51 protein-coding genes, 2 tRNA genes and 1 other RNA gene (1 of these 54 running past the window's edge) are annotated in these 56,474 nt (G+C 65.8%); 7 read left to right on the top strand and 47 right to left on the bottom strand.

The window, feature by feature from the left end:
• Window positions 1–126, bottom strand: the start of a protein-coding gene (locus VJ673_RS15355; protein ID WP_324127005.1) for a class 1 fructose-bisphosphatase. 882 nt of this gene lie to the left of the window's left edge; 126 of the gene's 1,008 nt are visible here — the first part of the coding sequence; its start codon is at window positions 124–126; its stop codon lies beyond the left edge, outside the window.
• 202 nt (window positions 127–328) lie between these two features.
• Between VJ673_RS15355 and VJ673_RS15350 the strand changes: the two genes are divergently transcribed.
• The gene (locus tag VJ673_RS15350) at window positions 329–1,594 is read left to right on the top strand and encodes a D-amino acid dehydrogenase (protein WP_324127004.1); all 1,266 of its coding nucleotides are present in this window, start codon (window positions 329–331) and stop codon (window positions 1,592–1,594) included.
• A gap of 86 nt (window positions 1,595–1,680) precedes the next feature.
• On the opposite strand, the gene VJ673_RS15345 is transcribed toward VJ673_RS15350, so the two are convergent.
• The 11 genes from VJ673_RS15345 to VJ673_RS15295 form a co-directional block, all read right to left on the bottom strand.
• Window positions 1,681–2,142: a ClpXP protease specificity-enhancing factor gene (locus VJ673_RS15345; RefSeq protein WP_324127003.1), complete on the bottom strand. Its 462-nt coding sequence runs from the start codon at window positions 2,140–2,142 to the stop codon at window positions 1,681–1,683.
• 46 nt (window positions 2,143–2,188) lie between these two features.
• Complete coding sequence (locus VJ673_RS15340) at window positions 2,189–2,788, bottom strand: glutathione S-transferase N-terminal domain-containing protein (RefSeq protein WP_324127002.1); 600 nt, start codon at window positions 2,786–2,788, stop codon at window positions 2,189–2,191.
• 94 nt (window positions 2,789–2,882) lie between these two features.
• Window positions 2,883–3,635: a cytochrome c1 gene (locus VJ673_RS15335; RefSeq protein ID WP_324127001.1), complete on the bottom strand. Its 753-nt coding sequence runs from the start codon at window positions 3,633–3,635 to the stop codon at window positions 2,883–2,885.
• The gene (locus tag VJ673_RS15330; protein ID WP_324127000.1) at window positions 3,632–4,900 is read right to left on the bottom strand and encodes a cytochrome b; all 1,269 of its coding nucleotides are present in this window, start codon (window positions 4,898–4,900) and stop codon (window positions 3,632–3,634) included. Before VJ673_RS15330 ends, VJ673_RS15335 begins: the two co-directional genes overlap by 4 nt.
• A gap of 3 nt (window positions 4,901–4,903) precedes the next feature.
• Window positions 4,904–5,497, bottom strand: a complete 594-nt coding sequence (gene petA, locus VJ673_RS15325; RefSeq protein WP_324126999.1) for a ubiquinol-cytochrome c reductase iron-sulfur subunit — start codon at window positions 5,495–5,497, stop codon at window positions 4,904–4,906.
• Window positions 5,498–5,683: 186 nt separating this feature from the next.
• Entirely contained in the window at window positions 5,684–6,280 is a 597-nt protein-coding gene (gene recR / locus VJ673_RS15320) for a recombination mediator RecR (RefSeq protein ID WP_324126998.1), read from the bottom strand.
• Between the two features lie 4 nt (window positions 6,281–6,284).
• Entirely contained in the window at window positions 6,285–6,608 is a 324-nt protein-coding gene (locus tag VJ673_RS15315) for a YbaB/EbfC family nucleoid-associated protein (protein ID WP_324126997.1), read from the bottom strand.
• Between the two features lie 27 nt (window positions 6,609–6,635).
• Window positions 6,636–8,636 carry a DNA polymerase III subunit gamma/tau gene (gene dnaX / locus VJ673_RS15310; protein WP_324126996.1) on the bottom strand — a complete coding sequence of 667 codons (2,001 nt, stop codon included), beginning with the start codon at window positions 8,634–8,636 and terminating at the stop codon, window positions 6,636–6,638.
• A 71-nt stretch (window positions 8,637–8,707) separates the two neighbouring features.
• Window positions 8,708–10,945 (bottom strand): patatin-like phospholipase family protein, encoded by a 2,238-nt coding sequence (locus VJ673_RS15305; RefSeq protein ID WP_324126995.1) that lies wholly within the window; start codon window positions 10,943–10,945, stop codon window positions 8,708–8,710.
• Window positions 10,946–11,044: 99 nt separating this feature from the next.
• Window positions 11,045–11,143: signal recognition particle sRNA small type (gene ffs / locus VJ673_RS15300), an RNA gene on the bottom strand.
• A gap of 70 nt (window positions 11,144–11,213) precedes the next feature.
• Window positions 11,214–12,902, bottom strand: coding sequence for an AMP-binding protein (locus tag VJ673_RS15295; RefSeq protein WP_324126993.1), 1,689 nt, complete (start codon window positions 12,900–12,902; stop codon window positions 11,214–11,216).
• 239 nt (window positions 12,903–13,141) lie between these two features.
• Between VJ673_RS15295 and VJ673_RS15290 the strand changes: the two genes are divergently transcribed.
• Together VJ673_RS15290 and VJ673_RS15285 are read left to right on the top strand one after the other, a co-directional pair.
• Complete coding sequence (locus VJ673_RS15290; protein ID WP_324126992.1) at window positions 13,142–13,690, top strand: adenine phosphoribosyltransferase; 549 nt, start codon at window positions 13,142–13,144, stop codon at window positions 13,688–13,690.
• A 5-nt stretch (window positions 13,691–13,695) separates the two neighbouring features.
• Window positions 13,696–14,256 carry a hypoxanthine-guanine phosphoribosyltransferase gene (locus VJ673_RS15285; protein ID WP_324126991.1) on the top strand — a complete coding sequence of 187 codons (561 nt, stop codon included), beginning with the start codon at window positions 13,696–13,698 and terminating at the stop codon, window positions 14,254–14,256.
• A gap of 57 nt (window positions 14,257–14,313) precedes the next feature.
• Here VJ673_RS15285 and VJ673_RS15280 read toward each other — a convergent pair whose 3' ends face one another.
• From VJ673_RS15280 to VJ673_RS15245, 8 genes are all read right to left on the bottom strand, one after another.
• The gene (locus VJ673_RS15280; protein ID WP_324126990.1) at window positions 14,314–15,372 is read right to left on the bottom strand and encodes a threonine aldolase family protein; all 1,059 of its coding nucleotides are present in this window, start codon (window positions 15,370–15,372) and stop codon (window positions 14,314–14,316) included.
• Between the two features lie 123 nt (window positions 15,373–15,495).
• The gene (locus VJ673_RS15275) at window positions 15,496–18,246 is read right to left on the bottom strand and encodes a nitrate reductase (RefSeq protein WP_324126989.1); all 2,751 of its coding nucleotides are present in this window, start codon (window positions 18,244–18,246) and stop codon (window positions 15,496–15,498) included.
• Between the two features lie 28 nt (window positions 18,247–18,274).
• On the bottom strand, window positions 18,275–20,044 hold the full coding sequence (locus VJ673_RS15270) for a bifunctional protein-serine/threonine kinase/phosphatase (protein WP_324126988.1): 1,770 nt from the start codon (window positions 20,042–20,044) through the stop codon (window positions 18,275–18,277).
• 31 nt (window positions 20,045–20,075) lie between these two features.
• Window positions 20,076–21,290: a nitrate/nitrite transporter gene (locus VJ673_RS15265; RefSeq protein WP_324126987.1), complete on the bottom strand. Its 1,215-nt coding sequence runs from the start codon at window positions 21,288–21,290 to the stop codon at window positions 20,076–20,078.
• A gap of 34 nt (window positions 21,291–21,324) precedes the next feature.
• Window positions 21,325–21,660 carry a nitrite reductase small subunit NirD gene (gene nirD / locus VJ673_RS15260; protein WP_324126986.1) on the bottom strand — a complete coding sequence of 112 codons (336 nt, stop codon included), beginning with the start codon at window positions 21,658–21,660 and terminating at the stop codon, window positions 21,325–21,327.
• Window positions 21,661–21,677: 17 nt separating this feature from the next.
• Complete coding sequence (gene nirB / locus VJ673_RS15255) at window positions 21,678–24,134, bottom strand: nitrite reductase large subunit NirB (RefSeq protein WP_324126985.1); 2,457 nt, start codon at window positions 24,132–24,134, stop codon at window positions 21,678–21,680.
• Between the two features lie 11 nt (window positions 24,135–24,145).
• Window positions 24,146–24,916: a uroporphyrinogen-III C-methyltransferase gene (gene cobA / locus VJ673_RS15250; protein WP_324126984.1), complete on the bottom strand. Its 771-nt coding sequence runs from the start codon at window positions 24,914–24,916 to the stop codon at window positions 24,146–24,148.
• A 481-nt stretch (window positions 24,917–25,397) separates the two neighbouring features.
• Entirely contained in the window at window positions 25,398–26,762 is a 1,365-nt protein-coding gene (locus VJ673_RS15245) for a lectin-like protein (protein ID WP_324126983.1), read from the bottom strand.
• Window positions 26,763–26,990: 228 nt separating this feature from the next.
• On the opposite strand from VJ673_RS15245, the gene VJ673_RS15240 reads away from it, so the two are divergent.
• Both VJ673_RS15240 and VJ673_RS15235 read left to right on the top strand, forming a co-directional pair.
• Complete coding sequence (locus tag VJ673_RS15240; protein ID WP_324126982.1) at window positions 26,991–27,452, top strand: cache domain-containing protein; 462 nt, start codon at window positions 26,991–26,993, stop codon at window positions 27,450–27,452.
• Window positions 27,453–27,522: 70 nt separating this feature from the next.
• Window positions 27,523–29,163 carry a methyl-accepting chemotaxis protein gene (locus VJ673_RS15235; RefSeq protein WP_324126981.1) on the top strand — a complete coding sequence of 547 codons (1,641 nt, stop codon included), beginning with the start codon at window positions 27,523–27,525 and terminating at the stop codon, window positions 29,161–29,163.
• 54 nt (window positions 29,164–29,217) lie between these two features.
• Here VJ673_RS15235 and VJ673_RS15230 read toward each other — a convergent pair whose 3' ends face one another.
• The 12 genes from VJ673_RS15230 to rnr form a co-directional block, all read right to left on the bottom strand.
• Window positions 29,218–30,009, bottom strand: coding sequence for an ABC transporter ATP-binding protein (locus VJ673_RS15230; protein WP_324126980.1), 792 nt, complete (start codon window positions 30,007–30,009; stop codon window positions 29,218–29,220).
• 18 nt (window positions 30,010–30,027) lie between these two features.
• On the bottom strand, window positions 30,028–30,981 hold the full coding sequence (ntrB, locus tag VJ673_RS15225) for a nitrate ABC transporter permease (RefSeq protein WP_324126979.1): 954 nt from the start codon (window positions 30,979–30,981) through the stop codon (window positions 30,028–30,030).
• A 16-nt stretch (window positions 30,982–30,997) separates the two neighbouring features.
• Window positions 30,998–32,182: a CmpA/NrtA family ABC transporter substrate-binding protein gene (locus tag VJ673_RS15220; protein WP_324127096.1), complete on the bottom strand. Its 1,185-nt coding sequence runs from the start codon at window positions 32,180–32,182 to the stop codon at window positions 30,998–31,000.
• Between the two features lie 390 nt (window positions 32,183–32,572).
• Entirely contained in the window at window positions 32,573–33,394 is an 822-nt protein-coding gene (locus tag VJ673_RS15215; protein WP_324126978.1) for a dihydroorotate dehydrogenase, read from the bottom strand.
• Window positions 33,395–33,414: 20 nt separating this feature from the next.
• Complete coding sequence (serC, locus tag VJ673_RS15210; protein WP_324126977.1) at window positions 33,415–34,530, bottom strand: 3-phosphoserine/phosphohydroxythreonine transaminase; 1,116 nt, start codon at window positions 34,528–34,530, stop codon at window positions 33,415–33,417.
• On the bottom strand, window positions 34,508–35,014 hold the full coding sequence (locus VJ673_RS15205; protein ID WP_324126976.1) for a urate hydroxylase PuuD: 507 nt from the start codon (window positions 35,012–35,014) through the stop codon (window positions 34,508–34,510). The genes serC and VJ673_RS15205 overlap by 23 nt, the downstream gene beginning before the upstream one ends.
• Before the next feature lie 96 nt (window positions 35,015–35,110).
• On the bottom strand, window positions 35,111–36,268 hold the full coding sequence (gene pqqE, locus VJ673_RS15200) for a pyrroloquinoline quinone biosynthesis protein PqqE (RefSeq protein ID WP_324126975.1): 1,158 nt from the start codon (window positions 36,266–36,268) through the stop codon (window positions 35,111–35,113).
• Window positions 36,237–36,527 carry a pyrroloquinoline quinone biosynthesis peptide chaperone PqqD gene (pqqD, locus tag VJ673_RS15195; RefSeq protein ID WP_324126974.1) on the bottom strand — a complete coding sequence of 97 codons (291 nt, stop codon included), beginning with the start codon at window positions 36,525–36,527 and terminating at the stop codon, window positions 36,237–36,239. Before pqqD ends, pqqE begins: the two co-directional genes overlap by 32 nt.
• 49 nt (window positions 36,528–36,576) lie before the next feature.
• Window positions 36,577–36,651, bottom strand: a complete 75-nt coding sequence (gene pqqA / locus VJ673_RS24665) for a pyrroloquinoline quinone precursor peptide PqqA (protein ID WP_083903151.1) — start codon at window positions 36,649–36,651, stop codon at window positions 36,577–36,579.
• Between the two features lie 261 nt (window positions 36,652–36,912).
• Window positions 36,913–37,488 carry an ANTAR domain-containing response regulator gene (locus tag VJ673_RS15190; RefSeq protein ID WP_324126973.1) on the bottom strand — a complete coding sequence of 192 codons (576 nt, stop codon included), beginning with the start codon at window positions 37,486–37,488 and terminating at the stop codon, window positions 36,913–36,915.
• Between the two features lie 48 nt (window positions 37,489–37,536).
• The gene (gene rlmB / locus VJ673_RS15185; protein ID WP_324127095.1) at window positions 37,537–38,259 is read right to left on the bottom strand and encodes a 23S rRNA (guanosine(2251)-2'-O)-methyltransferase RlmB; all 723 of its coding nucleotides are present in this window, start codon (window positions 38,257–38,259) and stop codon (window positions 37,537–37,539) included.
• A 76-nt stretch (window positions 38,260–38,335) separates the two neighbouring features.
• The gene (gene rnr, locus VJ673_RS15180; RefSeq protein WP_324126972.1) at window positions 38,336–40,897 is read right to left on the bottom strand and encodes a ribonuclease R; all 2,562 of its coding nucleotides are present in this window, start codon (window positions 40,895–40,897) and stop codon (window positions 38,336–38,338) included.
• Window positions 40,898–40,935: 38 nt separating this feature from the next.
• On the opposite strand from rnr, the gene VJ673_RS15175 reads away from it, so the two are divergent.
• Together VJ673_RS15175 and VJ673_RS15170 are read left to right on the top strand one after the other, a co-directional pair.
• Window positions 40,936–41,020 (top strand) — tRNA-Leu (locus tag VJ673_RS15175).
• A gap of 186 nt (window positions 41,021–41,206) precedes the next feature.
• Window positions 41,207–41,291: transfer RNA gene (locus VJ673_RS15170), tRNA-Leu, on the top strand.
• Between the two features lie 163 nt (window positions 41,292–41,454).
• Here the strand turns inward: VJ673_RS15170 and VJ673_RS15165 are convergent.
• The 15 genes from VJ673_RS15165 to rlmN all read right to left on the bottom strand — a co-directional run bounded on the left by VJ673_RS15165 (window position 41,455) and on the right by rlmN (window position 56,433).
• A complete protein-coding gene (locus VJ673_RS15165) occupies window positions 41,455–42,765 on the bottom strand; it encodes an adenylosuccinate synthase (protein ID WP_324126971.1) in 1,311 nt (436 codons plus the stop codon).
• 5 nt (window positions 42,766–42,770) lie between these two features.
• The gene (locus VJ673_RS15160) at window positions 42,771–43,925 is read right to left on the bottom strand and encodes an ATP phosphoribosyltransferase regulatory subunit (RefSeq protein ID WP_324126970.1); all 1,155 of its coding nucleotides are present in this window, start codon (window positions 43,923–43,925) and stop codon (window positions 42,771–42,773) included.
• Between the two features lie 6 nt (window positions 43,926–43,931).
• The gene (locus tag VJ673_RS15155; RefSeq protein ID WP_015434462.1) at window positions 43,932–44,117 is read right to left on the bottom strand and encodes a DUF2065 domain-containing protein; all 186 of its coding nucleotides are present in this window, start codon (window positions 44,115–44,117) and stop codon (window positions 43,932–43,934) included.
• A gap of 7 nt (window positions 44,118–44,124) precedes the next feature.
• Window positions 44,125–45,003, bottom strand: coding sequence for a protease modulator HflC (hflC, locus tag VJ673_RS15150; RefSeq protein WP_324126969.1), 879 nt, complete (start codon window positions 45,001–45,003; stop codon window positions 44,125–44,127).
• Window positions 45,003–46,259, bottom strand: coding sequence for an FtsH protease activity modulator HflK (gene hflK, locus VJ673_RS15145; RefSeq protein ID WP_324126968.1), 1,257 nt, complete (start codon window positions 46,257–46,259; stop codon window positions 45,003–45,005). Before hflK ends, hflC begins: the two co-directional genes overlap by 1 nt.
• 14 nt (window positions 46,260–46,273) lie before the next feature.
• On the bottom strand, window positions 46,274–47,431 hold the full coding sequence (gene hflX, locus VJ673_RS15140; RefSeq protein WP_324126967.1) for a ribosome rescue GTPase HflX: 1,158 nt from the start codon (window positions 47,429–47,431) through the stop codon (window positions 46,274–46,276).
• 44 nt (window positions 47,432–47,475) lie between these two features.
• On the bottom strand, window positions 47,476–47,721 hold the full coding sequence (hfq, locus tag VJ673_RS15135; RefSeq protein ID WP_015434458.1) for an RNA chaperone Hfq: 246 nt from the start codon (window positions 47,719–47,721) through the stop codon (window positions 47,476–47,478).
• A gap of 100 nt (window positions 47,722–47,821) precedes the next feature.
• Window positions 47,822–49,150 (bottom strand): ribosome biogenesis GTPase Der, encoded by a 1,329-nt coding sequence (gene der, locus VJ673_RS15130; RefSeq protein WP_324126966.1) that lies wholly within the window; start codon window positions 49,148–49,150, stop codon window positions 47,822–47,824.
• A 19-nt stretch (window positions 49,151–49,169) separates the two neighbouring features.
• Entirely contained in the window at window positions 49,170–50,315 is a 1,146-nt protein-coding gene (bamB, locus tag VJ673_RS15125; protein WP_324126965.1) for an outer membrane protein assembly factor BamB, read from the bottom strand.
• A 3-nt stretch (window positions 50,316–50,318) separates the two neighbouring features.
• Entirely contained in the window at window positions 50,319–50,966 is a 648-nt protein-coding gene (locus VJ673_RS15120; protein WP_324126964.1) for a tetratricopeptide repeat protein, read from the bottom strand.
• Entirely contained in the window at window positions 50,953–52,278 is a 1,326-nt protein-coding gene (gene hisS / locus VJ673_RS15115) for a histidine--tRNA ligase (RefSeq protein WP_324126963.1), read from the bottom strand. Before hisS ends, VJ673_RS15120 begins: the two co-directional genes overlap by 14 nt.
• A gap of 11 nt (window positions 52,279–52,289) precedes the next feature.
• On the bottom strand, window positions 52,290–53,546 hold the full coding sequence (ispG, locus tag VJ673_RS15110) for a flavodoxin-dependent (E)-4-hydroxy-3-methylbut-2-enyl-diphosphate synthase (protein WP_414635663.1): 1,257 nt from the start codon (window positions 53,544–53,546) through the stop codon (window positions 52,290–52,292).
• 6 nt (window positions 53,547–53,552) lie between these two features.
• Window positions 53,553–54,509 (bottom strand): helix-turn-helix domain-containing protein, encoded by a 957-nt coding sequence (locus tag VJ673_RS15105; protein ID WP_324126962.1) that lies wholly within the window; start codon window positions 54,507–54,509, stop codon window positions 53,553–53,555.
• Entirely contained in the window at window positions 54,506–55,303 is a 798-nt protein-coding gene (pilW, locus tag VJ673_RS15100; protein WP_324126961.1) for a type IV pilus biogenesis/stability protein PilW, read from the bottom strand. The genes VJ673_RS15105 and pilW overlap by 4 nt, the downstream gene beginning before the upstream one ends.
• Window positions 55,300–56,433 (bottom strand): dual-specificity RNA methyltransferase RlmN, encoded by a 1,134-nt coding sequence (rlmN, locus tag VJ673_RS15095; RefSeq protein ID WP_324126960.1) that lies wholly within the window; start codon window positions 56,431–56,433, stop codon window positions 55,300–55,302. Before rlmN ends, pilW begins: the two co-directional genes overlap by 4 nt.
• Window positions 56,434–56,474 lie beyond the last annotated feature (41 nt).

Raw genomic sequence — 56,474 nt, 5'->3', positions numbered from 1 at the left:
CGACACATTGACGCTGATCGCCTTGACCGCTCGGGCCACCACCTCGATCAGCAGACGCAGTTCGGGCGTAGTGCGGCCCGCGCGCTGCTGTTCGATCAGAAACTGGGTTAGCGTGACGCGACGCATGAATAAACTCCTTGTTGGTCCGGCGGAGCGGACATCCGATTGTTCCACAGCTCAAGGGGCGGATTATCCCGCGGAAGACGGCCGAGCGCATCAACATCCGCAAACAGTTGCAGCCCCGCTCGCGGACCGGGGCGGTTATGATCAACACCTGCGGGCGAGGCGGCGACAGCCTCGCGGCACCCTCCACAACCCGATTGCACCTATGCATGTCATGGTTCTCGGCGCCGGCATCACCGGCGTCACCACGGCCTGGTTCCTCGCCAAGGCCGGATTCGAAGTCAGCGTCATCGAACGCCAACCCGAGGCGGCGCTCGAAACAAGCCACGCAAACGGCGGCCAGATCTCGATCAGCCATCCCGAACCCTGGGCCAACCCCTCGGCGCCGATGACCGCGCTGCGCTGGCTCGGCCGCGAAGACGCGCCGCTGCTGTTCCGGCTGCACGCGGATCGGGCCCAATGGGCCTGGGCGCTCGCCTTCCTTCACGAATGCCTGCCCAAACGAACGCAGCACAACACCGAAGCCATCGCCCGCCTTGCCGTCTTCAGCGCCGCGCAACTGCGCGCGCTGCGCGCCGAAACCGGCATCGCCTACGATCACCTCGAACGCGGCATCCTGCACCTCTTCTTCTCGCCCAAGGAATTCGCCCACAACACCGCAAAGGCTCCCCAGCTCGAAGCACTCGGCATCCGCGCGCAAGTCTGCTCGACCGACGAATGCCTCGCCATCGAGCCTGCGCTCGCCCACCTGCGTGACCAGCTTGCCGGCGGACTCTATGCGCCGGACGATGAATCGGGCGACGCCTGCCGCTTCACCCAGTCGCTCGCCGCGCGGGCGGCCGAGCTCGGCGTACGCTTCCACTACGAGACCACGATCACCCACATCGCACACCGCCACGACGCGATCGATGGCATCGACGTGCGCGACCGCGACGGACGCACGGGAATGCTCCAGGCGGATCAATACGTCGTCTGCCTCGGCAGCTACGGGCGAAAACTCGTCGCGCCCTTCGGCGAACACTTGCCTATCTACCCGGTGAAAGGCTACTCGATCACCGTCCCGGTGCTCGATCCGAGCCTCACCCCCTCGGTCAGCCTCACCGACGAGTCCCGCCGCATCGTCTGCTCGCGCCTCGGCGATCGCCTGCGCATCGCCGGAACGGCCGAACTCAACGGCTTCGACACGACGATCAACGCCGCGCGCTGCCAAGCCATCCTCGACTGGCTCGAATCGCGCTTTCCCGGTGCCACCGACATTGCCGCGGCCCAGCGCTGGACCGGCCTGCGCCCGGCGACGCCGTCGAATGTCCCGCTCATCGGCCGGGGCGGCCTGTCCAAGCTCTGGTACAACACCGGCCACGGCACGCTCGGGTGGACACTCGCCTGCGGCTCGGCCAGCGCGCTCACCGCGCTCATGTCGGGCGGGGCGTCGCCGGTGCCGGATTTCCCCTTCCTTCCCGCCCGCCGCTGATATCCGGTCGGCAGAAGAAAAACGGGCCGCATCGGAGAGCGTTACGACGCTCCGATGCGGCCCGCAGCATGCTGCCCGCAGAACGCTTACTTGATGACCTTCAGGTGGCCGCGACCGAAGCCAGGGCGGCTTCCCGGGGGCGATGAATCCGGACCTTCGTCGCTGGATTCCGCACCTTCCGACTCGCCGTCGGCCGTGACTTCGTCCGCCTCGAGCTCGGCCTGCTCCTCTGCCGCGGACTCGATCTCGAACGCCATGCCGTGGCCGTTTTCCCGCGCGTACACCGCCAGCACGTTCGCGATCGGCAGCGACAGCGCATGCGCGACGCCGCCGAAACGCGCCTGGAAAGTAATCAGCTCGTTGCCCATCACCAGGTGGTTGGTCGCGTCGGGCGACAGATTCAGGACGATCTGGCCGTCACGGGCATAGCCCGGCGGCACGACGGTGCGCTCGTCGACTTGCACCGCGACATAGGGCGTGAAGCCCTGGTCGAGGCACCAGTCAAAGATCGCGCGCACCAGATAGGGTTTTGTGGATACCTTGCTCATCGGGAACCATCGCTTGGCCGCGCCCGTCGCCGGGCGCAGCTCCGCATCAGCGGCGCATGACCTTTTCGGAGGGGGTCAGGGCGTCGATGAAGCCCTGACGGCTGAAAATACGTTCCGCGTACTTCATCAGGTTCGCGGCGGCCTTCGGCAGCTCGATGCCGTAATGCTCGAGGCGCCACAGCAGCGGTGCAATCGCCACGTCGAGCATCGAGAAGTCGTCGCCGAGCATGAACTTCTGCTTGGTGAAGATCGGCGCAAGTTGCACCAGTTGGTCACGGACGTGGGCACGGCTCTTGTCGACGACGCCCTTCTGGTTCTTCTCGAGCACTTCGATGTGCGAGAACAGCTCGTGCTCGAAGGTATGCAGCAACTGGCGGGCGCGCGCACGCATGATCGGGTCGGGCGGCATCAGCTGCGGGTGCGGGAAGCGCTCGTCGATGTACTCGTTGATGATGTTCGACTCGTACAGCACGAGGTCGCGATCGACCAGCACCGGCACGCGGTTGTACGGATTGATGACGGCGATGTCTTCGGGCTTGTTGTAGAGATCGACGTCGATCACCTCGAAGTCCATTCCCTTTTCGTAAAGCACGATCCGGCAGCGATGACTGAACGGATCGGTCGTGCCGGAATATAGATTCATCATGGTCTTGCAGCTCCCGATACAAAAGCAAAGCGCACCACGCGGTGCTCGCGTGGTGCGTCAGAGGTCAAAGCAGCGAATTAGTTCGCGCCGACGCTCAGTGGATGTCCTTCCAGTAGTTCTTCTTCAGCGCGAAGGTCAGACCGAAGAGACCCGCCAGGAAGATCAGCACGATCACGCCGACCGACTTGCGCTTCTCGGCAACCGGCTCGCCCATCCAGACGAGGAAGGAGACGAGGTCGGCGACGGTCTTGTCGTACTCCTGCACCGACAGCTTGCCCGGCTTGGCCAGTTCGAGCTCGATCGACTTCGCGCCTTCGTGCTCGGTGATCTTGGCGACCTGCTCACCCTGCAGTTCCCACAGGATGTGCGGCATGCCGACGTTCGGGAACACTTTGTTGTTCCAGCCGGTCGGGCGGGCCGGGTCGCGGTAGAACTCGCGCAGATAGGTGTAGAGCCAATCGGCGCCGCTGCCGAACTCGGAGGCGCGCTGACGGGCGATCAGGGTCAGGTCAGGCGGAGTGGCGCCGAACCAGGCCTTCTGATCCTTCGGGTTGGCCGAGATCTTCATCAGGTCGCCGACACGCTCGCCCGTGAACATCAGGTTGTCACGGATTTCCTGCTCGGACAGCCCGATCTGGGTCAGCGTGTTGTAGCGCATGAAGCTTGCGCTGTGGCAGTTCATGCAGTAGTTGATGAAGGTCTTGGCTCCGGCCTGCAGCGCGGCCGGATCCTTGCTCACCGGCGCCTTGTCGAGGTGCAGCTCGGTACCCGAAGCGAGCGCAAGGGCCGGCACAAACAACGCAGCTGCGGCCAGACGCTTGAGAGACTTGATCACGCTAATACTCATTTGAAGTTCACCCTTTCCGGTTCGGGTTTGCACTTGTCCATTTTGCTGTACCACGGCATCAGCAGGAAGAAGCCGAAGTAGATCACCGAGCAGATCTGCGCGACGAGCGTACGGCCGGGGGTCGGCGGCAGCACGCCGAGGTAGCCGAGCGTGAAGAAGGCGACCAGGAACACCGCGAGGATGCCCTTGAACAGACCGCCCTTGTAGCGGATCGACTTGACCGGGCTGCGGTCGAGCCACGGCAGGAACGCGATCACGACCACCGCGGCGCCCATGCCGACGACGCCCCAGAACTTGGCGTCGATGCCGAACAGCGGGTAGGTGATGGCGCGCAGCACCGAGTAGAACGGGGTGAAGTACCACACCGGAGCGATGTGCGGCGGGGTCTTCAGCGGGTCCGCCGGGATGAAGTTGTTGTACTCGAGGAAGTAGCCGCCGCCTTCCGGGGCGAAGAACACGATCGCCGAGAAGAAGATCAGGAAGCCGACCACGCCAACGATGTCCTTCACCGTGTAGTACGGGTGGAAGGGGATGCCGTCGAGCGGGATGCCGTTGGCGTCCTTCTTCTTCTTGATCTCGACACCGTCCGGGTTGTTCGAGCCGACTTCATGCAGCGCGACGATGTGCGCGAGCACCAGGCCGATCAGCACCAGCGGCACGGCGATGACGTGGAAGGAGAAGAAGCGGTTGAGCGTCGCGTCCGACACGACGAAGTCACCGCGAATCACCAGCGACAGGTCCGGACCGATGACCGGGATCGCCGAGAACAGGTTGACGATGACCTGCGCGCCCCAGAACGACATCTGACCCCACGGCAGCAGGTAGCCCATGAAGGCTTCGGCCATCAGCGCGAGGAAGATCAGGGTGCCGAAGATCCAGATCAGTTCGCGCGGCTTGCGGTAGGAACCGTAGAGCAGACCGCGGAACATGTGCAGATAGACGACGATGAAGAAGGCCGACGCGCCGGTCGAGTGCAGGTAGCGGATGAGCCAGCCGCCCGGGACTTCGCGCATGATGTACTCGACGCTGGCGAAGGCGACCGGGATCCCCGAGGCGTTGAGCGAAGCGTCCGGCTTGTAGTGCATGACCAGGAAGATGCCGGTCACGATCTGGAGCACCAGCACGAGCAGTGCCAGCGAGCCGAAGAAGTACCAGAAGTTGAAGTTCTTGGGCGCATAGTACTCGGACAGATGCGCCTTCCAGGTCGACGTCAGCGGGAACCGCTCATCGACCCAGTTCAGCAGTTGTTCAGATTTCGTAGTCATCGCTTAGGCCTTTGAGTCGTCACCGATGAGGATCGTGGTTGCCGTGAGGTACTTGTGCGGCGGCACCTGGAGGTTGTCCGGCGCCGGCATGCTCTTGTAGACGCGACCGGCGAGGTCGAAGCGGGAGCCGTGACAGGGGCACAGGAAACCGCCGTGCCAGTCTTCGCCCATGCCGCTTTCAGCGCCCATCTTGAACTTCTCGCTCGGCGAGCAGCCCAGGTGGGTGCAGATGCCGACGGCGATGAGATATTCGGGGTTGATCGAGCGGGCTTTGTTCTTCGCGTACTCGGGCTGCATGTCCTTGTTGGACTCCGGGTCGCTGACGGCGGCCTCGGTCTGGTCGAGCGTCGCAAGCATCTCGGGGGTGCGGCGGAGAATCCACACCGGCTTGCCTCGCCATTCAACCGTCATCATCTCGCCCGGTGCCAGCTTGCTGATATCCGCCTCGACCGGCGCTCCAGCAGCTTTTGCACGCTCGGACGGCGTCAGACTGGCAACAAACGGCACTGCCGTCGCTACCGCAGCCACGCCCCCGGCGGCCGACGTCGCGACAAGCAGTTGCCGGCGGCCACTGTCCATCTTCTGATCCACGCTCATGAGCCTCATCCCTGAAAAAGAAACCCGTTTCCGGATACAAAAAAACCGCGGAAGTCTAGCAAAAAACCCGCAACATAAAAAGGCCGGGATCATTAAACGCCCTTAATTCAGGGCTTTGGCGCGCAGGGGATATCAGCCGAAAGCGATATTCGGCGTCATTTTTTGCGCAGCGCAACAGCGTGATTGTTACAAGGCTCGACGCTCCACGAGCGCCTGGGCGATGGTCCCGGCGTCGGTGTGCTCGAGCTCGCCGCCGACGGGCACGCCGCGCGACAGGCGGCTGACCTTGATGCCCCGGGCGGCGAGCGCCTCGGCGATCACATGGGCGGTGGCTTCGCCCTCGTTGGTAAAGTTGGTCGCGAGGATCACTTCACGCACGGCGCTATCGGCGGCACGCGCGAGCAGCTTGTCGAGGCGCAATTCGCGCGGACCGATGCCATCGAGCGGCGACAGACGCCCCATCAGGACGTAGTAGAGGCCGTTGTAGGCGTGCGTCTGCTCGACCATCGCCAGGTCGGCAGGCATTTCGACGACGCACAGCAAGGACGGATCGCGTTGAGGGTTGGCGCAGCGCTGGCAGATGGGGTCTTCGGTGAAGGCATTGCAGCGCTCGCAGTGGCGCAGCACGTCGAGCGCGTGACGCAGCACCAGCGCGAGGCGTTGTGCCCCGCGCTGGTCGCGCTGCAATAGGTGGTAGGCCATCCGCTGGGCGGACTTGGGTCCGACTCCGGGCAGCACACGCAAGGCCTCGATCAGTTCGTCGAGGCTGGAAGGAGAAGACATCGGATCAGAACGGCAGCTTCATTCCGGGCGGCAGGTTGAGACCAGAGGTGAAGCCGGCCATCTTTTCCTGGGTCGTGGTCTCGACGCGGCGCACGGCGTCGTTCACGGCCGCCGCCACGAGGTCCTCGAGCATTTCCTTGTCGTCCATCACGGACGGGTCGATGCTGACGCGACGAACGTCGTATTTGCAAGTCATCAGCACCTTGACCATGCCGGCGCCCGATTGCCCTTCGACTTCGATGTCGGCAAGCTGGTCCTGCATCTTCTTCATGTTTTCCTGCATCTGCTGGGCCTGCTTCATCAGGCCAGCGATTCCGCCCTTCATCATGTTCGGATCTCCGAAAAAAGTATTGGCTTAGAGAGGTTTGACCGACGCTTCCACGAGGGTTGCATCGAATCGTTCAATCAGTTCGCGCACGAAGGGGTCGCGTTCGAGTGCGGCGACTGCCTCGGCATGACGCACGCGGCGCTCGGCTTCGTCGCGCTGAGCCGGGGTCTCCCCGGCGATCGCGCCGATCTGCACACGCAGCTTCAAGGGCTGCCCGCAATGGGCGACGAGCTGATCCTGCAAGCGGTCGACGAGGCCGGGATTCATGCTCAGCAGGTGACGGTGCGCCTCGGAAAGGCGCAGCTCGAGCACGCCGTCGACGAAGCCCAACCACTCGCAGTGCTGGGAGAACTCGCGCACCATGCCGCCCAGCCCCAATGCACGCAAGGTGTCGTGCCACTGTCCGGCTGCGAGGCTTGCGAAGGCGTCGGAAGTCGTCGCTCCAGCAGGAGCGATCCCTTCGCTCGCGGTCGGCTCCATCGGGGCTTCGGGAGCGTTCACGGGAGCATGCTGCGCGGCCGGCTCGATGATCCGTGCGACCGGGGCGAGGGCTTGGGCCGCCACAGACACCCGAGCAGCGGTCATCGGAGCATCCGCCGCCGGGGCGGCGGTCGGCGTGGCGGCCGCAGTGGGTCGTGACGACGCGGCCGCGGCGTGGCCGAACTGGGCCTCGGGCGGCAGGTCCTCCCAAGGCGGAATCGACGAGGCGGGGTCGCTACGCGTCTCGCCGCGTTCGAGCGGAGGCGCTGACGCGACAGGCGCAGGCGACACGACTTCCGCCCGAAGCGGCGCCGATGCCGGCTCGTTCCGAGTCTGGGCGGGCGCCGCCGGAGCAACGGGCGACGGCGCGGGACGTTGCGCAACGGGGGCCGGACGAACGGGCGCCGCAGCACGGACTGCGCCCCCGCCACTGCCAGCCGCGGTGGGACTGCCCAGCGCCGGCGGCTGCTCTGGCCGGAAGGCGTGCAGACGCAGTAGCGTCATCGTGAAGCCGGCGTATTCGTCCGGTGCCAGGGGCAGTTCGTCGCGGCCGTGGATCGCGATCTGGTACGCGAGCTGCAGGAACTCCGGGTCGAAGGCTTCGGTGTAGGGGGCGAGGCGCTGACGTTCGGCATCATCGCCGATCGCTGCGGGCGCGAACTGCGCGAGGGCGACGCGGTTGATGAGCGACGCAAGGGCCTGCAGCGCGGCGTCGAATGAGAGGCTGCGCGTTTCCATGCGGTCGGCGACCGCGAGCAAGGCGGTGACGTCGCCGGCGGTGAGCGCGTCGAGCACGGCATACAGGTGGTCGTCGCCGACCGTGCCGAGCATGTGCGTGACCTGTTCTTCCTCGACCTTGCCGGAACCGTGGGCGATGGCCTGATCGAGCAGGGAGAGCGCGTCGCGCATCGAGCCGCTCGCAGCCTTCGCGAGGTGGCGCAGCGCCGTCGGCTCGAACGGAATGTCTTCAGCCTGGAGGATGCGCGACAGGTGATCGACGATGTGGCCCGGCGGCATCTGCTTGAGGTTGAACTGCAGGCAGCGCGAGAGCACCGTGACCGGGATCTTCTGGGGATCGGTCGTCGCGAGAATGAACTTGACGTGCTCGGGCGGCTCTTCGAGGGTCTTCAGCATCGCGTTGAAGGCATGCCCGGTGAGCATATGCACTTCGTCGATCATGTAGACCTTGTAGCGTCCCTGCACCGGCGCGTAGACGGCCTTGTCGAGGAGTGCCGCCATGTCTTCGACGCCGCGGTTCGAGGCCGCGTCCATCTCGACGTAGTCGGGGAAGCGGTCGGCGTCGATGGCGGTGCAGGCGGCGCACCTGCCGCAGGGTTCGGCGGTAACGCCGGTCTCGCAGTTGAGCGCCTTGGCGAGGATGCGCGAGATGGTCGTCTTGCCGACGCCTCGGGTGCCGGTGAAGAGCCAGGCGTGATGCAGACGGCCCGTCGCGAGCGCGTGACTGAGCGCCCGTACGACGTGCTCTTGACCGACCAGCGTGGCAAAGCTGCGGGGCCGCCACTTGCGCGCGAGAACCTGATAACTCATGGCGCGAATTCTAACAGAGCGCCCTCCGCTGCCCGGATGAATTCGTCACCGTCGCTCACGGCGACCGGTCGCTATTGCGGTTGGCCGATCTGCAGGTAGTAGCGCATCTCGCCCAGTTCGGGAAGGTAGCTGGCGCCCAGATACAAGGGGCCGAGCACGGTGTCGGCGCCGAGGAAGAGCGACATCGCGCGGCGCCGCCCCGGGTCGGGCGTCAAGGCGGCGCCGTAGTTGCGCACGTCGGCCCACTCGGCGGTCGCGCCGGCGTAGACGCCGCGTCCGACGGAATCCGGCAGGCGGGTGATCAGGCGGTAGTAGGAAGCGGTGGCGAGGGCAACCTGGTCGCCGGCGACTTCGCCGTAGCGGTAGCCGGACAGCCGGAAAGGTCCGCCGAGCTGGGTGCGGCCGACTTCGGGCAGGTCGCGGTCGGGACTGCCGGTGAAGAGACCGCGCAGGCGCAGGACGTTGGCGCCGAGCGACATCGCCGCGTCGCCATCGAGCTCGGTGAAGAGATAGTGGTGGTCGTCGCCGAGCGATGGGTCATGCACTTCGCCGCGCAGGCGGGCGGCGTAGCCGTGACGCGGGAAGAAGGGGCTATCGAGGCGATCGATGACGGCGCCGAGCTGCATCGAACCGTCGGCGACGGTCCGCTCGGGGTAGAGCACCGGCCCGGAGACGACTTCGGACTTGCGCTCGCCGCGCCGCAAGCCCGCGCGCAGTTCGCCCCACATGCCCATCTCGTAGCCGAGGTCGAGCCCCAGCACGCCGCCCCGCTCCTTGTTCTCGGAGAGCTTGCGGCCATCGACGAAGATCGGCAGCACGCGATTGAAGAGCTCGACGGACGGCGCGACGAACCATCCGCTGTCGAGATCGAGCGGCTGGTAGAGCTCGGAACGGATGCGATTGGTCGTGCCGAGCTGCATGTCGACGTCCCACCGCGCCCCGCGTGTGTTGAGCCAGCGGCGCGAGAAGCCGGCATACACGCCAAGCGTCGAATCTCCCTCGAAGTCGGCCGTGACACCGCCGCCGAAGCGCAGCAGGTTCGGTCCGGACGCCTTTTCGTCGGCTTCGAGCTGCACAGTCGCGCGCGGGCCGTCCCGCAGCACGCTGTAGCGCAGACGGTCGAAATCGCCGCGGGAGTAGATCTGGCCGATGTCGGTTTCGAGCTTGGCCGTATCGAGCGGCTCGCCGGTCTTCTGCGACAGCGTCGCACCGAAGAGGCGCTCGGGTACGACCTTGAGCCCCTGGATCGCGATCGAGTCGACGACGGGTGCCGGCTGATTGCGCCGCTGCTGGCGCTGCGCCTGCCATTTAGCATAGGTTTCGGCGTCGACGGAAAAACGCGCGAGCGATGCGCTTTGTTTCAGCGCAGCGATCGTGCCGTAGGGGACAGTTTCGAGGGCGCGGTCGAAGTCGCGCGAGGTGATGTCGCCGAGCTCGACCTGGACCAGGGCGTCGTCCGGCCCGAGATGCTCGATCTGCTGCCGGACGTTTTGTTCGAGCGCGAGGTTGATGGCCTGCAGCACGATGTCGGTGGCGGTCAGCAGGCGGTCACGCAATTGCGGCGGCGTGCCGAGGTTCACGGCGATGACGCGCCCGCCGCAGAGCCGGCGGCCCTCGTCGACAGGCAGGTTCATCACGAGGCCGCCATCGACGAGCAGACGGTCGTTGTTCTCGATCGGCAGGAAGACGCCCGGCACGGCCATGCTCGCGCGCATCGCCCGCCATAGCGGCCCCTTGTCGAGGAGGACTTCGGCGCCGGATTCGAGGTCGGTTGCGACCGCGCGAAAGGGCAGAGACAGCGTGTCGAAGCTCGGCAGCACGTCCGCACCGCCGGCGAGACGCGTGAGAAAGCGGTCCATCGCCTGGCCGGAAATCGCGCTCTGCGGCAGCAGCAGCCGGCCGTCGCCGTACCCCATGACGATGGCGGAGCGGTTGCGGGCGGCGTCCTGCTTGTCGCGGAAAGGCTGGTCCTCGCGCGGCACGTTGTTCGAGAACATGCTGCCCCAATCGACCGCGTTGATTTCGCGCACCATGTCGGGCAGCGACATCCCCGAGGCGTAGGCGCCGCCGACGATGGCGCCCATTGAGGTGCCTACGATGCAATCGACCGGAATGCGCATGTCTTCGAGGACCTTGAGCACCCCGACGTGGGCGACGCCGCGTGCGCCGCCGCCAGAGAGCACGAGCGCGACGCCCTGCGGACGCTCGGGCGCCTGGGCGAAGGCCGCGGTAGCAAGCAGGGACAGCAGCAGGAAGCAGGCGCGCAGTTTCACGAGGATCGGCGACGGAGGCGACGGGATGGCGCCCAAGATACCGTATCGACCGTATGGCGTGCGTAACGCAAAGCTGCAAGGCGGCACAAAATGAAACGGGCGCCCCGTTTCCGAGGCGCCCGTTCGATGTTCGAGGGTGGCGAGCCTGACCCCCGGCACTTGCAGGACGCGGCTGTGGCTGCTGCCTTCCGGCCCTGACCAAGTTCACCACTCTGCAATGCGGGGAGACCCGCCACGGCCGGCATTGTATCAGCTTATCCGGCCGCTGCACGCTCCGCGTGATGCGGTGCGCAATTCCTTACGATCAGCCCTTCAGCTCGGGGAAGTCTTCCTCGAAGAACTCCAGCGCACCGCGCGCCGCGCCGTCCTTGCCCTCTTCGCTCTTCCTCAGCTCGACGCGGCGGATCTTGCCGGAGATGGTCTTCGGCAGGTCCGAGAATTCGAGGCGGCGGATGCGCTTGTACGGGGCGAGCTTGTCGCGCGTGAAGGCGAAGATGTCCTTCGCGAGTTCCTTCGACGGCTCGAAGCCGGCGGCGAGGATCACGTAGGCCTTCGGGACCGCGAGGCGCACGGGATCGGGGCTCGGCACGACGGCCGCTTCGGCGACGGCCGGGTGTTCGATCAGCACGGACTCAAGCTCGAAGGGGCTGATGCGGTAGTCGGAGGCCTTGAAGACGTCGTCGGCGCGGCCGACGTAGGTGACGTAGCCTTCCTCGTCGATGCTCGCGACGTCGCCGGTGCGATAGTGGCCGTCACGCATGGCTTCGGCGGTCTTGGCTTCGTCGCCGGCGTAGCCGAGCATCAGGCCGACCGGGCGCTTCGCGAGGACGAGGCTGATCTCGCCCTCTTCCACCGGCTTGCTGTCGGCATCGAGCAGCGCGATCGTGTAGCCAGGCAGCGGGCGGCCCATCGACCCGGGCTTGAGCTTCTGGCCCGGCGTGTTGCCGATCTGCGCGGTGGTCTCGGTCTGGCCGAAGCCGTCGCGGATCGTGATGCCCCAGGCCTTCTTCACCTGCTCGATGACTTCGGGGTTGAGCGGCTCGCCCGCGCCGATGAGTTCGCGCAGCTTGGTCTTCACGGACGCGAGGTCCTGCTGGATCAGCATGCGCCAGACGGTCGGGGGCGCGCACATGGTCGTGATCTCGTACTTGACGAGCACGTCGAGCAGCGCCTTGGCGTTGAAGCGGTTGTAGTTGTACAGGAAGACGCAGGCGCCGGCGTTCCACGGGGCGAAAAAGCAGCTCCAGGCGTGCTTGGCCCAGCCCGGGGAGCTGATGTTCATGTGGCGGTCGCCCGGCTGCAGGCCGATCCAGTACATCGTCGACAGGTGGCCGACGGGGTAGGACTGGTGGCTGTGCTGGACGAGCTTGGGCTTGGAGGTCGTGCCGGAGGTGAAGTAGAGCAGCAGCGGGTCGGTGACCTTGGTGACGCCCGACGGAGTGAATTCGGGCGAGGCCTGGTAGGCGTCCTCGAAGGAGAGCCAGCCGGCGGTCGCGCCGCCGACGCTGACGCGCGTGTAGGCACCGGCGAGGTCGGCGAACTTGTCGGTGTGGGCCTTGCCGATCACGACGTGTTTGACCTGGCCGCGCTCGAGCCGGTCGAGAAGGTCGTCCGGGGTCAGCAACGTGGTCGCGGGAATCACGACGGCGCCGAGCTTGATCGCGGCGAGCATCGTTTCCCACAGCGGGACTTCGTTGCCGAGCATGATCAGGATGCGGTCGCCGCGCGACACGCCCTGGTCGCGCAGCCAGTTCGCGACGCGGTTCGAGCGGGCGGACATTTCGGCGAACGAAAGCTTCGACTCGCGGCCGTCTTCCTCGACGATCCACAGCGCGGGCTTGTCGTTGCCGCGGGCCATGCTGTCGAAGTAGTCGAGCGCCCAGTTGAATTCGGTGAGCTGGGGCCATTGGAACCCGGCGTACGCGGTGGCGTAGTCGGTGCGGTTGGCCAGCAGGAAGTCGCGTGCTTTCAGAAACTCGGCAACTGCAGTCATTTCCTCTCCTTTCCCAGAAGGGGCGCGGCCGACGGCGTCCGCCGCGCCAGGTTTGCCCCCGCTCGCCGGCCATGCCCGGCGCTGCCGGGGAGGTCGTGCTGCGGGTGACTTTGATTTGAAGCAGGCTCCCTTGGAAGAGCGCCAGACCGTATTGTGACGTTGACGTAAACGTCACGCAACCATGCATCATGCTGGTGCATCGCCGGAAGACGGCAGGCGCGCTATGCTAAATTCCGCTAATGGCCATCCAACTCGACACGGCATTCCTGAAGAACGCGATCCGCACGGTTCCCGACTGGCCGCAGCCGGGCGTGATGTTTCGCGACATCACGCCGCTGCTGCAGGACCCGAAGGTGTTCCGTCAGCTCGTCGACGTCTTCGTGCTGCGCTACATCGGTCGCGAAATCGACCTCGTGGCTGGAGTCGACGCGCGCGGCTTCATCCTCGGCAGCGTCGTCGCACACCAACTCAACGTGGGCTTCGTGCCGGTGCGCAAGAAGGGGAAGCTCCCCTTCACGACGATCGCCGAGGAGTACGAACTCGAATACGGCAATGCGACGGTCGAGATGCACACCGACGCGGCGCGCAAGGGCGACCGCGTGTTGCTGATCGACGACCTGATCGCGACCGGCGGCACGATGATGGCCGCATCCCGACTGCTCGCGCGCCTGGGCGCCGAAGTGGTCGAGGCCGCCGCGATCGTGGACCTGCCCGAACTCGGCGGCTCGAAGCTCTTGCGTGACGCGGGCCTCAACATCTTCACCGTTTGCGACTTTTCCGGACACTGATCCCCATGAGCGTCAATCTCGACGAAATCAAACAGGCGATGGCGGAAGCCGATTGCCTCGCCTCCCCTGCTGAAGTCACCGCCGCGCTCGACCGCATGGCGGCCGCGATCACGGCGCGCCTCGCCGATTCAAACCCCGTGTGCTACTGCGTGATGAACGGCGGGCTCGTCATTGCCGGGCGCCTGCTGTCGCGGTTGAACTTCCCGCTCGAAGTCGCCTACGTGCACGCTACCCGCTACGGCCACGCGCTCAACGGGCAGGCGCTGCTCGACTGGCGCGTGCGCCCGACGCAGGACCTGCAGGGCCGCACGGTGCTGATCCTCGACGACATCCTCGACGAAGGCCACACGCTGGATGCGATCATCACGCACTGCCGCGAGGAAGGTGCAGCGGAAGTGCTGTCGGCGGTGCTCGTCGACAAGCAGCACAACCGGAAGGCGCACCCCGACATGAAGCCGGATTTCCACGGATTGAAGATCGCCGATCGCTTCCTCTTCGGCTGCGGCATGGACTACAAGGGCTACTGGCGCAATGCGCCGGGGATTTACGCGCTGAAGGGCGTGTAAGGTCCGCAGCGCGGAACGGCGGGGATCTGCGTTTGCGGAACGTCCGCCGCCCCCCGCTCAACCTTCCAGCGCTGCCGCGAGATCGCGCGCGAGATCGTCGACGGCCTGCTCAGTCGTCGCCCACGAGCACATGAAGCGCGCGCCGCCGCCGATGAAGGTATAGAAGACCCAGCCGGCCGCGCGCAGGCGTTCGATCGCGGGCTGCGGCAAGTTGATGAAGACGCCGTTGGCCTCAGTCGGCAGCAGCATCTCGGCGCCGGCAAGCCGCGCGATGTGGCCGCGCAGGCGCTGCGCCATCGCATTGGCGTGCGCAGCATGCCTGAGCCACACATCATTTTCCAGCATCGCAAGCCAGGGCGCCGACAGGAAGCGCATCTTGGAGGCAAGCTGACCCGCCTGCTTGCAGCGGTAGGCAAATTCCTCGCCCATCGCCTTGTCGAAGAAGATGATCGCCTCGCCGACCGGCAGGCCCATCTTGGTACCGCCGAAGCAAAGTACGTCGACGCCAGCACGCCACGTGACGTCGGCGGGTGCGACGTCAAGGGAAGCAACAGCGTTGGCGAAACGGGCCCCGTCCATATGCACTTTCAGGCCCTGCTCGTGCGCGAGGCGCGCGATGCCGGCGATCTCGCCCTGCTGGTAGAGCGTGCCGAGTTCGGTCGCCTGAGTCAGCGTGACGACTTTCGGGCGCGGGTAATGGATGTCGGTACGACGCGTGATGACTTCGAGCACACCGGCGGAGGTGAGCTTGCCGTGGCGGTGCGGCGCGAGCAGCAGCTTGGCGCCGTTGGAGAAGAATTCGGGCGCGCCGCATTCGTCGGTCGCGACGTGGGCCGTGTCGGCGCAGATCACGCTCTGGTAGGACTGGCACATCGCCGCCAGCGCCAGCGAGTTGGCGGCGGTCCCGTTGAAGGCGAAGAAGATCTCGGCGTCGCGCTCGAAGAGGGTGCGCAGCTTGTCGCAGACTTCCTGCGTGGCCGCGTCGTTGCCGTAGGAGGATGCGAAGCCGCGGTTGGCGTCGTTGAAGGCCGCGAGGGCCTCGGGGCAGACGCCGGCGGTATTGTCGCTGGCGAATTGCAGTTTGTAGCCGGGGATCTGGGAGCTTGTCTCGGTCATGTTCTTGTCACCTTGTGGGCGGGGAGAATCGATCGTTGCTCCGGATGCGGAGCACGACAGCTTACCCGATGATCGACACCCGGCTCGCGTCAGCTAGTTGAGCACGCCGTGCCCTTCCCTTCTTCAGGCCGCGCTGCGGCCGGCTGCGACGAGGCGCTTGATCTCGGGCACGCAGGAGCCGCAGCTCGTACCGCACTTGAGCTTTTCCTGCAACTGGTCGAAGCCCGCGCCGCCGCCGATCGCTGCTGCGATGTCGCTCTCGGACACGTTGAGGCAGTTGCAGACGATGCGCCCACGGCTCTTCGCGGCGGCCGGCGGGCTCGCGAGCGGCGCGAGGATCCAGCGGCGCAGCTCGGCGGTCGGCTGGCGCTCGACCAGCACGTCGCGCAGCCAGCCGGCGGCGGCGGTCTCGCCAGTGAGGCGCAGGCCGACGAGCAGGCCGTCCTCGATGCGGGCGCGCTTCGTGATGCCGCGGCGCGTGTCGTTGTAAGCGAGGCAATGGTCGTCGTCGAGACCGAGCAATGCGTCGAGCTCGTCGAGCCAGGCTTGCGGGATCGGCTGGTCGTGCGCGATGCGCAGCACCACCGCGGGGTGATCGCGCCCAGCGAGCGCGAGCGACGCATACGCGAAGCGTTCCAGCCACGGTGCGAGAAGCGCGGCGCGCTCGAGCGTGACGCCGGCAGGGTCCCTTTCCTCCCCCTCGCCCTCGCCCGCCGTTGTCGTTGTGCCCGGCTCGCCGCGCATGATCAATGCCTGATGCGGAAGATGGATTTTCTCAACCTGCACGGTCGCGTGTTTCAATTCCGGCTGCTTCGAGTACGGATCGAACTCGCGTAGCGTCAGCACGTTGATGCCGGCCGAATTGAGCGCATTCGAGCCCCAGTGCATCCCGACGAAGGCCTGGCCGGAGCGGATTTCCGACGACGCGGCGGCGCGCAGCACGATCTCGCCGCGGCGGCTTTTCACGCGCACCAGGTCGCCGTCCTTGATACTGCGCAGGTGCATGTCGTCGGCGTTGAGCTCGATGCGCGCCTCGTCGACGTGGTTGTAGAGGCGCGCGACCTTGCCCGTGCGGCTCATGCCGTGCCACTGGTCGCGGAGGCGCCCGGTGGTCAGGCGCAGCGGATAGCGGGCGTCGGCACGTTCGGCGGTGAGCCGCCCGGTCGGCACGACGAAGCGCGCCTTGCCGTCGGCGGTCGGGAAGCGGCCGTCGGCATAGAGCCGCGCGCGACCTTCGTTCGCGCCCTCCGGGAAGGGCCACTGCTGCGGGCCTTGGCTGTCGAGCAGCGTGTAGGACAGGCCGGTAATGTCGAGATCGCGCCCGCGTGTCGTCTCGGCGTGCTCGACGAAGATCGGCTCGGGGCCCGTGTAGCCGAACATGCGCTCGGCCTCGGGCTTGCCGATCAGCGGACCCAGCTTGCGTGCGAAGTCGCAGACGATGTCCCAGTCGGCGCGGGCCTCGCCCGGCGCGGGGATCGCGCGGCGAACGTGGCTGATGCGGCGCTCGGAGTTCGTCACCGTGCCTTCCTTCTCACCCCAGGTCGTGGCCGGCAGCATCAGGTCGGCAAAAGGCGCCGTCTCGGTGTTGCCGTACGCTTCCTGCAGCACGACGAACTTGCAGCGCGCGAGCGCCTCGCGCACCCGCTCTTGTTCAGGCAGAGACTGCGCGGGGTTGGTGCAGGCAATCCAGACGGCCTTGATATGGCCTTCGTGCATTGCGTCGAAGAGCTCGACGGCGGTCAGGCCCGGCTTGGCCGGAACGTCGGCGACACCCCACAGGCGCGCGACTTCGGCGCGGTGCTCGGGGTTCGCGAGGTCGCGGTGCGCGGAGAGGAGGTTCGCCAAGCCACCGACCTCGCGCCCGCCCATCGCGTTCGGCTGGCCGGTCATCGAGAACGGCCCGCAACCCGGCTTGCCGATCTTGCCGGTCGCAAGCGACAGCGCAATCAACGCCGCGCCGTTGTGCGTGCCGTGCGTCGATTGGTTGAGGCCCTGGCACCACAGCGACATCGAGCGCGCCGACTCCCCCCACCACCGCGCGGCCGTCAGGATGTCCTCAGCCTTCACGCCGCACACTTCCGCCGCGACCGCCGGCGTGATCTCGCGCACGTGCTCGCGCAGCGCATCGAAACCTTCCGTGTGCTCGCGCACGAAGGCGTTGTCGACGAGCCCCTCCCACAGCAGCACGTTGAGCATCGCGTTGAAGAGCCAGATGTCGGTGCCGGGCAGGATGGGGAGATGCAGGTCGGCGGTCGCCGCGGTGTCGGTCCGGCGCGGATCGACGACGATGATCTTCATCTCCGGCCGCGCGGCCTTCGCGTCCTCGATGCGGCGGAAGGCGATCGGATGCGCATACGCCGGGTTGCCGCCGGCGATCAGCAGGCAGTCGGTCTCGGCAAAATCCTCATAGGAACACGGCGGCGCATCGGCGCCGAGGGTCTGCTTGTAGGCCGCGACGGCGCTGGACATGCACAGGCGCGAGTTCGTGTCGACGTTGTTTGAGCCGATCAAGCCCTTCATCAGCTTGTTGAAGACGTAGTAGTCCTCGGTCAGCAGCTGTCCCGAGATGTAGAACGCGACGGCATCCGGGCCGTGTTCCTTGATCACGTCCGCGAAACGCTGCGCGGCGGTGCCCAGCGCCTCGTCCCAATCCACGCGGCGGCGCGCTTCGCCGCGAGTGTGGCGCAGCTCGGGACACAGCAGGCGCGTCTCGCGACGCGCCGTGAAGTGCAGCGTAGCGCCCTTGGTGCACAGGCGGCCGAAGTTCGCCGGATGCTCGGGGTCGCCACGCACGCCGGTGATGCGCGCGCCGTCGTGTTCGATGAGGACGCCGCAGCCGACGCCGCAATACGGGCAGGTGGCCTTCGTTTCCATGAAACTCTCCGGAGGTGTCGTCATTTTTCTAGTGGCGGCTCAACAGGAACAGCAGCAACAGGTTCAACAGCAGCGACGCACTCGCTAGCACCTTCAGTGCCAGCGTCGGATTGCGCGTCGCGAGCGGCGCACGCCTATGGGTCGCCAGCGGGCGGTGCGCACCACGTTCGAGCGTGAGGAGGAACTCCTCCGCCGTCTCGAAGCGGTCCTTCGGGTCGCGCGCACAGGCTTTCAGCAGGATCCGTTCCAGCCATTCGGGGGTATCCGGGCGGTAGCGCGTCGGCAGCACGACCTCGCCGAAGCGCGGCGTCTGGAAAGGTTCCACTTCCCCGTAGGGGTACTTGCGCGTCAGCAGCTCGTAGATCGTGACGCCGCAGGCGTAGAGGTCGCTCGATTCGTTCGCGGGCTTCCCGGCAAAGAGCTCCGGCGCCATGTAGGACGGCGTGCCGGGGTTGTTGATCTCGCGCAGGTCCTCGCCATCGGAGGCCGCCACGCCGAGGTCGAGCACGCGCAGCTCGCCCTGGCGGTCGATGTGGATGTTGTCCGGCTTGATGTCGCGATGCACGATGCCGAGGCGATGCAGCGATGCGACCGCGCGCAGCAGCGCCGAGCCGATGCGCACGAGCTCGTGCGCCGCGTAGCGATGACCGCGGACGAGGCTCGCTTTCAGTATTTCGCCCTCGTGCCAGGTCATCAGGTAGTACAGGTGGTCGCGCCCCGGATGATCGCAGACGCGGGGGAAGCCGCGGCCCGGTACGCGACGGGCGATCCATTCCTCGCGCACGAGAGCGGCCATCGCTTCCTCGTCGCCCTCCTCCTGGCGCAAGGTCTTCAGCACCAGCACGGCGCCGTCGGAGAGCCGCGTCACGCGGTAGAGCAGCGTCACGCGCGACTCGTGCAGCAGCTCCTCGACGCGCATCCCGTCCATCGTCTCGCCGACCTTCAGCCGCGGCGGCAGGGGCAGGCGGCGGCCGCTCGCGAGCCGATCGCGCAGGTTGTCGGCGGGAACCGAATCGACGTTCGCGACGAGCGCGGTGCAGTTGTCGGTCGCACCGCGACGCAGCGCTTCGAGCACCAAGGTATCGGCGACCACCTGCGGGTCGTCCTCGCCGGCCAGCAGCTCGCCCATGGACTCGTCGCCCAGCGCGTTCCACACGCCGTCGCTGACGAGCAGGAAGCGGTCGCCGACCGTGAGCTCGCCATCCGCGAAGTCGATCAGCAGTTGCGCATCGAGTCCGACCGCGCGCCGCAGCACGTTGTCGAGCTCAGGGTGTTCCCAGGTGTGATCCTCGGTCAGGCGCCGCAGTGCGCCCTCATGCCACAGATAGGCGCGCGAGTCGCCGACATGCGCGACGTAGTAGCGCCGCCCGCGCAGCACGACCGCCGTGAGCGTCGTCGCCATCCCCGCGTAGTCGCGCGACTTCGCCGACTGCGACAGCAGCCAGCGGTTGATCGCACCGACGACCGTATCGATCGATTTCTCGACGCTCCAGGTATCGGGCGTCGCGTAATAGTCGGCAAGCAGGCCGCGCACCGTGTACTCGGCCGCCTCGCGCCCGTTCGCATGACCGCCGACGCCGTCCGCGACCGCGAGCATCAGCCCCTTCGCCTCGCGTTCGGCGCCTTCCGGCATCGCCGCGCCAACGAAATCCTCGTTGCGCGGCCGCAGCCCCTGTTCGGTCCAATGACCCAGCCTGACGGAGAGCGGCTCGGCCTTGCCCTTGCGCCGCCCCGCCGCCGGCGCGGAGTTCGCCTCCAGCGCCGGAGTCGGCAGCTCGATGATCGCGGGCTTGTTCATGCCGGAGCTCTCCGCGCGCTTCAGGCCGGTCTCAGATCCGAGCCGAGGTGAGGTGCGCCGCACCCCAGGTCGTGCGCCAGCGCGTCTTCACCGCGGTCAGCCCGATCAACGCCGTCAGCGCGAGCCCGGCGAAGATCATGAAGCCCATCTGGTAGCTGCCGGTGGCCTGCTTGGCATAACCGAGCGAGGACGCGAGGTAGAAGCCGCCGACGCCCCCCGCCATGCCCACGAGCCCCGTCATCACGCCGATCTCCTTGCGAAAGCGCTGCGGCACGAGCTGGAACACGGCACCGTTGCCCATGCCGAGCGACAGCATCGCCAGCACGAACACGCCCAGCGCCATCCACGCCTCCGGCAGTCCGACGCCGACGATCGCGAGGAAGAGCGACGCCAGCACGTACATCACCGACAGGCTCTTGATACCGCCGACACGGTCCGCGACGCGGCCGCCGATCGGGCGCACCATCGAGCCGGCGAACACGCAGGCCGCCGTGAAATAGCCCGCCATCTTCGCATCGAGCCCGTACTGCGTATTGAAGTAGATCGTCAGCGAGGACGCCAGCCCGACGAAGCCGCCAAAGGTCACCGCGTAGAAGAACATGAACCACCACGCGTCCTTGTCCTTCAGCACCTTGAAGTACTCGGCCAGCGGCTTCGCGGGCGGGCATTCCGGCGCGTCCTTCGCCACCACGAGGTAGAAGCCGAACACCAGCACCAGCGGGATCAGCGCGAGGCCGAACACGTTGGTCCAGCCGTACGCCATCGCCAGCCCCGGCCCGAAGAGTGCCGCCAGCGCAGTCCCCGAGTTGCCGGCGCCGGCAATGCCCAGCGCCGTGCCCTGATGCTCGGCCGGATACCAGCGCGACGCGAGCGGCAGCGCCACCGCGAAAGCGGCGCCCGCAAAGCCGAGGAACACCCCCAGCAGCAGCGTCTGCTCGTAGCTGTGGATGCCGAACTTCCACGCGACGAAGAGCGCACAGATCACGATCACCTGCCCGATCGCCCCGGCCATCTTCGGCTTCAGGTGATCGACAAGCACCCCCATGAAGATGCGCAGGATCGCCCCCGCGAGCACCGGCACCGCGACCATGAAGCCCTTCTGGGCGTGGTCCAGGCCCAGGTCCTTGGCGATCTGCACGCCCAGCGGCCCGAGGATGACCCACACCATGAAGGCCAGGTCGAAGTACAGGAAGGAGGCCAGCAGCGTCGGAGGGTGTCCGGCCTTGAGGAAGGATTGCTTGTCCATGTCGTTATCGTCTCTCTGTAGGGTTCGGGCGGGCTCAGACCTTGAGCAGGACCTTGCCGCCCTCGACCTTCACTTCGAAGGATTTGGTGCAGCCGACGTCGGGCGCAACCGCGTTGCCCGAGTCGAGCTCGATCTTCCAGCTGTGCAGCGGGCAGGTCACCTGACGGCCATGCACGATGCCCTGCGACAGCGGGCCCTGCTTGTGCGGGCACTTGTCGTGCAGCGCGAAGACCTCGTTCTCGGCGTTGCGGAAGATCGCGATGTCGCCGCCGCGCGCCGCCTTCACGAGGCGCGAGCCGAGCACGGGGATGTCTTCGACGGCGCAGATTTCCTTCCAGCCGGCTTCGACGCTGATATCAATGGTGGTCATGGAGTGGCTCCGGGATTTCAGACTTCAAGGATTTCGAATTCGCGGCGCACGGCAGGCGCGGCATCGGCGGCGTAGCGCTCGGCCCATGGATCCTTCGCGTCCTGCAGCGCGAAGAGCAGACGTTCGTACAGCGCCTTGCGATTCTCCGGGTTCTCCAGCACGTGCTTCTTCACGTGTTCCAGGCCCACGCGTTCGACGTAATGCACCGTGCGCTCGAGGTAGAAGCCCTCTTCGCGATAGAGCTGCAGGAAGGCGCCCGAGTACTCCATGACTTCCTCGCGGGTGGCGACCTTGCACAGGAACTGCGCGACCTCGGTCTTGATGCCGCCGTTACCCGCGACGTAGAGCTCCCAGCCCGAATCGACGCCGATCACGCCGACGTCCTTGATGCCGGCCTCGGCGCAGTTGCGCGGGCAGCCGGACACCGCAAGCTTCACCTTGTGCGGGCTCCACATGCCGAAGAGCATCTTCTCCAGATCGATGCCCATCGACATTGAACGCTGCGTGCCAAAGCGGCAGTGCTCGGCGCCGACGCAGGTCTTCACGGTGCGGATGCTCTTGCCGTAGGCATGACCCGAAGGCATGCCCAGATCCTTCCACACAAGCGGCAGGTCTTCCTTCTTGATGCCCAACAGGTCGATGCGCTGGCCGCCGGTGACCTTCACCGTCGGCACGTTGTACTTCTCGGCGACCTCGGCGATGCGCTTCAACTCCGCCGGCGTCGTCACCCCACCCAGCATCTGCGGGATGACGGAGTAGGTGCCGTCCTTCTGGATGTTCGCGTGCGCGCGCTCGTTGATGAAGCGGCTCTGCGGATCGTCCTTCGCCTCATGCGGCCAGGTCGAGATCAGGTAGTAGTTGAGCGCCGGACGGCAGGTCGAGCAGCCGTTCGGCGTCTTCCACGACAGCATTTCCATCGTGTCGGGGATATTGAGCAGCTTGTGATCGCGGATCGCCTTGCGCACGTCGCCATGCGACAGCTCCGTGCAGCCGCACACCGCCTTGTCGTGCGCGGACACGGCCTGATAGGCGCCGCCGACGGTCGAGGCGAGGATCTGTTCGACGAGGCCCGTGCAGGACCCGCAGGAGGACGCCGCCTTGGTGTGCTTCTTCACCTCATCGACGGTGAAGAGCCCCTTCTCCTTGATCGCCTTCACGATCGTGCCCTTGCACACGCCGTTGCAGCCGCACACCTCGGCGGTGTCGGGCATCGAGGCGGCCTTGTTCTCGCCCTTGTGGCCCGCGTCGCCCAGGTGGTTCTGACCGAACATCAGGTGATCGCGGATCTCGTGGATGTCCTGCTGATCCTTCATCAGCTGGAAGTACCAAGTACCGTCCGCGGTGTCGCCGTAAAGCACCGAGCCGATGATGCGGTTGTTCTTGATCACGATGCGCTTGTAGACGCCGCCCTGCTTGTCGTGCAGCACGATCTCCTCGGTGTCCGGACCGCCCGAGAAGTCGCCCGCCGAGAACACGTCAATGCCGGTCACCTTCAGCTTGGTCGAGGTCACCGAACCTTCGTAGCGGCCGATGCCGAAGTTCGCGAGGTGGTTCGCCGCGACCTTGCCCTGCTCGAAGAGCGGCGCAACCAGGCCGTAGGCCACACCGCGGTGCGCGACGCACTCGCCGACCGCATACACGCGCGGATCGGTCACGGTCTGCAGCGTGTCGGACACGTGGATGCCGCGCACGCGCCCCGTGCCGCAGTGGATGCCGGCCGATTCCGCGAGGGCAAAATTCGGGCGGATGCCGGCGGCGACCACGACGAGATCGGCCGGAATCTCCATGCCGTCCTTGAAGCGCACCGCGCACACGCGGCCGCTCTCGCCCCGGACCAGCGCCTCGGTCTGCTTCGAGAGCAGGAAGTTCATGCCCTTCGCCTCAAGCGAAGCCTGCAGCATGTCGGCGGCCGGTTTGTCGAGCTGGCGCTCCATGATCCAGTCCGCCAGATGCACGACGGTGACGCTCATCCCGCGCAGCATCAGGCCGTTCGCCGCTTCCAGGCCCAGGAGTCCCGCGCCGATCACGACCGCGTGCTTGTACTGGGTCGACGCGTCGATCATCGCCTCGGTGTCGCCGATGTCGCGGTAGGCGAGCACGCCCGGCAGATCCGCACCCGGAATCGGCGGAATGAAGGGCGTCGAACCGGTCGCGATCAGCAGGCGGTCGTAGTCCGCTTCGGTGCCGTCGGAGGCGATGACCTTGCGCTTCGTGCGGTCGATCTTCGTCACCATCTTGCCGGCGTGCAGCGTGATGTTGTTGTCGCGGTACCAGTCGAGATCGTTGAGCATGATCTCGGGCAACGTCATCTCGCCGGCGAGCACCGGCGACAGCAGGATGCGGTTGTAGTTGCCGTGCGGCTCGGCGCCGAACACCGTGATGTCGTACAGGTCCGGGGCGAGCTTCAGCAGTTCTTCGAGCGTGCGGCAACCGGCCATGCCGTTACCGATCATCACGAGTTTCATTTTCTTCATGGCAGGCTCCTTCAGGCAGCGCGGGATACGAATTCGGGGGAGGATTCGGAACAGGACAGGGCGAGGCGGTTTTCGGCGTAGGCCGCGACCTCGCCGATGACGATCAGTGCGGGGGCGGGCAAGGCGGCTTCGCGGGCGCGTTCAGCGATGTCGGCGAGCGTGCCGACCACCTGCTGCTGCGTCGGCAGCGTGCCGTCAGCAATCACCGCGGCGGGGGTCGAACAGGGCAGGCCGCCGGCAGCGAGGCTGTCGGCGATGTGCGGCAGCACGCCGAGGCCCATGTAAATCACGAGGGTCGTGCCGCTTTTCGCCAGCGCGGACCAGTCAGGCTCGGAGCCGTCCTCGGTGTGCCCAGTCACCATCGTCACGCCGAAACAGTGCGCGCGATGCGTCACCGGGATCCCGGCGGCGCCGCTCACCGCGACGCCGGCGGTCAGGCCGTGGATCACCTCGACTTCGATGCCGAGCGCACGCAGGTAATCCATCTCCTCGCCGCCGCGCCCGAACACGAAGGGGTCACCCCCTTTTACGCGCGCCACCGTCAAACCGCGTCGCGCATACCGCGCCATCGCACGATGAATGAACTCCTGCGCCGCCGACTTCATTCCGCCGCGCTTGCCGACCCGCAGTACGCGGGCCGAAGGCTTCGCCAGCGCCAGCACTTCGTCCGTCACCAACGCATCGGCCAGCAGCACATCGGCCTCAGCGATGGCGCGGGCGGCGCGCAGCGTCAGCAGGTCTGCAGCTCCGGGGCCGGCACCAACGAGAAACACCTTGGCCATGATCGATCTCCACTCCGAAAGGCGAAAAAAAACGGCGTCACGTCATTCCCGGGAGAAATCTCCCCTGAAACGACGGACGCCGTTGTCCGCATGCTCTGGATCAAGCACTTCCTGCCGGAGCCTCGTTGCTCCGGCTTACGGAGCTCTAAAAGCAAAACGGGTGCCAGACCCCAAATATACGTACAAGACGCTGATTTTATTCACTTAGTACCCGAAAACCGCAAGTGCATCGGCTTTTCGGGGCGCGCCCCCATGGCACCACCCTGGTGCATCGAGCTCGATGCTGCACCACAACATTGCGTGCTTGGGACCGCCGAGGGAGGTCGAAGGACGGACGCGACGTGGCGACGACAGACTTCGCGGCCTGGAATCGAAGGCGGCGGAAAAATAAAAACCGGGCGACCGCCTCCGCAATGGAGGAACAGTGGCCCGGCCTCATGCAGCCCGAGCGGGCTGCGTGCAGCGGCAGAATGTCAGCGCATCAGATGATGGTGATGTCGCCGAAGTCGAAATCGGCGGTATTGCCCTTGATGATGGCGATCAGGACTGCCTGGTGCTCCGACCCGTTGCCGTCGGCGTCGTAATACAGTCTGCCCGACGAGGTATCGAAGATCAGAAAGTCGTCGACGCCAGTCTCGTTCGCGCTCGCGCCGGTGAGGCCCTTGCCCTTGATGAAGTTCGTCGCGCTGATGCCATTCTCGAAGGCGTCGAAGACCGTCGAATCGAAGGCCAGGTGATCGACAGCGACGCCGTTTCCGCCTGCGTCGAAATCGTTGATCCGGTGCGCCAAGACGACCGTGCTGGTGGTGCCGTCACGGTTTTGAACGGTCGTGCTGGTCGCCGACGGGATATCCGAGAAGACGAAGACGTCATTCCCCGTCCCGCCCCAAACCTTGTCATAGCCCGCGCCGAGCACGATGAAGTCGTTACCGGCCCCCGTCTTGATGACGTCGTTGCCTTCCGAGGCGACGCCATCTTCAGTGTAATAACCTTCGACGTCGATGATGTCGTTGCCCGCACCGGTCGTGATGATGTCGTTACCCGATCCGCCGATCACTGTATTGTTGCCATCGCCGGCAATGATCTTGTCGTCACCTGTGCCCGCGGCAAGGAAATCGTCTCCGGTGCCGGCCTTGAAGTAGTCCATGCCGTCGTCGGAATCGGTGTCGCCTGTTTCAGCAATCACCCAGTTGTTGCCGTTGCCCGCATCGACTTTGTCGTTGCCGTCGCCGGCATAGATGATGTCGGCGCCGTCGCCACCCTTGATGTTGTCGTTACCGGCATCTCCGTCGATGACGTCATCCCCGGCAGTGCCCGTCAGTTTGTCGTTGCCAGCGGTCCCGATCAGCCCGTCCCACTCGATCACGGACCAGAGGGTGTTGGACCCCGACAAATCATTCCACTGACCGGCAACCCCGATCCCGCCGCTAGGCGCTGGCCACTTGCCCACGCCCATCGCGAGAAAATCCTGGTTGCCGTTGAAGTTGTCCGGCTCGCTACCCCGCGTTCCCGAACCCCAGTTCTGAAAGCCGGCGGAGACGGCGGTGCCGTTGGTCCATTGCCAAACCCCTTCGGTCGCGCTGTCCGAAGCGCCCAGCCAAAGGTAGTCCGCCCCTCCGCCGTCGGCAGCGACGCTCGCTCCCTGCGGCACCGAGGCCTTGATGTTCTTCAGAATGGCAGCGTTTTCAGCAGCCGAATCGACGATTGCCACGTAGGACGTCATCGACACGCCTAGAAAGTCTTCCTGCCAGTGCAGGCTGCCCGCGTTGGCGACAGCCGCATCCCAGGTCAGGGGCGCCGTTTCGATCTCGTAAGTGTGGCCGTTGTAGTAAAAATGGGTCGCCATCGCGGTCCTCTCCAAAACGGGCTGGTGGGCGATATTACCTGCATATCATCCCCTCGTCACCCGGCGCCCGGGGAGGATCGAGGCGTCGAGCGGGTTCCGACGCCACTGCGCACCGCCCCTGCGCCGCCAGCCTATGCCAACCGCCGCTACACGCTTCAGGCGAACAACACTATTGGCATTTACCACAGGCATAATTAGGATGACGGTCAAATCAACCAGGAGCATCACATGTACTTTCTGCGGAAGTTGTTTGCCCTTATCGCCGCGAGCCTCGTATTCATGTCCGTCTCGCACGCATCTGTGACTCCGGACGAGGCCAAGGCACTGGTCGACAAGGCCGTCGCCCACGTCAAGCAGGTCGGCGCCGAGCAGGCCTTCAAGGCTTTCAACGATCCGGCCGGTCCCTGGGTCAAGGGCGAACTCTACATCCTCGTCTACGACTTCCAGGGCAACAACCTCGTCCTGGGTTCCAACCCCAAGATGAACGGCAAGAACCTCTGGGACATCAAGTCGCCCGACGGCAAGTTCGTCGTGCGCGAATTCGTCGACCTCGTGAAGGCCAAGGGTTCGGGCTGGATCGACTACCAGTGGTCCAACCCGGAATCCAAGAAGATCGAGAACAAGGCCACTTACGTGACCCGGGTCCCCGGCATGGAAGCGATCATCGGTTGCGGTATCTATAAGAACTGATGCGCTGTCCTTCATAGCCACCGAGGGCGCGACTCCCCAGCGGTCGCGCCCTTTTTTGTCGGGTAGAACCATGAAACGCCTCGTTCTTGACCTTCCGATCACCGTCAAAACCGCCCTTGCCCCCGTCGTGACGATCGCCTTCATGATCGTCGTTTTCGTGACGGGCTATACCGCACTGCGCGACCAGAAACTCGCGATGGCGAACCTCGTCACCGAACGCTTCGCGACCTACGAGGCCGTGGCGGCGCTGGGCAACGAGCTTGCGACGACTCACGGCGCGGTGTACCGAGTGATCGCCTGGGCAAACCACAAGGACGGCGCAAGCGCGTTGAAGCAGCAGGCGCAGGAGCTGGCCGGCCGCCTCGACGAGATCGTGGCGCGAGGAAAGGCGGTCGCCGCTTTCCCCAGTCTGACAAGCGAAGAAGGCAGCACGCTGGCGAGCGTCAACGCCCACCTCGCCGAATACGCCAAGTCGGCCAAGGACGCGCTGGACATGGCCGATACCGACGCGGCCTTTTCGGCAATCTACATGGACGGCGCGAGCAAGATCTTCGACCGGACCAATGCCGACCTCGGGAAGCTGGTCGAGCAGGAAAGGACGCTCGCCCGGCAGCAATATGAGGGCACCGCGGAAAGCTTCGCCCGAAGCCAAACGGTGTTCGTCGCGGCGCTCGCGCTGGCCGCGATCGTCGCAACTGCGTTGACGGCCCTGATGACGAGCCTGATGCGAAATGCCATCCGCGCAATCGAGTCTGCGGCAATCGATCTGGGCAACGGCGACCTCACGCGTCGTGTCGCGGTGCTCGGCAACGACGAGATCGGGCGCACAGCCCGCGCTTTCAACGACCTGATCAGCACACTGCAACAAACGCTGGGCAAGGTGCACGGCCATGCCAGCCAGGTGTCGGCCGCCGCGACGCAGCTGACCGCGACGGCAGGAAAGGTGGCGGAAAGCTCGGTGCAGCAAAGCGATGCGGCAATGCAGACGGCGGCCGCGATCGAACAACTGTCGGCAAGCGCCGAGCAGATCAACGCCAGCACCGAATCCCTGCGCGGCATTTCGAGCACGAGCCTCGACCACACCCGGCGCGGCACCTCTAGCGTCACGGATCTGCAGCGGGAAATGGGCACCGTCAGCCGCGTCGTGGACTCGATGAGCGGTGCCATCGACGAATTCGTCAAGAGCGCCCAGTCGATCAACCGCATGACTCAGGTCGTCAAGGAAATCGCCGACCAGACCAACCTGCTCGCCTTGAACGCTGCGATCGAGGCCGCTCGTGCCGGCGAACAGGGGCGTGGCTTCGCCGTGGTTGCCGACGAGGTGCGCAAGCTCGCCGAAAAATCGAGTGCTACGGCCGGAGAGATCGAATCGGTCACCCAGGCCTTGAGCCTGCAGTCCGGAGACGTCCAGCGATCCATGCTCGCCGGCGCCAGTGCCTTGCAGTCCAGCCAGCAGCATCTGAGCAACGTAACCGGCGTTCTCGACCTGGCTCACCAGTCCGTCAATCAAACCGACCAAGGCGTGGACCAGATCGCCGACACCCTGTCGCAGCAGCAGCAAAGCAGCCTCGCGATTGCCGGCTACATCGAGCGCATCGCGGAAATGGCCGAAGACAACAGGGGCTCGAGCGAGCAGGCCTCGACCGCCGCGCGCGAACTCGAAGGGCTGTCGGCCGACCTCCTCGGCGCCGTGCAGCGCTTTCGAGTGTGAACGCGCTTCGCGCCGGCCATCTCGACCGGCGCGAAGCGGAACTGCCGAGTGGCCTCAGGCCGCGTGCTTCAATTGCTTCTTGTACAGGAAGTCCATGATCGCCGAGCGGTAACGCGCGAATTCCGGTTGCTCGGCCAGCGCCAGCCGGTCGCGCGGTCGTTCGAGCTTCACCTCGAGGATCTCGCCGATCGTCGCCGCCGGGCCATTGGTCAGCATCACCACGCGGTCGGACAGCAGCACCGCCTCATCGACATCGTGGGTCACCATCACCATCGTCGCCTTCGTCGCCGCGAGGATCTTCACCAGCTCGTCCTGCAGCATCGCGCGGGTCAGCGCGTCGAGGGCGCCGAAGGGCTCGTCCATCAGCAGGATCCTCGGCTCCATCGACAGCGCCCGCGCAATGCCGACGCGCTGCTTCATGCCGCCCGAGATCTCGTGCGGGAACTTCGTCTCGGCGTGCGACAGGCCCACCAGCGCGAGCGCATCCTGCGCGCGCTGCTTCAACTTCGCCTTGCCCTCGGACGCGCCGAACACCCGATCCACGGCAAGATAGACGTTGTCGTAGCAGGTCAGCCAAGGCAGCAGGGAATGGTTCTGGAAGACCACCGCGCGCTCCGGACCGGGGCCCGCGATCTCGCGGCTGTCGCACAGCATCACGCCGGAGGTGGGCAGCGTCAGTCCGGCGATCAGGTTCAGCAGCGTCGACTTGCCGCAGCCCGAGTGGCCGATCAGGCTGATGCTCTCACCTTCGTGAATGTCGAGGGTGATGCCCCGTAGCGCGGTGAAGGGCCCGTTCTTCGTGTTGAAGGTCTGTCCGACGTTCTCGATCTGTACGATCTTCTTCATGATGGTCTCCTCCACCGCTCAGCGGCTTTCGTAGTTGAAGCGACGCGCCGCGAGCATCAGCGCCTGTTCCAGAATCAGACCGACCGTCCCGATCACGAAGATCGCGATGATGATGTGCTCGACCTTGAGGTTGTTCCACTCGTCCCACACCCAGAAGCCGATGCCGACCCCGCCGGTGAGCATTTCCGCCGCAACGATCACGAGCCACGCGGTGCCGATCGACAGCCGGATGCCGGTGAGCATGTAGGGCAACACCGCCGGGAAGAGGATCTTCGTGAAGATCTTCCACTCCGAGAGGTTCAGCACGCGGGCGACGTTCAGGTAGTCCTGCGGCACGCGCGTCACGCCCTGCGCGGTGTTGAGGATCATCGGCCAGATCGAGCAGATGAAGATCGTCCAAGTCGCGGCCGGGTCAGCGCGCTGGAACACCAGCAGGCCAATCGGCAGCCATGCGAGCGGCGACACGGGGCGCAGCAGGCTGATGATCGGATTCATCATCTTCGCGAGCACCGCGAAGCGCCCCAGCATGAAGCCCGCCGGGATGCCGACGAGCGCGGCGACGCCGAAGCCGACCGCGACCCGCTGCAGCGAGGACAGCACGTTCCAGCCGATGCCCTGGTCGTTGGGGCCCGCACGGTAGAAGGGATCGGAGAAGATCTTCACCGCCGCATCCCAGGTCTGCACCGGACCCGGAATGCCGCCCCCCTTCAGCGTCGCGAGGTACCAGACACCGACCATCAGCGCGAGGCCGGCGATCGGCGGCAGCACCACCCCGGCGATCGCGCGCAGCCACGCAACGCCATTGCCCTTGCGCCCCGCAACCGGCACGTCGGCTGCCTTTGCTTCCGCCACCGCCTCCACGCCCTCCCCCTTGCCTGCGACGGCCCGCGTCGCCTTCAGGTCCACCACCTTCGTTTCCGCCACTTCACAGCCGGCCATGACCGGTCCGTCGATCGTCGCTGTCGCACTCATCGCCCCGCCCTCCCGCTCACGCCCGGATCTTGAACGACCCGGCATACTTCGCCGGATCCTTGCCATCCCACACCGCGCCGTCGATCAGCTTGCTGCTGCGCATCTCGCTCTTCGGGAGCGACACGCCGGCTGCCGTCGCGGCCTGCTTGTAGATGTCGATGCGATTGATCTGCTTCGCGACCGCGAGGTAGTCGACGTCCTTGTCGAGCAGACCCCAGCGGCGATGCTGCGTGAGGAACCACATGCCGTCCGAGAGATACGGGAAGTTCACCGCGCCGTCGTTGAAGAATTTCATGTAGTTCGCGTCATCCCAGCTCTTGCCGAGACCATTCGAGTAGCGGCCGAGCATGCGCTCGAGGATCACGTCCATGTCGGTATTGACGTAGGACTTCTGCGCTACCGTCTCGGCCGTCACGCGACGGTTCGCAAGCGAGGCGTCGATCCAGCGGCCGGCTTCGAGAATTGCGGCGGTCAGCGCGCGCGCCGAGTTCGGGTTCTTCTGGACCCAGTCCGCAGTCGTGCCGAGCACCTTTTCCGGGTGATCGGTCCAGATGTCCTGGGTGGTCACGGCGGTGAAACCGATCTTGTCCATGATCGCGCGGTTGTTCCACGGCTCCCCGACGCAGAAGCCGTCCATGTTGCCGACCCGCATGTTCGCGACCATCTGCGGGGGCGGCACCGTGATGACCTTGACGTCCTTCAGCGGGTTGATGCCGTTCGCCGCGAGCCAGTAGTACAGCCACATCGCATGGGTGCCGGTCGGGAAGGTCTGCGCGAAGGTGTATTCGCCCGGCTTCGCGGTGATCAGCTTCTTCAGGCTCGCGCCGTCGGTGACGCCCTGGTCCTTCAACTTGTTCGCGAGCGTGATGGCCTGGCCGTTGTTGTTCAGCGTCATCAGCACCGCCATGTCCTTCTTCGGCCCGCCGATGCCGAGATGCACGCCATACACGAGCCCATACAGGACGTGAGCCGCATCCAGTTCACCGGACACGAGCTTGTCGCGCACCGACGCCCAACTCGCTTCCTTGCTCGGAATGATCTTGATGCCGTACTTCTCGTCGAACTTCTGCACCGCGGCCATCACGACCGAGGAGCAATCCGTCAGCGGGATGAATCCCACGCGGATTTCCTTCTTCTCCGGTGCGTCCGATCCCGCTGCCCACGCGCCGCCGCTCACGCCCAATCCCGCAGACCCCATCATTGCTGCTCCTGAAAGCACCATCGTCCGCCGCATGAACTCCCGCCGCGTGACACCGTTGTCATCGAACGCACTCATTTTCATCTCCCCGCAGGCCAGAAAAACAAAAACGGCGCACACCACCCGCAGAAGGATTCCTGCGAGGATGGACGCCGTTGTCCGTAGCTTGCACGGTCCCCGCATTGGAACCGGTCAATCCGCTGTCGAACCGCCGTTGATTCGACTCGAAGCTTTCTTAGCAGACGGCGTGCCAAGGGCTCATGATTGACCGAAAAGCGTTTTACGACGCGGGTTTGGACGAAGCTCGGAATATGCGGGAACCAATGCACAGCGCCCGCAAATCGCACTATTGCAGTGCACAATACCTGGATGGGCGCACCAGTTTGTGCGCGATCAGCGGGCGGAGGCGGAGCGTTGCAGCGCGCCAAGCAGCGCGGAATTCCGCGCCAGCACCGCGCGGTGGACCTGCACGAGTGCGGCCCCCGCGGCAAGCCGCGCATTGACCTCGGCGAGCGAGCCGATCCCGCCGACACTGATCACGCTCACGTCGGGACGGACGGACTGCGAAAGCACGTGGAGGATTGCACACGCATCGCGCTGCGCATCCGGCCCTTCGGTCGCTACGAGCAGACCATTCACGCCGGCGGCGACGAAAGCGTCCGCAACGCCGACGATGTCAGGGACATCGCCGTTCAGCCAATGCGCCGGCAACTTGGCGACCAGCGGAAGCGGCCTTAGGCGGTGGCGGGCGAGCCGGTCGCGCAGTTGCGCTGTCGCCGCTGCCACCTGTATGAAAACCGCGGGCGATGGACAGTCACGACCGGGGTTGAGCGTCAGATAATCGGCAATGGGGTGGAAGGTGCGCAGCCCCCGCAAGTAGGCCTCGTCCGCCGCGTCCCAAGGGACATGCCGCGGCTTGCCGATGCTCACGCCGCAGCGCGCGCCGCCCGCGATCGGGCGGGACAGGTGCGGCAAGCCGTCCGCGACTACAAACGTCCCCATTTCAACCGCACCGAGGCCGAGCCGGTGCGCGCCGTCGAGCAGACGTCCCCGCCGATCGAAGCCCGCGGCAAGGCCGACGGGCGAAGGGAAGCTGAGCCCAATTGCCGAGACCGGGCGTTGTCGCCCCAAGCCTTCCCCGCCGTCGTCGCCCCCTCCGGCAAGACGCTGCAATCGTGCCACGGCCCATCGGGCGCGCAGGGCCCGTGGCGTCATCGTCGGCGCCCCCGTCGGCCTCATACACCCTTTCCGCGGGAACGCCGCCGCGCAAAGGCGCGCAGGAAGCCGACGAGCGCATCGACCGCGATGTCCGCAATCCCGTTGTACAAGCTCACCCGCAACCCGCCGACCTCCGGGTGTCCGCGCAGGTCGCGTAGCCCCACCGCTTCGGCCGCGTGCAGGAACAGCGCGGTCTGCGCCTCATCGGCCAAGCGGAAGCAGGGATTGATCAGCGAGCGATGCGCTCGTTCGACCGGAGTCGTGAAGGTTTCCTCGCCTTCTTCAAGCGCGGCGTACAGCGCGTCGCTGCGCCTTTTCGCGGCGCAGGCCATCGCGGGCACACCGCCCCGCGCCTCGATCCAGTGCAGCATGCGATGGGCGACGAAAATCGGGAACACGGGCGGCGTGCACAGGCGCGATTCGGCCTCGGCCTGCTGCGTGTAGTCCATCACGCGCGGCGTTTTGGCGTGCGCGCGCTGCAGCAGGCCCTCGTCGACGATCACGATCGTCAGGCCGGGCGTGCCGATCGTCTTCTGCGTGCCCGCGTACACGAGCGACAAGCGTGTGAAGTCCAGCGGCCGCGTCAAGAAGTCCGACGTCATGTCCGCGACGAGCGGCACATCCAGAGCCGGGAAATCGTGGAACTGAAGCCCGTCCGCGGTTTCGTTGCTCGTGAGGTGGCAATAGGCGGCGTGCCGGTCGACCTGCCAGTCTGTGACATCCGAAATGTGTCCGGAGGCGCAAGCGACGATCGAAACGTCGGCGTAGCGCCTCGCCTCGGCGATCGCCCGGCGCGACCAGCAACCGCTTTCGACGTAGCTCGCGCGCTCCTTCGTGCCCAACAAATTCATCGGCACCCCTGCGAACTGCGCGCTGGCACCGCCGGCGAGGAACAGCACGCGAAAGCGGTCCGGGATCGCGAGCAGCCGGCGCAGGCAGGCCTCGGTCTCTTCCTGCAGCCGACGAAAGGCCGGCGTCGTGAAGGGCAGGCTCAGGATCGACGACGCGCCGGCACCGCAAGCTTCGGCGACATCCGCAATGACCTCCGGCGGCAAGGGGCCTGCGGCCGCGGAAAAGCTGAATCCTGGTTCGCTCCGCAGCGTTGCCGCTTCAGCCGAAGAGCGCGATGCCATGCGTGCCGGCCCCCATCAAGAACAATACCGGGATCGACAACATCGTATTCACCCGGGCCGACAGGAAAGTCACGCGCGAGGCGCGCAAGCGCTCATCGAGCGACGCCGGCACGAAACCCAGCACGCGCTTCTGATGCGGCCACAGCACGAACCACAGGTTGCACACCATCAGCGTCGCGATCCACATTCCCAACCCGAGCGGCGCGAGCGAACCATGCAGGCTCAGGGCGTCGACCAGCCAGCCCCGGTACCACAGAATCAGCGCGCCGCTGCCCCAGGTCAGCAGCGACGCATAGCGGAAGGTGCCGTGCTCGCGCTGCATCAGTGCACGCTGGCGCGGGCTTTCCGGATCCGACAGATCAGCCGCGGTCAGCGGCATGTAGCGCGGGCGCGTGACCGCCGTCGCGTAGTTGTGCCCGACCCACACCAGCGCGCCGACGAAATGCAGCCAGCGCGCGAGGACTTCGAACAGGATGCCTTCCATCGCGCGCTCCTTCAGCCAGCCAGTCGCAACAGGGCGGCAAGCACGATGGTCAGAGTGACGCCGAGTACTACCGTGACCGCCGAGGAATCAAGTAGCTTAAGCATGATGACCGCCTTCGTCGCATTGCGACCGTGAATTGCGCTCGGAGCGCATGACCAGCGGTCTCAGCGTACGGCCAGGCGCATGCGCCCGCGCGATCGCATCGCCGACGAGGTGATGGTGCGGCGAACGCGCACAGGCCGGATCCGTGTTCGCGGCATCACCCGTCAGCAGGAAGGCCTGGCAACGACAGCCGCCGAAGTCGGTTTCCTTCTCGCTGCACGAGCGACACGGTTCGCGCATCCAGTCGTCACCGCGGAACACGCGGAAGGTCGGCGATTCGTTCCACAGCCACGCGAGACTCTTCTCGCGCACGGTCGGAAATTCCAGCCCTTCGATCGCCCGCGCCTCCTGACAAGGCATCGCCGCGCCGTCGGGACCGATTGTCAGGTGGATCGCGCCCCAACCGTTCATGCACGCCTTCGGCCGCCCCTCGTAGTAATCGGGGATCACGAAGTAGATCGTCATGCGCTCGCCCAGGCGCTCACGCGCTTCCTGCACCGCCCGCTCCGCGGCCTCGATCTGTGCCCGCGTCGGCAGCAGCTCGTCGCGGTTGAGCAGCGCCCAGTTGTAGTACTGGATGTTCGCGAACTCGAGGTAATCGACACCGATGTCCGCCGCGAGATCGAGGATCTCGGCGACCTGTCCGATGTTGTGGCGGAACACCGGCACGTTGAGCACCATCGGAAATCCATGGGCCTTGATCATGCGTGCGACCTGCAGCTTCAGATCGAACACGCGCGCCCCGACCAGACGGTCCGTCAGCTCGCGATCGCTCGACTGCAGCGACAGCTGGATCTGCTTCAGGCCCGCTTCCTTCAGTTTCAGAAGGCGTGCTTCGCTAAGACCGACACCCGACGTGATCAGGTTCGTGTAGTAGCCGAGCGCATTCGCCTCCGCGACCAGTTCCTCGAGATCGTCGCGCAGCAGCGGTTCGCCGCCGGTGAAACCGAGCTGCAGGGCCCCGAGCTCGCGTCCTTCGCGCAACACCCGTTTCCACTCCTCGGTCGTCAGCTCCTCGCCCTTGCGGCGCGCGTAGTCGACCGGATTGCTGCACCACGGGCACTTCAGTGGGCACTCGTAAGTCAGTTCGAGCACCAGCCACAGCGGTTTGCCCTGCCCGTCAAGCCTGACGACGGATCCATCCTTTGGCACGGAACACCTCCAGAAACTTGTACACACCCGCGGCGACGCGCTCGTCGTCGCCGGGATAGCGCGCCTGCAGCGCCGCCACGATCCCGGCCACGTTGCGGCCGTCACAGTGCTCGATGATTTCGGCCGCCGTCTGGTTCAGCTTCACGATGCCTTCCGGGTAGAGCAGGACGTGGGCATCCTGCGTCGGCTCCCAGCGGAAGAGGTACATCGGATTGAGGCTGAAGCGGTCCTCGGCCATAGGCAGGCTGGTCTCGTTCATGCGCAACACTCCTTCGCGACAGGGGCGGCACGAGGCCGCCCCGGAAACGTCAGCGCACGTAGACGTAGGCCGTCACTTCGAAACCAAGACGGATGTCGCAATAAGCGGGATCGATCCACTGCATGGGGTGCCTCCTCGTTTGGCGGTGATTTGAGCGGACCGGCCGAACGACGACCGATCCGCAGTCATCATCGCCGCCCTGCCCTCGCCGCAGAAACCGGAGAATCAGGAGGCTTTCCTCGCGCCAATCATGGATCGGGCATCGGGAAAATCATGAATTTCGCGGCCCATCGCCATTTTTAACTTGGATCAAGGCGCAGCGAATTTGCACCGTGGCGGTGCCGGAAGATGAGGCGGTGCACCATCGCGGCGCACCCGCCTATCGTCAGAGGAGATACTTCGCCATGTCGAGAAGATCCTGCGCGACTGCCGCCATCGGCTTCGCCCGCTCCATCGCGAGCTTGCGCAAGGCCGCGTAGGCCTCCTCCTCGCACATGCCACGGGATTTCATCAGCAGGCCTTTCGCGCGCTCGATCAGCTTGCGCTCGGAGAGCTTCTTCGTCGCAGCGGCGAGTTCTGCACGCACCGACTGATGCTCCTCGAAGCTCGCGACCGCCACGTCGATCACGGGTTTGAGCCGCTGGGGATCGAGTCCGTCGACGACGTAGGTCGACACGCCCGCCTTGACCGCCGCGCGGATCGTGTCCTGATCGCCTTCCTGCGCGAAGATGATCACCGGCCGCGGCATCGCCGCGTTCATCACGGCGAGGTTCTCGAGTGTGTCGCGCGACGGCGAGTCGGTTTCGATCAGGATCACGTCGGGCCGGATGGCCTCGATCTGCGCCGTCAGATCGGCAGACGAGGCCAGCACCGCCGCGACCTGATGGCCGGCAAGCGCGAGACCGGCGCAGATTTCTGCCGCACGGCTACGGGATTCATCGATGACGAGTACGCGGAGCATGCTTCAAGCCTAGCAAAAACTGCGCCGCCCTGCGCACGAAGAACTCGCTCAGACGCCGCGTTGGCGCCGCGCTTCAAACAGACAGATGCCGCTCGCGACCGAAACGTTCAGGCTCTCGACAGTGCCGAGCATCGGAATACTCGCGAGCTCATCGCAGGTGTCGCGCGTCAGCCGCCGCAGCCCGTCACCTTCGGCGCCCAGCACCCACGCGACAGGCCCCTTCTGGTCGATCTCGTAGAGCGACTTCTCCGCTTCGCCCGCGGCGCCGACGACCCATATGCCGGCCTCCTGCATCTCGCGCAAGGCGCGCGCGAGATTCGTCACCGTGATGTAGGGCACCGAATCGGCCGCCCCACTCGCCACTTTAACCGCCGTCGCGTTGAGGCCGACCGCGCGATCCTTCGGCGCAACCACCGCATGCACGCCGGCCGCGTCGGCGACGCGCAGACAGGCCCCCAAATTGTGCGGATCCTGCACGCCGTCGAGCACGAGGATCAGCGCGTTCTCCTCCAGCGAATCGAGCACGTCCGCGAGCTTGATGTCGCGCGTGCGCGCATCGACCCGCGCAACGACGCCCTGGTGGCGACGCGTGCCGACCATGCCGTCAAGGCGATCGCCCTCGGCTTGGATCAGCCGCACGTTCTGCGATTCCGCGAGGCGCACGACGTCCTTCGCGCGCGCATCCGTGCGGCTTGCCGACAAGTAGAGTTCGAACACCCCTTCCGGGTCGCGGCGCAGCTTGCCCAACACGGCATGAAACCCGTAGATCAGCCGCGAATCGGCCCGACTTCCCGCTGCATCCTGGGTCTTGTCCGATTCCTGCGGGCGGGTCCGGTTCGAATGTTTTTCAGCCACGGCTCTTGCCTTTCTTCCTTGATGCTTCCGGTTTGTCCTTTTGCGCGCCCGCGGCCTTCCTCGGAGCCTTGCTCCCTTCGGCCGCCTTCGCGCGCTTGCCTGCCGACGCGGATTTCTTCGCACCGGACTTCTTCGCCGCCGCGTCGCCGCCCATGTCCACGGCACCGCTCATCGCTGCCTGCGCAACGGCCGCCACTTTCTTCAAGGGCGACTCCATGCTCGCCTCCGTCGGCGACACCTCCACCGCCTCCGCCTCCGCCTCCGCCTTACGGCTGCGGCTGCGGCTGCGGCCGCGATCGCGTTCCGTCTTGCCGACCCGCTCGGTCGGGCGCTCGGCGCCTTCGATCAGGCGAAAATCGATCTTCGACGTTTCCAGATCGACGCGCACGACCTGCACGCGCACGCGGTCGGACAGGCGATGGCGCACGCCCGTGCGCTCACCGGCCAGCTCGTGGCGCGTCTCGTCGTAGTGGAAATAGTCGCTGCCGAGGTCCGAAATGTGGACCAGACCCTCGATAAAGATATCGTCGAGGGCGACGAAGAGGCCGAAGGGTACCACTGCCGACACGCTGCCGGAAAATTCCTCGCCGACCTTGTCCTGCATGTAATAGCACTTCAGCCACGCGACCACGTCGCGCGTCGCATCGTCCGCCCGCCGCTCGGTCGCCGAGCAGTGCAGTCCGATCTCGTCCCAGTTACCCGCCTCGTAACGCTCGCCGGCCAGCACCGCCTTGATCGCGCGATGCACCAGCAGGTCCGGGTAGCGCCGGATCGGCGACGTGAAGTGCGTGTAAGCCTCGTAGGCCAGACCGAAGTGGCCGACGTTGTCGGGGCTGTATACCGCCTGACGCAGCGAACGCAGCATCACCGTCTGCAGCAGCTGCGCATCCGGCCGATCCTTGACCTTGTCGAGGAGCTTCGCGTAATCGCCCGCCTTCGGGTCGTCGCCACCGCCGACTCCCAGCCCGAACTCGGCCAGGAAACCGCGCAGCTTCTCCAGCTTCTCCGGCGTCGGCCCCTCATGCACGCGGTACAGCGCCGGATGCTCGCGCGACTGCAGGAAATCCGACGCGCAGACGTTCGCCGCGAGCATGCACTCCTCGATCAGGCGGTGCGCATCGTTGCGCACCTCGGGCACGATGCGCTCGATCTTGCCGCCCTCATCGAAGATCATGCGCGTTTCGGTCGTCTCGAAATCGATCGCGCCACGCTTCGCGCGCGCCTTCAGCAGCACGCGGAACAGCTTGTCGAGGTTATCGAGCTGCGGCAGCAAGGCGCCGATCGCCTCGATTGCGGTGGCATCCTTGTCGTATAGCGCCGCCGCGACCTGAGTGTAGGTCAGGCGCGCGTGCGAGAACATCACCGCCGGGTAGAAGCGGTAGGCCTTGATCGCGCCGGTCGTCGACATGCTCATGTCGCAGACCATGCACAGCCGCTCGACCTGCGGATTGAGCGAGCACAGGCCGTTGCTGAGCTTCTCGGGCAGCATCGGGATTACTCGGCGCGGGAAGTACACCGAGTTGCCGCGATCATAGGCGCCGCTGTCGAGCGCGCTGCTCGGCTGCACGTAGTGCGACACGTCCGCGATGGCGACGATCAAGCGGTAGCCGCGCCCCTGGCGCTCGCAATACACGGCATCGTCGAAATCCTTCGCCGTTTCGCCGTCGATCGTCACCAGCGGCAGCTGCGTGATGTCCTCGCGCCCGACCCAATCCTTCTTGCGGACCGTCAGCGGCAGCTTACGCGTCTCGGCCTTCGCCTCGGGCGAGAATTCGAAAGGCAGTTCGTGCTTGCGCAGCGCGATCTCGATCTCCATGCCCGGATCCGCATAGTTGCCGAGCACCTCGATGACACGACCGGCGGGCTGGGCGAATTTCGTCGGCTGACCCACCAGCTCGACGGTCACGATCTGGCCCGGCGCCACCTTCTTGCCGCCCGGCACCATCAGGATGTCGTGCGCGATACGGCGGTCTTCCGGCACGACCACCAGCACGCCATGCTGGTCCAATACGCGGCCAACGATGCGCGTATTTGCACGTTCCAGAATCTCGACGACCTTCCCTTCCGGCCGCCCGCGCCGGTCGACGCCGGTGATACGTGCGATTACCCGATCGCCGTGCAGCACCTCGCGCATCTCGCGCGGCCCGAGGAACACATCGGGTTGACCGTCGTCACGGATCAGAAAGCCGAAGCCGTCGGCATGGCCCTGCACCCGCCCGCGGATCAGGTCCGCCTTGTCCGGCAGCAGGTAGGCGTCACGCCGGTTGCGCAGCAACTGGCCGTCGCGCTGCATCGCGCGCAGGCGGCGTTCGAAGAGTCCCGCCTCGTGCCCCGCGACGTCCAGCGCCGCACACAACTCTTCGAAGCTCAGCGGGACGCCGTGTTCGGCGAGCGTCTGCTCGATGTATTCCCGGCTTGGCAGCGGATTCTCGTACTCGACCGCTTCGCGTTCATAGAACGGGTCCGCGCGGCGAATAGCGCTCGGCGCCGCCTCGGCGGGCCGCTTGGAACTCTTGGCGACCGTCGGTTTTGGTTTTTTTGTTTTTTCAGTCATTGACATTCTCTAATGAGTGCTTATAATGCGCGGCTCTTGCCCAGATGGCGGAATTGGTAGACGCACTAGTTTCAGGTACTAGCGCCGCGAGGCGTGGAGGTTCGAGTCCTCTTCTGGGCACCAGTTTCACGGAAAAGCCGACCATAGCGTCGGCTTTTTTGTTGTCCGTTCGCAGCCCGACACCCCTCGGTCGACACGCGACCACCCGCCGCAGCGTTGGAAAATTCCGCGACCACGTGCTGCAGGTTTCCAGATTCGACGACAAGACCCTTTGCGAAACGCTCAAGCATCGCTATAATGCGCGCTCTTGCCCAGATGGCGGAATTGGTAGACGCACTAGTTTCAGGTACTAGCGCCGCGAGGCGTGGAGGTTCGAGTCCTCTTCTGGGCACCAAGACAAAAGGAAAGCCGGTCAATCGACCGGCTTTTTCTTTTTGTGGCGTCCGCTGCGCCGAAAGGACCACCGGCAACAGCGCCTGCCCGTCCCGCCACCCGCAGCCCGGCACTTCGGCCGGAGGCTGCAGGGAAGCGGTCATGGGAAGGTCGTTCAAGCGCGCTCAGGCTCCGAACGGATGACGGCGCAGGATGGTTTCGTCGCGTTCCGGACCGGTCGAAATGACGTCGATCGGCACTTCGATGATTTCCTCGATCCGGTGCAGGTAGGCGCGCGCCTCCTGCGGCAGCGCATCCCAGGTCTGCGCGCCGAAGGTCGTGACGCTCCAGCCCGCCATCGTCTCGTAGATCGGTTCGCAGCGCGTGACTTCCTCGGAGCCCATCGGCAGCAGGTCGATGCGCTGGCCGTCGAGCATGTAGCCCGTGCAAAGCTTGAGTTCCGTCAGACCGTCGAGCACGTCGAGCTTCGTGATGCAGATGCCCGTAACGCCGTTGATGATGATCGAACGCTTGAGCGCTGCGAGGTCCAGCCAGCCGCAGCGGCGCTTGCGCCCGGTAACGGTGCCGAACTCGCGGCCCTTGGTCGACATCTGGTGGCCCGGCACGCCGGCCGTCTCGATGTCCAGCTCGGTCGGGAATGGACCACCGCCGACGCGCGTGCAGTAGGCCTTGGTGATGCCCAGCACGTAATGCAGACGCCCGGGGCCGACGCCCGATCCGGCCGCCGCTTGACCCGCGACGCAGTTGCTGGAGGTCACGAAGGGATAGGTGCCGTGATCGATGTCGAGCAGCGTGCCCTGCGCGCCTTCGAACAGCAGGCTGCCGCCGGCCTTGTTCACCGCGTACAACTCGGCCGACACGTCGGCGACCATCGGGCGGATCTCTTCGGCATCGGCCATCGCCTGGTCGAAGATCGGCTGGAACTCGACCGCCTCGGCGCCCAGATGGTGGGTCAGCACGAAATTGTGGTATTCGAGGTTCGCGCGGAGCTTGTCGGCGAAGCGCTCCTTGTCGAAAAGATCATAGACGCGCAGCGCCCGGCGCGCGACCTTGTCTTCGTACGTCGGGCCAATGCCCTTGCCGGTCGTGCCGATCTTGTCGCAGGCGGCCTTGGCGGCCTCGCGGGCACGATCGAGCGCCGAATGGTAGCCGAGGATCAGCGGGCAGCCCGGGCTGATGCGCAGGCGCTCGCGCACCTTGATGCCGCCGGCTTCCAGCGTGCGGATTTCCGACAGCAGATGATGCGCGTCGAGCACTACGCCATTGCCGATGTAGCAGGCCACGCCTTCGCGCACGATGCCTGACGGCACCAGGTTCAGCTTGTATTCGTTGGCGCCGATCACCAGCGTATGGCCGGCGTTGTGACCGCCTTGGAAACGCACCACACCCTTGGCGTGATCCGTCAGCCAGTCAACGATCTTGCCCTTGCCTTCGTCGCCCCACTGGGTACCGACAACCACTACGTTCTTTGCCATTTACTTCATTCTCCCTGAAGCGCCTCGACCGCCCAGCGGCCGTCGCGCTTGATGAGTTGCCGGTCGCAACCAGCCTCCTTCCAGCTTCCCTCGTGCCCGGGCAGGGCCGTCATCACCACTTCGCCCGATGCACGCAAGTTCGCCACCGCGCCCGCCAGTTCCACATCGCCGCCGGCCGGCGCGAGAATCGCCCCCGCCTGCAGCGCGGCGGGCAGGCCCAGCGCCAATTCACGCAGATCCAGACTGAAGCCCGTCGCCGGCCGATTGCGGCCGAAAGCCTGGCCGATGCCGTCGTAGCGCCCGCCGAGGGCGAGCGCTGCCGGTGAGCCGTTGCCGTAGGCCGCGAACACCACTCCGTTGTGATAGTGGTAGCCACGCAGGTCGGCAAGATCGAAACTGATCGGCAGATCGGCGAGCGCTTCGGAAAGCCGCGCCAGATCGTCGAGCGCGGCGCCGATTTCGGTGTCCTGCGGCAGCCGCGCACGCGCAGCCTCGATTACTTCCGCGCCGCCATACAGGGTCGGCAGCGCAAGCAGCGCGGAGCGCACCGGCTCTGCGACGTCGGCGAGCAGCTCGCCGAGGCTCGGCACGTCCTTCGCCTGCAGAAGCGCAAACAAAGCCTCCTCGCGCTCGGGCACCATGCCGGCCCGCGCCGCCAGCACGCGGAAGATCCCGACATGGCCGAGATCGATACGACTTGCCGGCACTTCGGCGAGTCGCATCACCTCGGACAGCAGGCGCACGATCTCGATGTCGGCGTCGATGCCCGAATGGCCGTAAAGCTCGGCACCGAGCTGCAGCGGCTCGCGAGTGGCGGTCAGCGATGACGGCAGTGCGTGCAGCACGCTCGCGCAGTAGCACAGGCGGGTCACCCCCGCCCGGTTGAGCAGATGCGCGTCGATGCGCGCGACCTGCGGCGTCATGTCGGCGCGCACCCCCATCGTGCGACCCGACAGCTGGTCGACGAGCTTGAAGGTGCGCAGCTTCAGATCCGGCCCCGCTCCGGTGGTCAGCGAATCCAGGTACTCGAGCAGCGGCGGCATCACGAGCTGATAGCCGTGGCTGCGGAACGCGTCCAGCAGCCGGCGACGCAGCCGCTCAAGCTGTTCCGCTTCAGCGGGAAGCGCGTCCTGGATGTAATCGGGAAGAACCCAGCGCATAAATACCTACATCACCAAGAACAACAACACGACTCCGCACAGCATCGAAACCAGCCCGATGAACCGGATCTGGCCGTTGGCCATTTGCGCGAGTCGCAAAAAAGTTTCGCGCCAGGCGGCTGGCGCGAGAAACGGTACGAGGCCTTCCATCACCAACATCAGTGCGAAGGCCGTGAGCAGCTTGGAACCCATCGGTCGCTTACTTCTTGCCTCCGCCGGAGTCCTTCATGAATTTGAAGAATTCGGAGCTCGGGTCGACCACCAGCACGTCGTTCTTGCTCGCGAAGCTCTCGCGGTAGGCCTCGAGGCTGCGATAGAAGGAATAGAACTCGGGGTTCTGGCCGTAGGCCTGGGCGTAGATGCCGGTCGCCTTGGCGTCGCCCGCCCCCTTGTTCTGCTGCGCCTCGCGGTAAGCCTCGGCAACGATCACCTCGCGCTGACGGTCGGCATCGGCGCGAATCTTCTCGGCGATCGCCCCGCCCTCGGAACGCAGCTCGTTGGCGACGCGCTTGCGCTCGGCCTCCATGCGGCGATAGACCGACTCGGACACTTCGAGCGGCAGATCGACACGCTTCAGGCGTACGTCGAGGATCTGCACGCCGATCTTGCGTGCATCCTGGTCGGCACGGCTGCGCATGTCTTCCATGATCTGGTCACGTGCGCCGGACACGACGTCATGCACCGTACGGCGGCCGAACTCCTCGCGCAGGCCGGCGTTGACCGCCTGCAGCAGACGCGTCCGCGCGCGCGACTCGTCGCCCAGCACCGAAACGTAGTACAGGGTCGGATCGACGATGCGCCACTTCACGAAGTGGTCGACCAGCACGTTCTTCTTCTCGGCCGTGATGAAGCGTTCCGGCTCCGGCGTATCCATGGTGAGGATGCGGCGGTCGAAGTAACGGACGTTCTGGATCAGCGGCCACTTGACGTTCAGGCCGGGCGAGCTGATGACTTCCTTGACTTGCCCGAGCTGGAAAACGACGGCGAACTGTCGCTGATCGACGGTGAACAGCGACATCGAGGCCAACGCGCCGGCAAACAGCAGCACGCCGGCGGCTACGGTCATACGATCTCTCATCAGCGTTCTCCCCGCTCGCGGTCACGTACCACGTCGCGGCTACGCGAATCACTGGAACTGTCGGTGCGTGCGCCGCCGGCAGCCGGAGCCGACGCAGCGGGAGCGGTCGCCGAGGGCTCGTGTCCGCCCTGCGCGCCGGTCGAATGCATCAGCTTGTCGAGCGGCAGATACAACAGATTGCCGCCCGCCTTGGTATCGACGACCACCTTGCTCGCCCGGGTCATCACCTGCTGCATCGTCTCGATGTAGAGGCGTTCGCGCGTGACTTCCGGTGCGCGACGGTATTCGCCGAGCACCTGCGAGAAGCGGGCGGCCTCGCCTTCCGCGTTGGCGACGACGCGCGCACGGTAAGCGTTCGCCTCTTCGAGCAGACGCGACGCGGTACCGCGGGCGCGCGGGATCACGTCGTTGGCGTAGGCCTCGCCTTCGTTGCGCAGACGTTCGCGGTCCTGTCCGGCCTTCACGGCGTCGTCGAATGCGGCCTGGACCTGTTCCGGCGGTTGCGCGTTCTGCATCGTGACTCGGCTGATCTGGATGCCCGTATCGTAGCGATCGAGTATCTTCTGGATCGATTCCTGCGCCGCGGCGGCAATCTGCTCGCGCCCTTCGTAGAGCACGAAGTCCATCTTGCTCTTGCCGACGATCTCGCGCATCGCCGTCTCGGCCGCCTGCGTCACCGCCTCGTCCGGATAGCGGTTGTTGAACAGGAACTTCTCCGGGCTCGTCAGGATGTACTGGACCGCGAACTGGATGTTGATGATGTTTTCGTCGTCGGTCAGCATCAGCGCTTCGCGCAGCACCTTGTTGCGCTCGGAGCCGCGGTAGCCGATCTCGACGGTGCGGACGCCGCCGACGTCGACCACATCGCTCGCCTCGATCGGGTAGGGCAGGCGCCAGCGCAGACCGGGCTCGGTCGTCTCGATGTATTTACCGAAACGCAGCACGACCCCGCGTTGGTTGGCATCGACGATGTAGAAACCGCTGGCAAGCCAGACGGCGCCGACCAGCGCTGCGAGCACGCCGATGCCGCCGCCGAACTGCCGGAAGGAAACCTTCGGCAACTGCGGGCCATTGCCATTGCCGTCGCCACCGGTGCGAGGACCGCGCTTGCCGCCCAGCATTCCGGACAGACGCCGGTTGAAATCTCGCCACAGGTCCTCGAGGTCAGGCGGCCCTTGATTCGCACCGCGATCGTCGTCGCCGCGCTTGCCGTCGCCATCGCCCTTGTTGCCCCAGCGTGGATCGTTGAGTGACATTAGAACGCCCGTCTTCACATTTGAATTGGATCGTACCCCGTAGGGTCCGCCGCACGCCCGTCGGATCCCTCCGGTGTCGCCGCCGCCGCTCGCGCCGCCTCAGCGAGCGCGTCACGCAGCAGACCGAGGCCTTCGCCGGTCCTGGCGCTCAAAAAAACGCGCACGATCTTACCATATTCATCCCGCTGGACTCCCGGCTCAGCCTGGGTCAGATCGATCTTGTTCATCACCATGATCTGCGGGACAGGACCTGCGCCGATCTCGGTCAGCACCGCATTGACCGCCTCGATCTGTGCCTCGCGATCCTCGCTGGCGGAATCGACGACGTGCAGCAGGAGATCCGCATTGGCGGTCTCTTCCAGTGTCGCATGGAAGGCGGCGACCAGCGCGTGCGGCAGATCGCGGATGAAGCCCACGGTGTCGGACAGCACGACATTGACACCCTCCCCGACGTAGAGGCGGCGCGAGGTGGTATCGAGGGTCGCGAACAACTGGTCGGCGGCGTAGGCACCCGCCTTGGTCAGTGCGTTGAAGAGCGTCGACTTGCCGGCGTTGGTGTAACCGACGAGCGAGACCGACAGGACGCCATGCCCTTCCCGCCCACGGCGACGTACGCGGCGCTGCTTTTCGATCTGCCCCAGTCGCTCCTTAAGCACCTTGACGCGCTTGCCGAGGAGGCGCCGGTCGGTTTCGAGCTGGGTTTCGCCCGGGCCGCGCAGGCCGATACCGCCCTTCTGGCGTTCCAAGTGAGTCCAGCCGCGCACGAGCCGCGTCGCGAGGTGTTCGAGCTGCGCGAGCTCGACCTGCAGCTTGCCTTCGTGACTGCGCGCGCGTTGCGCGAAAATGTCGAGGATCAGCGCCGTGCGGTCGACAACGCGGCACTTGAGCTCGCGCTCGAGGTTGCGCTGCTGCCCCGGCGAAAGCGCGTGGTTGAAGATGACGAAATCGGCCTCGTTGGCGCGCAAGGTCTCGGCGATTTCCTCGACCTTGCCGCGTCCGGCGAAGAGTGCCGGATCGGGACGTGCGCGACGACCGCCGACGACGGCTTCGACGCTGGCACCCGCACTGAGGGTCAGCAATTTGAGTTCGGAAAGGCGCTCGTCCAGCGCGCCCTGGTTCAGGTCGAGCTGGACGAGTACTGCGCGCTCACCGGAATCGGGGCGCTCAAACATGGGGAAGCCGGCTCATCGCCACGGGCGCGGGCCGGCCCGGGACGTCAGCTATTGCCTTCACCCGCATCCGACTGCTGGATGTTCACGGGACGCGCCGGCACGACGGTCGAGATCGCGTGTTTGTAGACCATCTGCGTGACCGTGTTCTTCAGCAGCACCACGTACTGGTCGAAGGATTCGATCTGCCCCTGCAGCTTGATGCCATTGACGAGATAGATCGCGACGGGGACATGCTCCCTGCGCAGGGTATTCAGAAACGGGTCTTGTAGAAGTTGCCCTTTGTTGCTCATTTTCGAACCTCGAAGAAGTCTTGTTCTAGTGTGAATGTAAAGGATTTCATGTTGCACCGCCACATCGACGGCCACACTTCATCCGGGTGCTGATGGAAGCTTATTCTTTTGTGATATAGGGGTTGTGTGAGGACTTGAATTGTATACGCAGAGGCGTGCCCTGCAATTTGAACGCATCCATGAAGGTGCGTTCAAGGTAGCGAACGTAAGAGTTCGGTACGTGCTCCAGCGCGGCACCGTGGATCACGACGATCGGCGGATTGCTACCGCCCTGGTGCGCGTAGCGCATCTTGGGGCGGAAGATACCGTGGCGGGGCGGCGCCTGCTTCGTCAGCGCGGCCTGCAGCGTCCGCGTCAGGCGAGGCGTGGAGAGATTCACCATCGCGGCGGCGAAAGCGCCGTCGACGGACTTCATCACAGCCGCTACCCCGGCGCCCTTCAAGGCCGAGATGTAGTGGAAGCGTGCAAAGGATAAGAAGCCGAGCTTGTGGGCGATGTCGCGCTTGATGAGCTCGCGGCGGTAATCGTCGACGCTGTCCCACTTGTTGACGGCGACGACCAGCGCACGGCCCGACTCGAGGATGAAGCCGGCGATATGCGCATCCTGGTCCGAGATGTCCTGCGAGGCGTCGAGCACCAGCACGGCGACGTGGGCCTGCTCGATCGCCTGCAGCGTCTTGATGACCGAGAATTTCTCGATCGCCTCGAAGACCTTGCCGCGCCGGCGCAGGCCTGCCGTGTCGATCAACGTATAGTCACGGCCGCCGCGCTCGAAGGGAATGGCGATGGCGTCGCGCGTCGTGCCGGGCATGTCGAAGGCGATGACGCGCTCTTCGCCGAGGAGGCTGTTCACGAGGGTGGACTTGCCGACGTTCGGACGACCGACGATGGCGATCTTCGGTCCGCTGCCGGCCTGCTCTTCCTCTTCCTCGTCCGTCGGGAATTCCGCCAGTACGTGGTCGAGGAGCAGCTTGACGCCGTCGCCATGGGCGGCGGAGATCGGCAGCGGGTCGCCGAGGCCCAGCGCATGGAATTCGGCCGCGACGATCGCGCGATCCATGCCTTCGGACTTGTTGACGATCAGGTGCACCGGCCGATCGGCACGACGCAGGCGGGCGGCGATCTGCTCGTCGTGAGGCGTGAGCCCCATGCGCCCGTCGACGAGGAACAGCAGCACGTCGGCTTCGGCAATCGCCTGTTCGGCCTGGCGCGCCATCTCGTGCATGATGCCGCTCTTGGCGACCGGGTCGAAGCCGGCGGTATCGACGACGAGATAGTCCCGTTCGCCGACGCGGCCGATGCCGTAATGGCGGTCGCGCGTCAGGCCGGGTTGGTCGGCCACGAGCGCATCACGCGTGCGCGTGAGGCGATTGAAAAGGGTCGACTTGCCGACGTTGGGACGGCCAACCAGAACGATTGTGGGTTTCACTAGCTACTCTACTTCCCGCTCAGCGGACTTCAAAAACGTGGACGTCGCCATCCCGCGACTGGACGACGATGCCGTCGCCACGGCCGAAGCGACGGGGATCGGCAACGATCGGGCTGCTGTCGGCACGCGCGCGAGCGACAAAGGCTCCGGTTTCGCGGTCGAGGATGTGGACATAGCCCTGCAGGTCGCCGACAGCGACGAAATTCCCGAACAGGATCGGACGGGACACGGCGCGGCGCTTGAGCGCCTCCTGCTTCCATACCGTCGCCCCGCTGGTGCCGTCTAGGCCTTGCACGACGTCGCTATCATCGGTCACGACGACGTACCGACCGTCGCGATCGAGGCCGACGCTGCTGGAGAAATCGCGCGACCACAGCGCGTTGCCGTTGCTCGCGTCAAAGCAGGCCGCACGGCCCTGGTAGGTCACGGCGCACAGATCCTTGCGGCTCAGCACGGGGGTGCCGGAGATGTCGGCGATGCGTTCGAGCTCGGTCGAGCCCTTCGGCGTCGCGACCGTCATTTCCCACAGCTGGGCACCGTTCGCGAGGTTGACGGCAACGAGCTTGCCGCCCGGATAGCCGGCGACCACAGCGGCGCCATCGAGCAGGACGCCTGCATAGCTACGCAGCGACAGGGGCGGCGTCGCGCGCTGGAAGACCCAGCGACGGGCGCCGTTGCTCGCGTCGAGGGCGATCAGACGGCTGTCGGAGGCGCGCACGACGACCATCGTGTCGCCGACCGCGGGCGGCGCGAGCACTTCGGCACCGACGGGCACACGCCAGCGTTCTGCACCGTTTGCCGCATCGAGCGCGACGACTTCGCCGCCGGTCGTCGCGACCACCACCAGTTTGCCGTTAGTGCCGACGCCGGCGGAGAGTTGCTTCGCCGCACTGACCTTCCAGACGGCACGCCCGTCTGCAAGGCGGGCGACCGATCCGTCGTAGGCGGCGGCATAGATATCTTCACCCACCACCGCCGGTTGGAAGACGTAGGGGCCCGAAGCGCCGATTTTCGCCTGCCAGACAGTCCGCAGTTCCGCCGTCGGCTTGATGTCCGCCAAGGGCGTGGGCTTGGGCTCGGACGAGGAGAAGGGATTGAGCGACGAGCAGCCGGCGAGCGCGGTCAGCGCAGCGGCGAGGAGGAACGGTAGAACGGAACGCTTCATCGATCAGCCCTCCAGTGACTGCTGCTTGACACGGACGATCTCGCGCAGCGAGTCGCCACCCTCGGCCTGATCTGCGGAGAGTGCATCGATCGCGGCCTGGTAGGCGCTGCGCGCTTCGGGGAACTTGCCGGCGGCGGCCAGCACGTCTCCGCGCAGGTCTTCGAAGCGTGCCTTCAAGGCCGCGCCCGGCGCGGTCTCGAGACGCTTGAGCGCCTCGTCGTAGGCACCCTCGTCGAGCAGCAGCGACGCGAGACGCAGGCGGGCGAGGTCCTTCAACGCCGGATCGCTACCCTTGTCGAGCTCCCATTCGAGTTGCAGCTTGGCATTCTTGGTATCGCCGGCAGCCATCTGCGCGCCGGCGGAGGTCAGGGCCGCCATTTCGGCATAGACGGTGCCCGAGTACTTCTCGATCATCTGGCCAGCCGCTTCGCGCGCCTTCTGCGCGTCACCACGCTGCGCCGCCTGTTGCACGGCGAAGTACAGCGCGCCGGCTTCTGCGCCCTGCTTGTTGCGGTAGTACTGATAGCCCTGCCAGCCGACGGAGGCGAGCGCGGCTGCGACCGCGAGGGTCGTGACCAGCTTGCCGTACTGCGTCCACCAGGCTTTCAGTTCGGAAATCTGTTCCTGTTCGTCCAGGTCAAATGCCGCCATCTTCTTCCTCTTCGTCAATGAACAGGCATGCCGCCACCGCATCGGCGACGCCTTCAAGGGGGACCCGCTGCTGACCACCAGGCCCGCGCAAGGGCTTGAGTCCGACTTCGCCGCTGGCGGCCTCGTCTTCGCCGATCACCACGGCGAGTTGCGCCTTGCTGGCATCGGCCTTCTTCATCTGCGACTTGAAGCTTCCGCCGCCGCAGTGCGTCAGCACTGCAAATCCGTGTTCGCGCAGCGCTTCGGCGGCGCGGAAGGCGAGCCGCTGAGCCTGCTCGCCCTGATGCACGACGTAGACGTCGGGCACCGCGGCATCGACCTGCGCCCCGCTCTCGCGCCACAGCGCGAGCAGGCGCTCGACGCCCATCGCGAAACCCGCTGCCGGAGCGGGGCGCCCGCCGAGCTGCTCGACGAGGCCGTCGTAGCGGCCGCCGGCGCAGACCGTGCCCTGCGCCCCGAGGCGCGTCGTGACCCACTCGAACACCGTGCGGTTGTAGTAGTCGAGACCGCGCACGAGGCGATGATTGATTCGGTAATGGACGCCGGCATCCTTGAGGAGCGTCTGCACACCGTCGAAGTGCTTGATCGACTCTTCGCCGAGGTAGTCCATCAGCTTCGGCGCCGCTTCGACGATGTCCTGCAGTTCGGGATTCTTCGTGTCGAGGATGCGCAGCGGGTTCGTATAGAGGCGGCGCTTGCCGTCTTCGTCGAGGCGATCCTGATGGCCTTCGAGGTAGGTGATCAGGGCGGCGCGGTGGGTGGCGCGCTCCTCGGCCGAACCGAGCGAGTTGAGTTCGAGACGCACGTCGTCGAGCCCGAGGTCTTCCCACAGGCGCGCGCACATCAGGATGTGCTCGGCGTCGATGTCGGGGCCGTCGAAGCCGAGCGCCTCGATGCCGATCTGGTGGAACTGGCGATAGCGGCCCTTCTGGGGGCGCTCGTGACGGAACATCGGTCCGTGGTAATACAGGCGCTGCGGTGCGACGTGCAGCAGGTTGTGCTGGATGATCGCACGAACGCACGAGGCCGTGCCTTCTGGGCGCAGCGTCAGGTGTTCGCCGTTGAGCGCGTCCTCGAAGGAATACATTTCCTTCTCGACGATATCGGTGACTTCGCCGATCGCGCGCTTGAAGAGCGGCGTCGGTTCGACGATCGGCATGCGGATCGGGCGGTAGCCGTAGCTGCGCAGCCAGTCGCGCACGAGGTCTTCAAAGTGTTCCCAGGCTTCGGCCTCGTCGGGCAGGATGTCGTTCATCCCGCGCACGGCCTGCAGCGTCTGCTGCTTCGCTTTCTTCTCGGTTTTTTCGGTCATAGGGGGACGGTTCAAACCGCCTTTCTGGTGTATTTGGTGGAGACGTAGTTATCGACGATGGCCTTGAATTCGGCCGCAATATTGTCGCCGCGCAGCGTGACGGTCTTGACGCCATCGACGAAGACCGGGGCCGCCGGAGTTTCGCCGGTGCCGGGCAGCGAGATGCCGATGTTGGCGTGCTTGCTCTCGCCGGGGCCGTTGACGATGCAGCCCATCACGGCGAGCGTCATGTTCTCGACGCCGTCGTATTGCTCGCGCCAGACGGGCATCTGCTCGCGCACGTAGCCCTGGATGCCCGCGGCAAGTTCCTGGAAGAAGGTGCTGGTCGTGCGGCCGCAGCCCGGGCAGGCGGTGACCATCGGCGTGAAGGCGCGCAGCCCCATGGTCTGCAGGATCTCCTGCGCGACGACGACTTCCTGCGTGCGGCTGCCGTTGGGTTCGGGAGTCAGCGAGATGCGGATCGTGTCGCCGATGCCTTCCTGCAGCAGCACCGAAAGGGCGGCCGTGGACGCGACGATGCCCTTCGATCCCATGCCGGCCTCGGTCAGACCGAGGTGCAGCGGATAGTCGCAGCGGCGCGCCATGTCGCGATAGACGGCGATCAGGTCCTGCACGCTGGAGACTTTCGCCGACAGGATGATGCGATCGCCCGGCAGGCCGTACTCTTCGGCCTTCGCGGCGGATTCGAGCGCGGAGACGACGAGGGCCTCGCGCATCACGGCGCCTGCGTCGCGCGGGGTCGCGAGCTTCCCGTTCTCGTCCATCACACGTGCGAGCACGGACTGGTCGAGGCTACCCCAGTTCACGCCGATGCGCACCGGCTTGTCGTACTTGCAGGCGATTTCGACGATGGAAGCGAACTGCGGGTCGCGCTTCGTGCCGGCACCGACGTTGCCCGGATTGATGCGCAGCTTCGCGAGCGCTTCGGCGCAGGCCGGGTGGTCGGAGAGCAGGCGGTGGCCGTTGTAGTGGAAGTCGCCGACGAGCGGCACATCCATGTTGAGCGCGAGTAGGCGGTCGCGGATGTGCGGCACCGCGCGGGCGGCCTCTTCGTTATTGACCGTGATACGGACGAGTTCGGAGCCCGCGCGCGCGAGTTCGGCGACCTGCATCGCCGTGCCGAGGACGTCGGCGGTGTCGGTATTGGTCATCGACTGCACGACGACCGGTGCGTCGGAACCGACGAGGACGCGGCCGACGCGGACCGAGCGGGAGTTACGGCGTGGCAGCGGGCCGGCGAGGCCTTCGGAGATAAGGGGCGTAGCCAATTCAGATCACTCCAGGGTCAGGCGCGCGACGCTGACGCGTATGTGCGGCAGCAGGTCGTAGGGCTTGCCGCGATATTCGAGCACGACCTGGCGCGCATTGCCGACGACCAGCGCGAACGGCGGGCGCCCCTGCACGGTGCGACTGGAGCCGGCCTGGTTGGTGCCGGAAAAGACGATCGAGCCGCTCGCGTCGCGCACTTCGACCCACGCGTCGCCCTGGAAACGGAAGACCAGCTGTTGCAGGCCGTCGGCGTGCGCTACGGGCGTCGCGGCGGCCGGCGCGACCGGAGCCGAGGGCGCTGCTGGCGCGGCGGGTGCGACGACGGCCGGTGCCGGCGGGACGACCGGGGGGACGGGCCCGGGCGGCACGGCAGTGATCGCCCCCGGCGGCAGGGGTACTGCCGGCGTCGCCGCGGGCGCTGCGGGCGGCACGTCGGCAGGCGCGGCCGGGCTTGCGCCGTCAGGGGTGGAAGGGGTAATGATCTGCGGCGTCGGGGCCGTCGATTCAACGATCGCTTCCGATTCCGTCGGCATCCGGAACCAGTCGAAATACCACCCGCCGATCAGCATCAGCAGGGCGATGCCGCTCAGCACCGCGGGAATGCGCACAGCCCGCGCACCGCCACCGGTGGGCATGATGCCTTCGGCGTTCGACATCGGGGCGAGCTCGACGGGACGCGGGGCTTTTTCGGGATCGAGTCCCGCGAGCAGGGCGATCGGGTCGAAGCCCAGATAGCGCGCGTAGTTGCGCAGGAAGCCACGCGCAAAGGCGGCGCCGGGCAGCAGCTCGAGCCGGCCCGCCTCCATCGCCTCGACCTGGCGCCCGGTCAGCTTGAGGGCGAGTGCGACGTCGCCGGGAGTTTCACCGCGCGCCTCACGCGCGCGCCGCAATTCCAGGCCGATCGCTTCGGCGCCACCGGGGGGCTCGGCGCCGGCCTGCGGATCCAGATGCACTTCGGTCACTCGTACTTTCCCTGAGTCATCGCTTGAAATTCGGGGCTGTCGGCGAAGCGACCGCGCAGTTGGGCGGCGTAGCTCGCCTCGGCATCACGGTTGCCGAGATGGCGCGCGGTGCGCAGGCCCAGCCAGATCGAGGCGGCGGTCGGCTCGCCTTCCTGGTGCAATTGCACGAGGTAGCTGTTGGCGACTTCGTATGCGCCGCGGCGGTAAGCGATCCCGGCCAACTGATAGATTGCGGAGCGGTTCGACGGGTCAAGCTGGATGGCGCGACGCAATTCGGTTTCCGCCGCGGCCTCATCCCCCTTCGCGAGGTAGCAGAGCCCGGCGTTCGTATACGGCCGCGTCGGCGTGCGGTAATAGGGGTTGCGTGAGGCGAGGGCGAGCCGTTCCAGGCCGTCGCTGAAGTTCCCGTTCACGCACTGGAACCAGCCGTAGCTGTTGTTGTATTCGGGATCGTTAGGCGCCATCGACAGCGCACGCTGGAAGTTCTCGCGTGCGCTCGGCATGTCGTCGATGTACATGTAGACCAGCGCCATCAGATGGTAGGTGGGCGAATAGTTCGGATCGATCGCCAGCGCGCTGCGGGCCTCGTCGAGCGCCACCGCGTAGCGCGCGATCTGGAAGTAGGCCATGCCGAGATCCACATGCACCTTCGCGCTCGCGGCCGCCCCGCTGACAGGCAATTCCGACGCGGGTGGCGTCGCGTTGCCGCTGGTCACGCCCGGACGCGTGCTGACGCACCCGCCGAGCATCACGGCCAGCAAGGGAATCGAAAGCTTCGCAAGCAGTCGCCTCATGCACGATCCTCGGTCGATTTCATCAGTCGCACGACACGTCGCGTGCGATCCTGCACCTGCCCCGCGAGCTGCCCGCAAGCGGCGTTGACGTCGTCCCCGCGCGTCTTGCGCGTGGTCGTGACGATGCCGGCGTCGATCAGGATGCTGGCGAAGCGCCGGATCCGGTCGGCATGCGAGCGCTCGAACCCTGAGTTCGGGAAGGGATTGAAGGGAATCAGGTTGAACTTGCACGGCACATCGCGCACCAACGCGACGAGCGCACGGGCATGCGCGTCGGTGTCGTTGACGCCGTCGAGCATGACATATTCGAAAGTCACGAAATCGCGCGGCGCGCGTTCGAGATAGCGCTGGCAGGCGGCCATCAGCTCGCGCAGCGGGTACTTCTGGTTGATCGGCACGAGGCGGTCGCGCAGCGCGTCGTCGGGCGCATGCAGCGACACGGCGAGTGCGACCGGGCATTCGTCGCGCAGGCGATCCATCGCGGGCACGATGCCGGAGGTCGACACCGTCACGCGACGGCGCGACAGGCCGTAGGCGTGATCGTCGAGCATCAGGCGCAGCGCGGTGACGACGTTGTCGAAGTTCGTCAGCGGCTCGCCCATGCCCATCATGACGACGTTGCTGATGATGCGCCCGTTATCGGGCTCGCCTTCGGCATCCTTCGCACCGGCCGGGGCCGCCGTGCCGCCCAGCAGTTTGTTGGCCAGCCACAGCTGGCCAATGATCTCGGCGGCCGTGAGGTTGCGATTGAAGCCCTGCTTGCCGGTCGAGCAGAAGGCGCAATCGAGGGCGCAGCCGGCCTGCGAGGAGATGCATAGCGTGCCGCGGTTCGTCTCGGGGATGAACACCGCCTCGACCGCGTTGGCACTGCCGACGTCGAGCAACCACTTCCGCGTGCCGTCATGCGAAACGCTGTCGCGGATCGCTTGCGGCGGGCGGATGCACGCCTCCTGCGCGAGCTTGGCGCGCAGGCTTTTCGCGACATCGGTCATTGCGTCGAAATCGGTTTCGCCGAAGCGGTGCATCCAGCGCATCACCTGGCGCGCACGGAAGGGCTTTTCGCCGCGCTCCGCGAACCAGGCGACGAGGCCGTCGACGTCGAAATCGAGCAGATTGACCGGTGTTTCCATGTGTTTCCTGTGTTGCCCTCAAAATGCAATCGGCCCGCGAC

It is taken from the genome of Aromatoleum sp. (assembly GCF_035254505.1).
GTDB lineage: Bacteria > Pseudomonadota > Gammaproteobacteria > Burkholderiales > Rhodocyclaceae > Aromatoleum.
This window is presented reverse-complemented; position numbering and strand designations above follow the sequence as displayed.

What these genes read in the sequence shown, in the direction of transcription:
- VJ673_RS15240 (WP_324126982.1), top strand. Translation starts at nt 26,991, where the DNA reads ATGTACTTTCTGCGGAAGTTGTTTGCCCTTATCGCCGCGAGCCTCGTA.
- VJ673_RS15230 (WP_324126980.1), bottom strand. Translation starts at nt 30,009, where the DNA reads ATGAAGAAGATCGTACAGATCGAGAACGTCGGACAGACCTTCAACACG.
- VJ673_RS15205 (WP_324126976.1), bottom strand. Translation starts at nt 35,014, where the DNA reads ATGGAAGGCATCCTGTTCGAAGTCCTCGCGCGCTGGCTGCATTTCGTC.
- ntrB (WP_324126979.1), bottom strand. Translation starts at nt 30,981, where the DNA reads ATGAGTGCGACAGCGACGATCGACGGACCGGTCATGGCCGGCTGTGAA.
- nirB (WP_324126985.1), bottom strand. Translation starts at nt 24,134, where the DNA reads ATGAAGAAAATGAAACTCGTGATGATCGGTAACGGCATGGCCGGTTGC.
- VJ673_RS15295 (WP_324126993.1), bottom strand. Translation starts at nt 12,902, where the DNA reads ATGACTGCAGTTGCCGAGTTTCTGAAAGCACGCGACTTCCTGCTGGCC.
- bamB (WP_324126965.1), bottom strand. Translation starts at nt 50,315, where the DNA reads ATGAAGCGTTCCGTTCTACCGTTCCTCCTCGCCGCTGCGCTGACCGCG.
- hflX (WP_324126967.1), bottom strand. Translation starts at nt 47,431, where the DNA reads ATGTTTGAGCGCCCCGATTCCGGTGAGCGCGCAGTACTCGTCCAGCTC.
- dnaX (WP_324126996.1), bottom strand. Translation starts at nt 8,636, where the DNA reads ATGAGTTATCAGGTTCTCGCGCGCAAGTGGCGGCCCCGCAGCTTTGCC.
- hflK (WP_324126968.1), bottom strand. Translation starts at nt 46,259, where the DNA reads ATGTCACTCAACGATCCACGCTGGGGCAACAAGGGCGATGGCGACGGC.
- VJ673_RS15335 (WP_324127001.1), bottom strand. Translation starts at nt 3,635, where the DNA reads ATGAGTATTAGCGTGATCAAGTCTCTCAAGCGTCTGGCCGCAGCTGCG.
- nirD (WP_324126986.1), bottom strand. Translation starts at nt 21,660, where the DNA reads ATGACCACCATTGATATCAGCGTCGAAGCCGGCTGGAAGGAAATCTGC.
- hfq (WP_015434458.1), bottom strand. Translation starts at nt 47,721, where the DNA reads ATGAGCAACAAAGGGCAACTTCTACAAGACCCGTTTCTGAATACCCTG.
- hisS (WP_324126963.1), bottom strand. Translation starts at nt 52,278, where the DNA reads ATGACCGAAAAAACCGAGAAGAAAGCGAAGCAGCAGACGCTGCAGGCC.
- VJ673_RS15345 (WP_324127003.1), bottom strand. Translation starts at nt 2,142, where the DNA reads ATGAGCAAGGTATCCACAAAACCCTATCTGGTGCGCGCGATCTTTGAC.
- VJ673_RS15120 (WP_324126964.1), bottom strand. Translation starts at nt 50,966, where the DNA reads ATGGCGGCATTTGACCTGGACGAACAGGAACAGATTTCCGAACTGAAA.
- VJ673_RS15165 (WP_324126971.1), bottom strand. Translation starts at nt 42,765, where the DNA reads ATGGCAAAGAACGTAGTGGTTGTCGGTACCCAGTGGGGCGACGAAGGC.
- VJ673_RS15215 (WP_324126978.1), bottom strand. Translation starts at nt 33,394, where the DNA reads ATGACGCCACGGGCCCTGCGCGCCCGATGGGCCGTGGCACGATTGCAG.
- cobA (WP_324126984.1), bottom strand. Translation starts at nt 24,916, where the DNA reads ATGGCCAAGGTGTTTCTCGTTGGTGCCGGCCCCGGAGCTGCAGACCTG.
- VJ673_RS15155 (WP_015434462.1), bottom strand. Translation starts at nt 44,117, where the DNA reads ATGGGTTCCAAGCTGCTCACGGCCTTCGCACTGATGTTGGTGATGGAA.
- VJ673_RS15290 (WP_324126992.1), top strand. Translation starts at nt 13,142, where the DNA reads ATGGCCATCCAACTCGACACGGCATTCCTGAAGAACGCGATCCGCACG.
- VJ673_RS15330 (WP_324127000.1), bottom strand. Translation starts at nt 4,900, where the DNA reads ATGACTACGAAATCTGAACAACTGCTGAACTGGGTCGATGAGCGGTTC.
- hflC (WP_324126969.1), bottom strand. Translation starts at nt 45,003, where the DNA reads ATGAGAGATCGTATGACCGTAGCCGCCGGCGTGCTGCTGTTTGCCGGC.
- VJ673_RS15350 (WP_324127004.1), top strand. Translation starts at nt 329, where the DNA reads ATGCATGTCATGGTTCTCGGCGCCGGCATCACCGGCGTCACCACGGCC.
- VJ673_RS15245 (WP_324126983.1), bottom strand. Translation starts at nt 26,762, where the DNA reads ATGGCGACCCATTTTTACTACAACGGCCACACTTACGAGATCGAAACG.
- VJ673_RS15340 (WP_324127002.1), bottom strand. Translation starts at nt 2,788, where the DNA reads ATGATGAATCTATATTCCGGCACGACCGATCCGTTCAGTCATCGCTGC.
- recR (WP_324126998.1), bottom strand. Translation starts at nt 6,280, where the DNA reads ATGTCTTCTCCTTCCAGCCTCGACGAACTGATCGAGGCCTTGCGTGTG.
- petA (WP_324126999.1), bottom strand. Translation starts at nt 5,497, where the DNA reads ATGAGCGTGGATCAGAAGATGGACAGTGGCCGCCGGCAACTGCTTGTC.
- VJ673_RS15265 (WP_324126987.1), bottom strand. Translation starts at nt 21,290, where the DNA reads ATGGACAAGCAATCCTTCCTCAAGGCCGGACACCCTCCGACGCTGCTG.
- VJ673_RS15270 (WP_324126988.1), bottom strand. Translation starts at nt 20,044, where the DNA reads ATGAACAAGCCCGCGATCATCGAGCTGCCGACTCCGGCGCTGGAGGCG.
- VJ673_RS15235 (WP_324126981.1), top strand. Translation starts at nt 27,523, where the DNA reads ATGAAACGCCTCGTTCTTGACCTTCCGATCACCGTCAAAACCGCCCTT.
- VJ673_RS15220 (WP_324127096.1), bottom strand. Translation starts at nt 32,182, where the DNA reads ATGATGGGGTCTGCGGGATTGGGCGTGAGCGGCGGCGCGTGGGCAGCG.
- rlmN (WP_324126960.1), bottom strand. Translation starts at nt 56,433, where the DNA reads ATGGAAACACCGGTCAATCTGCTCGATTTCGACGTCGACGGCCTCGTC.
- VJ673_RS15315 (WP_324126997.1), bottom strand. Translation starts at nt 6,608, where the DNA reads ATGATGAAGGGCGGAATCGCTGGCCTGATGAAGCAGGCCCAGCAGATG.
- serC (WP_324126977.1), bottom strand. Translation starts at nt 34,530, where the DNA reads ATGGCATCGCGCTCTTCGGCTGAAGCGGCAACGCTGCGGAGCGAACCA.
- pilW (WP_324126961.1), bottom strand. Translation starts at nt 55,303, where the DNA reads ATGAGGCGACTGCTTGCGAAGCTTTCGATTCCCTTGCTGGCCGTGATG.
- VJ673_RS15285 (WP_324126991.1), top strand. Translation starts at nt 13,696, where the DNA reads ATGAGCGTCAATCTCGACGAAATCAAACAGGCGATGGCGGAAGCCGAT.
- pqqD (WP_324126974.1), bottom strand. Translation starts at nt 36,527, where the DNA reads ATGAACGAGACCAGCCTGCCTATGGCCGAGGACCGCTTCAGCCTCAAT.
- rnr (WP_324126972.1), bottom strand. Translation starts at nt 40,897, where the DNA reads ATGACTGAAAAAACAAAAAAACCAAAACCGACGGTCGCCAAGAGTTCC.
- VJ673_RS15190 (WP_324126973.1), bottom strand. Translation starts at nt 37,488, where the DNA reads ATGCTCCGCGTACTCGTCATCGATGAATCCCGTAGCCGTGCGGCAGAA.
- VJ673_RS15275 (WP_324126989.1), bottom strand. Translation starts at nt 18,246, where the DNA reads ATGGAAACGAAGGCCACCTGCCCGTATTGCGGCGTCGGCTGCGGCGTC.
- VJ673_RS15160 (WP_324126970.1), bottom strand. Translation starts at nt 43,925, where the DNA reads ATGCGCTGGGTTCTTCCCGATTACATCCAGGACGCGCTTCCCGCTGAA.
- VJ673_RS15280 (WP_324126990.1), bottom strand. Translation starts at nt 15,372, where the DNA reads ATGACCGAGACAAGCTCCCAGATCCCCGGCTACAAACTGCAATTCGCC.